Consider the following 56,134-nt stretch of genomic DNA (forward strand, 5'->3'; position numbering starts at 1 on the left):
GGGATGTATCGCTCGGGTGTTTCCATAAGTGTTGATTTTTTAGGGTAAGGTTTTAGCTGCCAGGCAGCGCATCCTGCGCGCTTTCGGCGCAACCACCCGTGTTTACGCACCAGGACAAAGCAAAAGCTGTACCAGACAATTGCACTGAACCTTCGCGCAAGGCTCATACTCGAACCCTTCAGAACGCCACTACGGAGATAACCATGGCCAGCAAAACCACCAAGACAGCTCAAGAAACACTGATGGCGGACTTTCAGGCACTGGTCAGTGACACGGAACGTCTGCTGGAACACACCGCCACCCTGGCTGGCGACCAGGCAGACCAGTTACGCACGCAGATTCACGACAGCCTGCTGCGCGCCCGCGAGACCCTGCAACTGACCGAACAATCGCTGCGCGAACGCGGCCAGGCGGCGGTCACCGCCACCGAAGATTATGTGCAGAGCAACCCCTGGCAAGCAGTGGGCATCGCTGCGGGCGTGGGCTTCCTGATTGGCCTGCTGGCGACCCGGCGCTGATATGGCTATCGATGAATCCGGCTCCACGGCGGGCCAAGGCTCTTCAACGCGGCGCCTGGGCGCTGCTTTCCTGGGCTTGTTGCACAGCCACGTCGAACTGTTCGGCATCGAGTTGCAGGAACAGAAAGCCAGAACCGTCAGCCTGCTGCTGTTCGCCGGGCTGGCCCTGGTGTTCGCCCTGCTGCTGTTGATAGGCCTGTCGGCGCTGGTGCTGATCCTGTTCTGGGACACCTATCGCCTCACCGCCATCATCGGGCTGTGCGTCTTCTATACGCTGGCGGCGCTGTTCTGCGCCCTGCGCCTGAAGGCGGCGATTTTCGACGAGTCCTCGCCCTTCCACGCCACCCTTGAAGAGCTGGCCAACGACAGGGAGCGCCTGCTGCCATGAGCCTGCCTGACATCCCGCAAACCAACTCCCGGCGCGAGATGCGCAAGGCGCTGATCCGCCTGCGCATGGAAATGCACCGCCAGGAAATCCGCCACGAATCCCATCAACTGCTGCAACCCTTGCAGCGGGTCCGTGGCCTTGGCCAGAGCTGGCAACAGGGCTTGGGCATCAAGCACGCGCCGTTGTGGGGCGTGGCTGCCGTGACCCTGTTGGGTTTTCTCACCGGCAAAGGCGCCAAGAGCGGCAGCGTCAGAAGCTTCGCCCGGCTGGTGCGGCTCAGCGCCGGCCTGTTGCCGCTGATCAAGCTGGTCATGCAAGGTTCTTCGAACAAGCACTGAGCCGGCGCCATCTGGCTGCATTCTTGCAACCATTCCTGCAATAGCTGCGCACCCGACCTCTCCCACGAGAGGTCGGGTCGTGCCTGCCTGTTGCGTCGGCGCAGCGCCAGAATCAACAAGATCAACCAAGGAGGCCCCGTGATCGACGGGCAACCGCTTGCCTGCTTTCAACCCTTCATCGACACCGCCACCGGCCGTATTGCCGGCGTCGAAGCCCTGGGCCGCCTGCGCCAACCGAACGGCCAACTGCTGTCGGTCGGCCCATTGTTCAACGATCCCCGGACCTCCTCGAGCGCCCTGCGGCGGCTCGACCGGCTGATTCGCGCCGACGCCCTGGGCCGCCTGCATGAAGCACCCGCCGACTGGTTCCTGAGCATCAACATCTCGCCCCGCTGGATCAGCCGCCTGCGCGCCGGCCAGCCCTTGCCGAGCCTCAGGCAATTGCAGCAACAGGGCGTCGATCCGCGGCGCGTGGTCTTCGAAATCACCGAACTGAGCGGCAACAGCCAGCGCCTGAGCGAAGTGGTGGCGCGCTACCGCGAAGTCGGCGTGCGGATCGCCATCGACGACTTCGGCGCCGGCTACTCCCAGCTCGACCGGGTGCTGGCCCTGCAACCGGACATTCTCAAGCTCGACATGCGCCTGTTCCAGGCCGCGGCCCGTGGCGGGCCCAGCAGCGACGTGGTCAAGGCCCTGGCGCAAATGGCCGAGAAAACCGGCTGCTGGATCATCGCCGAGGGGGTCGAGAGCGAAACCGAACTCAACTTCGCCCTGGAATGCGGCTCGCGGTATGTCCAAGGTTTTCTGTTTGCCCGGGCCGAGCAGGCGTTCTTCGCCAGCGATGCTTTCGTCGCGCCTTTTGCCCGGGTGCGCCAGCGCTATGTGCAACAGAAACTGGCCGAGCGCGGACGCCTGATGCAGATGCGTCAGCAACTCACGGAGCTGATGACCCTGCTGCAGGACTGGGCCCAGGCCCGGGCCCCGATCGAACGGTTGCCCCAGCTGGATGCCTTTCCCTGGTTGCTGCGCTTCTATCAATGCGATCGCCACGGCACCCAGCTGACGCCGAACCTGGAATGGCGCCACGACCGCTGGCAGGCCGACCACAGCTACGTCGGCCACAACTGGTCGTGGCGCCCGTACTTCTATCACCTGCTGGCCGAAGGCTGGGACGAGCGACGGCTGACCCTGTCGAACACCTACCGCGATGCCACCAGCAACCAGTACTGCCTGACCGCCGGGCAGTTCTTCGACAATGGCCAGCGCCTGCTGTTGATCGATATCGATGCCGCGGGGCTTTAGTGGCGTGCGTGGTCGGCCCCGTTATTCAACCTGTTCCCCTTGCAGGCGCTGGCGCGAACCGGGAAGCTAGCCCATCAGTCATTCGACGGAGAGACCCCGCCTTGGATTGGCATACCCTGCTTACCCGCGAACGCCTCGGAAAGCCGCTGCACAGCCCTGAAGAACTGGGCCGCAGCCCCTTCCACAAGGACCACGACCGCATCATCTTCTCCGGTGCCTTCCGCCGCCTGGGCCGCAAGACCCAGGTGCACCCGGTGTCCAGCAACGACCACATCCACACGCGCCTGACCCACTCCCTGGAAGTCAGCTGTGTCGGTCGCTCCCTGGGCATGCGGGTCGGCGAGACCATTCGCGACGCCCTGCCCGAGTGGTGCGAACCCAGCGACCTGGGGATGGTGGTGCAATCGGCCTGCCTGGCCCACGACATCGGCAACCCGCCGTTCGGCCACTCCGGCGAAGACGCGATCCGCCACTGGTTCCAGCAGGCCGCCGGGCGCGGCTGGCTGGACGCCATGCACGAAAACGAGCGCAACGACTTCCTCAACTTCGAAGGCAATGCCCAGGGGTTCCGGGTGCTGACCCAACTGGAATACCACCAGTTCGACGGCGGCACGCGGCTGACCTACGCCACCCTCGGCACCTACCTGAAGTACCCCTGGACCGCGCGCCACGCCGATTCCCTGGGCTACAAGAAGCACAAGTTCGGCTGCTACCAGAGCGAATTGCCGTTGCTCGAACAGATCGCCACCAAGCTCGGCCTGCCGCAACTCGAGGAACAACGCTGGGCCCGCCATCCGCTGGTGTACCTGATGGAAGCCGCCGATGACATCTGCTACGCCCTGATCGACCTCGAGGACGGGCTGGAGATGGAGCTGCTCGACTATGCCGAAGTCGAGTCGCTGCTGCTCGGGCTGGTGGGCGACGACCTGCCGGAAACCTATCGCCAGCTCGGCCCGCGGGACTCGCGCCGGCGCAAGCTGGCGATCCTGCGCGGCAAGGCCATCGAGCACCTGACCAACGCCGCCGCCCGGGCCTTCGTCGAACAGCAGGACGCCCTGCTCAGCGGCACCCTGCCGGGCGACCTGGTGGAGCATATGCACGGCCCGGCCAAGCGTTGCGTGCTCAATGCCAAGGACATTGCGCGCAAGAAGATCTTCCAGGACAAGCGCAAGACCCTGCACGAGATCGGCGCCTACACCACCCTGGAAATCCTCCTCAATTCGTTCTGCGGCGCCGCGCTGGAACAGCACGGCGGACGCACGCCGTCGTTCAAGAACCGGCGGATTCTCGACCTGCTGGGCAACAACGCGCCGGATCCGAACGGCTCGCTGCATGCCTCCTTCCTGCGCATGATCGACTTCATCGCCGGCATGACCGACAGCTACGCCAGCGAAATGGCCCGGGAAATGACCGGGCGTTCCAGCCCGCAATGACCCGCCGTCGAGCGGCTACCTCGCGTTATCGAGGTGGCCGTTCGAACGGTTTCTCGTGAGTCGACAACTAAGGGATTCCCCTAGTCTGTTGTAAGGCAGTAACCGGACACCGCCGTTACTTCAACTTTGACATCCCGGCCATTTCACACTGCATTGAGAGTGCCGTTCACTTCCAGCAAGTTCGCCAGGCGCCATCCAGATCGACAATATTCCACGCAACCGCACCCAGCTAGAGCACTTGCTCTATAACTAGCGATATTGGCCGATACATGCCGCCCGATAAGCAAGCCAACTAGGCTGAATTAAACAGATCGTTAACGACACAACCAAACATCCTACCTTTACCTTTCGATACATCTGCCTAGCCTTCAGGCAGAAACCCTTGCAGCACAAGGCTCCTACGGATCCCCCACGTTTACAAATTCCGTACAAATCGACTTTATCGTTTCCGCTAGTCTCGAACCGTAATGGGTTAACCAGGATTAATTTCACTCCGCGACAGATCGTTCCCCTTTCATCACCCTGCCCGAATGATCGGTGCAAAAAACAAATAGCAAGCGAACTAAGTACCCACACTAAAACTTCGGCTTCACCTGTTAGTTCAGCAGGCATTTGCAAAATAATTTCACTCCTCGCTGTAACAAAGAGCACGCCCAGGACTCAAGCGTCAAAATGGAAGTGAGTACACGGAATGAATCCGTGTCGATAAGTTGTTCCCGCACTTCCTCATCCGTTTTCCACTATTAAGGATGTCGAGTGCCCTATACGTCCTCAAGTCACCCAAGCTGTCACTCTGGCCTGCGCGGCTGGTTGCTGCTCTCGCTGCTGGCCGGGGCCCTGCCCGTGGCCGCCGCCGATATGCCACAACCGGGTCAGGAAGCCCTGCGCCTGCAGCAACAGCAACAGCGCGACCTGCAACAACTGCAGCTGGAACAGCGCCAGCGCCAGTTGCAGCGCGGCAGCTTCGGTACGCCGGCGGTGACTCCCACCGAAACCGCCCACGGTGGCGAGGATGAACAGTGCTGGGCCCTGAGCGGCACGCGGATCGCCGGTGTCACGCTGTTCAAGAAAGACCGGCTGAACCGCCAGCTCGAACCCTATATCGCGCCCTGCATGGGCGTGAACGGGATCAACCGCCTGTTGGCGCAGATCACTCGGATCTATGTCGAGGCCGGCTACATCGCCAGCCGCCCTTACCTGAGCAGCGCCCCCGCCGCCGGCCATTCGCTGGATATCGTGGTCGACGAAGGGTATGTCGAGGCCGTCGAACTGGCCGACCAGAGCCTGCCGGTTTCCCTGGCCGGGGCCTTTCCCGGCATGCTCGGCGAACCGCTGAACCTGCGCGACCTGGAACAGGGCCTGGACCAGCTCAATCGCCTGCGCTCCCTCGACCTGACCGCCGATATCGCCCCCGGCAGCCAGCCCGGCGCCTCGCGGATCATCCTGCGCTCGCGCAGCGGCGGCGCTTCGCGCTGGGCCCTGGGGCTGGGTGTGGATAACCTCGGCAGCGCCAGTACCGGGCGCGATCGCAACTCCGTCAACCTGAGCCTCGACAGCCCGCTGCAACTCAACGACGCGCTCAACCTGAACTTCAGCGACACCCTCAATCACGGTCCGCGCTACAGCCGCAGCGCCAGCGTTTTCTATTCGATCCCCTACGGCTACTGGACCTACAGCCTGTTCGCCAGCCATGCCGAGTACCGGGCGCCGTTCAAGCTCAGCAGCGTGACCTTCTACAACAGCGGGCGCACCGACCTGCTCAGCCTGCGCGCCGACCGCGTGCTGTGGCGCGACCAGGGCCACCAGTTGAGCGCCAACCTGCAACTGGCCCACAAGGATGTCGACAGCTACCTGGAGAAGGTCCGCCTGGGCATCCAGAGCCCGACCCTGACCGTGGCCGAAGCCGGGCTCAACCTGTTCTGGCTCGACAGCGCGGTGTGGAACCTCGACGTCAATTATGCCCAGGGCCTGACCTGGTTCGGCGCCGACCGCGACTCGCAACAGGTGCAGAAAAACCTGCCGCAGGCGCAGTTCCGCAAGTACCGCGCCAGCCTCAGCCAATGGCGCAATGGCCACTTCGGCAGCCAGCCCTGGCAGTGGCAGAGCCAGCTGTCGCTGCAGTACAGCCCCGACCCGCTGCCGGCCATCGAACAACTGCTGGGCACCGACGACTCCGCCGTGCGCGGCTATCGCGAAAACAGCGCCTCGGGCGCCATCGGCGGGATCTGGCGCAACACCCTGCGCTTGCCGTTGCAGAACGATCTGCCGGTCAAGCTGACCCCGCGCCTGGCCTTCGACCACGGCCGGATCAAGGCGCAAGAAGGCGCCAGCAGCGAGCGCCTGAGCAGCGCCAGCATCGGCCTGAACCTGAGCTGGAAGAACCTGCAAGTCGACGTCGACTACCAGCACAGCCTGGAAACACCCGAGCGTTTTCACCATGAATCGCCCACCTGGCTGACCCGCCTGAGTGTGCAGATCTGAGGTCCCGCGAACCGTGCATCAGCCTGAAAAAAACAGCCGAGCCTGAACACCACAGCAGCGTTGCAACGAACAACGCGCACTGCCACTCGGCCCACACATAGAGAGCTTCTTATGCCCGACAACACATCTGTGTTTCACCTGTCCCCCAGGGGCAAACTGCGCCTGGCCATCGCCAGCCTGCTTCTGGTCTCCCATCTGCCGCAGGCGCTGGCCGGCGGCATCACCGTGGCCCCGGGCCCGGGCGGCATCCCGCAGCTGCAAAACCAGAACGGCGTGCCTATCGTCAACATCGTCGCGCCCAACGGCGCCGGGCTCTCCCATAACCAGTTCCTCGACTACAACGTCGATCGCCAGGGTGTGGTGCTGAACAACGCCCTGCAAGCCGGCGCCTCGCAACTGGCCGGGCAACTGGCTGCCAACCCGCAGTTCCACGGCCAGGACGCCAGCGTGATTCTCAACGAGGTGATCAGCCGCAACGCCTCGGCGCTCAACGGCGCCCAGGAGATCTTCGGCCGCGCCGCCGACTATGTGCTGGCCAACCCCAACGGCATCTCGGTCAACGGCGGCAGCTTCATCAATACGCCGAACGCCAGCCTGCTGGTCGGCCGCCCCGAGCTCAACGACGGCAAGCTGCAAGCCCTGAGCACCCGTGACGCCAAGGGCCAGTTGACGGTCGAAGGCCGAGGCCTGAGCAACGCCAAGGGCAGCATCAACCTGATCGCCCCGCGCATTGACAGCCAGGGCGACCTTACGGCCGGCGACCAGCTCAACCTCACCGTCGGGCGCAACCGCGTGGACCCGGCCAGCGGCAAGGTGCTCAGCACCGACCCGGCCGGCAACACCAAGGAGCAGCGCATCGACGCCAGCCTGTTCGGCGCCATGCAGGCCGGGCGCATCAACATTGTCAGCACCGCCGAAGGCGCGGGCGTGCGGGTCGGCGCGGTGCAGGTCAAGGGCGATAACGGCGTGAATATCGCCTCCGCCGGCGACCTGCACATCAGCGGCCAGGCCAGGCCCGACAGCCTCGACGCCATCCGTGCCGGCGTGCACAGCAGCCAGGGCGACGTGCAGTTGCGCAGCGGCCAGGACCTGAGCCTCGCCGCCACCGATGTCAGCGCTCGCGACATCAAGCTCGACGCCGGGCGCAACCTCACCCTGAGCGCCATCGAAAGCCGCAAGCTCCAGGAAAAGCGCGAGCAGTGGCACAACAGCACCATCGGCATCACCTGGGAAACCTACGACCGCACCCTGACCGACAGCGACAGCCGTCAACACGGCAACCAACTGACCGCCCGCCGCGATGCCGAGCTCAAGGCCCGCGCCAACACCGAAATCCAGGCCAGCCAGATCAAGGCCAAAAACAACCTGACAGTCGACAGCGGTGCTGACCTGCACCTGACCGCCGCCACCGAAACCCACGAACAACGCGACCAGGGCCGGCACCGCAAGCACCTGTGGAAAGCCGACTGGGACAAGTCCAGCAGCGAACAGCGCAGTATCACCAGCCAGTTGGAGGCCAAAGAACAGTTACAACTGACCAGTCGCAAGCAGCTGCAACTGCAGGGCGCCGAACTGGCCAGCAACAATATCCAGCTGACCGGGCGCCAGGTGGACATCACCAGCGCCAGCCGCACCCAGAGCAACAACGACAAGTCCTACTCCGGCGACCTGGTCGGTGGCAGCTTCTTCGGCAAGAACGGCGACGGCGACAAGGGCAAGACCCTGAACAAGGGCAGCAAGGTCAATGCCAAGGGCGACCTGATCGTCAAGGCCGACGAAGTCCGCATCAGCGGCAGCCAGGCCCGTGGCGGCAAGCAGGCCAGCGTGATCAGCGAAAACGGCTCGCTGACCATCGACGGCGTGCAGGACCGCTCCCACGACAACAGCTACAGCAAGGACAGCAAGTTCTTCGGCATCACCAAGGACGAAAGCCGGCAGAACCACAAAGACAGCACCACCGTCACCAGCGACCTGCGCTCGGACAGCAACCTCGAGCTTAAAAGCACCCAGGACATCGCCATCAGCGGCGCGCAAGTGACCGCGACCGGCAAGCTCGAAGCCAAGGCCGACGGCGACATCAAGATCGACTCGGCGCAGGACACTACGCAGAGCGAAAAAACGACCCACACCCGCGGCTTCGACGCCTACGCCAAGGAAAATGCCCCGGGCACCCGGCAATACCGTGCCGGCGTGCGTTACGAAGACCAGCAGAAAACGGTCAAGACCAGCGACACCCAACAACAGGGTTCGAGCCTCAGCGGCGGCAGCCTGGAAGTCGCTGCCAAGGGCAACCTGAGCATCAAGGGCGGCGACCTGAAAGCCACCCAAGGCGATGCCAGCCTCAGCGGCCAGCAGGTCGAGTTGCTGGCCGATCACGACAGCAAGACCGAAAACACCGACACCCGCACCACCGGCGGCGGTTTCTACTACACCGGCGGCCTGGACCGCGCGGGCAACGGTGTGGAGTTCGCCCACAGCAGCACCCAGGACACCCATGACAGCAGCACCGCCAACACCACCGGCATCGCCGCCAGCGGCAACCTGACCATCAAGGCCGGCAACACCCTGGTGACCGAGGGTGCCCAGGTCAAGGCCGGCGACAAGCTGCTGGTGAAGGCCGAGCAGGTCGACAACCGCGCGGCGCGCGACAGCGAGTCCACCAGCCACAAGGAAAACACCTGGAGCGCCGATATCGGCGCCAACGTCGAATACAAGGGCCTGACCCGCCCGGTGGAAAAAGCCATCGAAGGCGTGGCCCAGCGCAAGTTCCATCAACCGGGCCTGCTCGATGCCCTGGAACAACCCAATGTTGGCCTGGATGTGGAAGTCGGCCACCAGAACAAACAGCGCACCGAGCAAGGCAGCACCGCGGTGGTCAGCCAGTTCACGGGTGGCCAGGTCGAGGTCAAGGTCGCCGGCCAGCTGCAGGATGAAGGCAGCCGCTACGAGGCGACTCAAGGCGCGCTGAAGATCGACGCCGGCAGCCAGGTGGCCAAGGCCGCCAGCGATACCCACAGCAGCAGCGAGCAGGCGCTGGACGCCAAGGCCGGCGTGCGGGTCTACACCACCACCGGCGAGGACGTGAACGTACGTGGCAGCGGCGCCGGCGGCAGCAGCGACAAGCGCAGCGACAGCAGCAAGGCGGTAGTCGGCAGCTATGTCGGCAAACAGGGCGTGGACATCGCGCTGAACGGCGATGGCCAGTACGAAGGCAGCCGGTTCGATGGCGGCGACGCCGGCGTCAAGCTGCACAGCGGCGGCGAACTGGCGCTGAACCAGGCCAATGACCGGCAGAGCAGCAGCGACTCCAGCCTGCGCGGCGATGCCTCGCTCACCGTCGGCAGCGCACCGGGCGCCAACGGCAATAACCTCAACCTCGGCGCCGGCGTACAACTGGACCACAAGCGCCTGGATCAGCAGGACAGCCAGGCGCGGGTGGCGACTATCCAGGGCAAGGGCCCGGTCGAGTTGACCAGCGGCGGCGACCTGATCCTCCAGGGCACCACCATCGGCAGTAAGACCGCCAAGACCGGCGATATCAACCTGAACGCCGGCGGCAAACTCGACCTGCAGGCCGCGGTCGATACCCATAGCAGCCAGGGCAGCAACCTCGGTGGCGGCCTGACGGGCGGCGCCAGCAAGACCAGCAGCGAGCAGAGCAGCGGCAAGAGCGCCAACCTGAGCGCCAACTTCAACATCGGCCGGGTCTCGGAACAGGACCAGAACCAGACCGGCGGGCAACTGCACAGCAATGGCCAGGTAACACTCGCCAGCGGCTCCGACAGCACTACCGCGCTGCACCTGCAGGGCACCCAGATCGAGGCCAAGGGTGTCACCCTCAGCGCCGACCAGGGCGGGATCTACCAGGAGTCGGCGCAGTCCACCCAGGCCCACAACAACTGGGGCCTGACCCTGGGTGCCGGCGGCAATGGCGGCAAGACCACCCGGGCCGACGCCGGCGAACACGACTCGCCGAAAACCGATCGCGGTTTCCACGCCCGGGCCAAGATCGACGTCGAGCAACTGCACAGCACCACCCAGCACAACAGCCTGATCAAGGCCGACCAGGTGACGCTCAATAGCAACGGCGACACCCATCTGGCGGGGGCGCGCATCGACGCCAATCAGGTCGATGGGCGGATCGGTGGCGATCTCAAGGTAGAGAGCCGCAAAGACCAGCTCAGCAGCACCACGGTCAACCTCGACGCCCGCCTGGATGCCGAGAAAAACCAGCCTGGCGTGGTCGACAAGCTGACCAAACAGACCGGCCCGCTCAAGGACAAGCTGCAGGCCAAGGCCGAAGGCGGTTTCGACAAGCACCGCGAGAAGCTGGAAAACGTCGTCGACAAAGGCACCGAACGCCTGACTGCGGCCAAGGACAACCTGGTGAACAAGGCCGAAATCGCCAAGGAACGCCTGGGCGAGAAATTCACCCGCAGCGGCAGCTATGACGTCAACCCGGAACCCAAGGGCGCCTTCGGTCGCGGCGTGGACAAAGCCAAGAGCTACCTCGCCGACAAGACCGAAGCCTTGGGCGATCGCTTCTCCAGCCTCAAGGAACGGGTCTGGCCGAAAACCAGCGACAGCTACGCCGTCAGCGAGAAAACCGGCGCTGGCAGCAAGCTGACCAACACCGCGCAAGGCGTGCTGTTCGGCGACAAGAGCGGCAACACCTCCTACACGCCGACCCTGAACCTGAATGTCAGCCGTCAGAGCAAGGACAGCGTGGCAGAGGCTTCTGGCATCAGTGGCAGCCGCGGGGTCAACCTGCAGGTGTCGGGTGAAACCCAGCTCAGCGGCGCGCGGATCGGCGCCAGCGAAGGCAAGGTCGACCTCGGCGGCTCGACCGTCACGAGCACCGCGCTGGCGGGCACGGATTACCGCGCCGACGTCGGGCTCAACCTGTCGAAGTCGCCGGTCAACCTGGTCCTTGGCGCCAAGGATGAGCTGACCCGCAAGCAGGACGACGCCACCCGCAACGACCAGGCGTTCAACCTGGGGCCGCTGCGCGTCGGTGGCCATAGCGACAGCCAGCTGCTGCAGGCCGGCATCGATCAGAAAGCGCCCTGAGGCAAGCGCTCCGTGATCGGCTGCCCCCCCATGAACGGGGGGCAGCCTTGCCCGGCTCCCTTCTCTTCTCAGCGCCCTTTATTGCCCTGCGAAAAACTGCACTAAACCGCCAATATCTCCTTACCTTTTACATGGCTGGATACTCATTCCTACTTTCAACTGAAAAACCGCTGTAATCCGAAACCGTCTTTCATGTAAGAACTGCCTTATTGTCCCCAACCCCGCCTTAACCCGCATATATCCACTGTCCTGCCTGCGCTAAGGTCCAGACCTGTATTTATTTCCACGGGTTTGACCATGAGTTCTGTTTTCATCATCGATGACCATCCCGTTATCCGACTGGCTATCCGCATGTTGCTGGAACATGAGGGTTATAAAGTCGTCGGCGAAACCGATAACGGTGTCGATGCCCTGCAAATGGTTCGCGACAGCATGCCGGACCTGATCGTGCTCGATATCAGCATCCCCAAGCTCGACGGGCTGGAACTGCTGCTGCGTTTCGGCGCCCTGGACAAGTCCTTGCGGGTGCTGGTGCTGACGGCGCAATCGCCGGCCCTGTTCGCCGCGCGCTGCATGCAGGCCGGGGCCTGCGGCTATGTGTGCAAGCAGGAAGACCTGAGCGAAGTGCTCAGCGCCATGAAGGCGGTGCTATGTGGTTACAACTACTTTCCGAGTCATGCCTTGCAAACGCCGCGTCAGGATGAAACGGCAAACAACGAACTGAGCCGCTTGATGTTGCTCAGCGATCGGGAATTGATGGTGTTGCAACTTTTTGCCAAGGGCAGCACCAGTACGCAAATAGCCAACAGCATATTTCTCAGTGGCAAGACCGTCAGTACCTATAAAAAAAGAATCATGCACAAACTTCGCGCGACTTCCATGGCGGAACTTATCGAGTTGGCACAACGTCACGAACTGGTGTGAGAAACAGGATGTTCAAACCCATTCTTTATTATTTAACCCTGACGGCCACGGCAGTTTCGCTGTTCCTGTTGTTTGGCCTGGTCGAGGCCGGGCAACCAGAGTCCGCAATGACATCCCTCCCTCAGTGCCCAGACTCGGCGCCTTGTCTTGAATCGGCCGCCGCCCCGCCTCTCGATAACGGCCATCGCGGGCTGCTCCTGCTCGCAGGCCTGGGGCTCGGCGTGCCGCTGCTGGCGTCCCTGGGCTGGAATGCCTGGCTGCACCGGCGACTGGCCCAGCAGCAACAGGCCACCCAAGACTTCAGGCAGCAGCTCGCATTCATGCAGGCCTGGATCGACGGCGTGCCGCATCCAACTTACGTGCGCGACCGCCAGGGCCTGCTGCAAAGCTGCAATGCCAGCTACCTGGAAAGCTTCGCCGCCCGGCGCGAAGAGGTCATCGGCAAAAACCTGTTGCAGGGACTTTTGGACGATCCCCAGCAGGCCCGCGAATATCACGCCGACTACCAGCGCGTCATGGCGCAAGACGGCCCGCTGCTGCGTGACCGGCCACTGCGCCTGAACGCAGAGGAGCTGACCGTCCAGCACTGGGTCCTGCCCTACCGGGACGCGAACGGCGAGGTCCAGGGCATCATCGGCGGCTGGGTCGATATCAGCGAACGCCATCGGCTCAGCAACAGCCTCAAGGCCGCCCTACAACAGGCCGAAACGGCCAGCCTGGCGAAAAGCGCTTTCCTGGCCAGCACCAGCCACGAACTGCGCCGCTCCATGAATGCCCTGATCGGTGCGCTGGAACTGCTGCGGCAGCGCTCCGACAGCCAGTCCCAGGACCGTCCGGTCATTGAAATGGCTTATCGCGCGGCCCGGGCGATGCAGGGCCTGGTCGACGACACCCTCGATATCGCCCGCATCGAATCGGGGTGCCTGGACCTGGCGCCCGAATGGCTCGAGCCGCGCGCCCTTGTCGAATCCATCGTCAGGGAGTTCGACAACCAGGCCCGGGAGAAGCACCTCAAGCTGCTACCGACCTTCCACTCCAGCGTCGAGCCGGTCGATGTGCTGCTCGACCCACTGCGTTTCAAGCAGGTCCTGGGCAACCTGCTGCACAACGCGATCAAGTTCACCGAACAGGGTCAGGTCAAAATCCATCTCGACCTGCAAGCGGCCACGCAGCCGCAACAGGTGCGGCTGATGCTGCAAGTGACGGACAGCGGCATCGGCATCGACGAGCAGGATCAGCACAGGCTGTTCGAACCCTTCTTCCAGGCCCAGGCTCGCACCCCATCCAGACCTGACGGCGCAGGGCTGGGCCTGACCATTTGCCGCCACCTCTGCGAGCTCATGCAGGGCACGCTGCAACTGACCAGCCAGCCGGGCATAGGCACGGAAGTCCGGGTCCTGTTGCCGCTGGCCTGTCAGCCAGCGCGAAAACCCGCGCCCCTCGTCGAGCCACTCATTGCCCCTGCCACCCGGGCCTTGAACGTACTGGTGATCGATGACCATGCGGCGGATCGCCTGCTGCTGAGCGAACAACTGCACTTTCTCGGGCACCGTTGCCGCACCGCCGAAGGCGTCGAGCAAGGCTTCGAGCTCTGGTGCAAGGGGTTCTTCGACTTGCTCATCGTCGATTGCAACATGCCGGGCATGCACGGCTACGACCTGGTCCGCGCCATCCGCGAGCATGAACGCCTGGAGTCCCGCGCGGCTTGCCGGGTATTGGGGGTGACCGCCAGCCCCAGGCCGCGAGAGAGGCAGCAGTGCGAACAGGCCGGCATCGATGACTGCCTGTTCAAGCCTGTCGGCCTGGCGACCCTCGGCCACAAACTGGCTGGCCTGCAACCGCGGCCCTGGAATGGCGTGTTCAGCCTGAAAGCGCTACGCACCCTGTCCCGTGGCAAACCGCAGTTCGCCCTGCGCATCCTCACCGAACTGCTGCATTGCAGCTACCGGGACCGCCAGCAACTGATGGCCCTGCCCTGCGAGCCTCCGCGCCAGGCACTGGCGGAACTCGCCCACAAGATCAAGGGCTCGGCCCTGATGGTGCAGGCAAAAGACCTTGAAACGCAGTGCGAAGCCCTTGAGCAGGCTGTTTTGCAAGACGCGGACAGGCAAACCCTGATGCAGCGCAGAACCGCCCTGGAACAGGCCATGCTCAAGCTCGAACGGGCCCTGCTATGGCAAATCGATCAACAGCACAGCCCGGCCACGACCTGATCCCCATCACCAGCGCAGCAACTTGTGGTGCGGCTAGTTGCCAGACAAATATCAAAAAGCCACTATCCTGTCAGTCGGCCCCAAAAGCCTCATGGCAATGCAATTCGCAACGCCCCCCGGAGCTGCCTCCCCTGAGCGCAATGCACCTGCCTTAACTATGCTCAAACGTTGAGTTGCGCATCACGCGCCCCCTGGAGAGAGCTGCAATGCCAAGCACGCTGTCGTTCGATAAACGCCGATTTCCTCTCCATGTGCATATCAGCGTGATGTTCACCTGCCTGCTTCTGCTGACCGGCGTGGTGCTGGGCTTTTTCAATTACCAGCAGACCACCCGCATCATCCTTTCCAGCAGTGAAAAACTGTTCCAGCGCATCGAACAGGACGTGCAACTGGACCTGAAAGCGACTTACGAACCGATTCGCCATCTGCTCAGCCTGCTGGTGGGCAGCCCGGCCATCCAGGCCGGCGACCTCGAGCAACGCCTGGCGCTGCTTGGGCCTTTCAGCCAATCGCTCAAGGACAACCCCGACCTGGCCTCACTCTATGTGGGTTATGCCGATGGGGATTTTTTCATGGTCCGGCCCTTGCGCACCCAGGCTTTGAAACAAGCTCGCCAGGCCCCTGAAGCCGCGGCCTACGAAGTCTGGAGCATCGAGCGTGACCGCCACACCGGGCAACTGCATTCGCAGTCGCTGTTCTATGACGCCAGCCTCGGCCCCGTCAGCCGCCGCGACAACCCCCAGGAGTCCTACGACCCGAGCGCCCGCAACTGGTTTGCGGGCGCCAAGGACGACACCAATCAGATCACCACCGAGCCCTACGTCTTTTTCTCGACCCGCAACGTCGGCACCACCCTCGCCCGCCGCAGCGGCAACCAGGCGGTGATCGGGGCCGACCTGACCCTGGAACAACTCTCGGCGACCCTGGCCAAGCATCGGGTCACGCCCAGCACCGAAATCGCCCTGGTGGATGGCAATGGCCATGCCGTGGCTTATCCGGACAGCCGTCGCCTGATCGTCGAAGAACAGAGCGCCCGGCTGATCCGCGCCAACGACCTGAACCCGGCTCTCGACGCGGTGCTGCAAGGCAAGGCCCAGGGCAACCGCCTACGGCTCGGGGATCGCCAATGGATAGTTGCCAGCCAGCACCTGCAGGAAGGTGGACCCGGTGGGTTGCAGCTGGCGCTGCTGGTGCCCGAGGACGAGTTGCTGACGGACGCCTATCGCATGCGCTGGCAAGGCGCGCTCATCACCTTGGGCATTCTGCTGTTGTGCCTGCCGCTCGGCTGGCTGACCTCGCGCGTGCTGGTCAGGCCGCTGCGCGCCCTGGTGCAGGAAGCCGATGCCATCCGCAGCTTCGATTTCGATTACCCGCTGACCCGCCGCTCACCCGTGCTGGAAATCGACCAGTTAAGCGTGTCGATGGCCCGCATGAAGGACACCCTGGCCAGCTTTTTCGAGATCACCGCCAGCCTTTCCGCGGAAACCCGCTTCGACCCGCTGCTGCAACGGGTGCTGGTTGAAACCATGAAGATCGGCCAGGCCCAGGCCGGGCTGATCTACCTGCGCGAAAACGATGGCATGAACCTCAAGCCCCACGGCCTGATCATCGCCGGTGTTGTCCAGGACTTGCAGGCGTTCGATGTACGCAGCCAGGACATCCAGCACGAGGCAAGCCCCGCATGGCTGCGGCAACTGGCGAACGGCGAGAGCCTGGTCACGACCCTGGGGTTCGAGCAGGCGGCCGACCTGCAAGGCGTGCTGCTGGCGATGAACTGCCCCAGCGTGCACCTGATCGGTATCCGCCTGCACAATCGCCACAACGAAACCGTCGGCATCCTTGTGCTGCTGCTGGCCGACAGCGGCCAGGAAGCCGACCTGGAAAAACTCGGCCCGGACCGCGTCGCGTTCCTGCAGGCGGTTTCCGGCGCCGCGGCAGTCAGCATCGACAGCCAGCGCCTGCAGAACCGGCAAAAACAATTGCTCGACGCCTTCATCCAACTGCTGGCCGGCGCGATCGACGCCAAGAGCCCTTACACCGGCGGGCATTGCCAGCGGGTGCCGGCACTGACGCTGATGCTCGCCCAGGCCGCCGCGGCCAGCCAGCAGCCGGCGTTCAGCGCCTACCAGCCCAGCGAAGATGAGTGGGAGGCCTTGCATATCGCCGCCTGGTTGCACGATTGCGGCAAGATCACCACCCCCGAGTACGTGGTCGACAAGGCCACCAAGCTGGAAACCCTGAACGACCGCATCCATGAAATCCGCACCCGCGTCGAGGTGCTCAAGCGCGATGCCTGGATCGACTACTGGCAGGCTCGCGCCCAGGGTGGCGATGAGGTTTCCCTGGCTACGACCCGCGATGCAAGCCTGGTGGAACTGGACGACGACTTTGCCTTTATCGCCCATTGCAACCTGGGCACCGAGGCTATGGGCGAGGCCGATCTGCAACGGCTGGCGAGGATCGCCCAGCGCACCTGGAGCCGGACGCTGGACGACCGCCTGGGCGTGTCATGGGAAGAAAACCACCGCCAGCAACGCACACCGGCGCCGACCCTGCCGGTCACCGAACAGTTGCTGGCCGACAAGCCCGAGCAACTGATCGAACGCAACCCCGCCGAGCTGATCCCGGCGGACAATCCCTGGGGCTTCAAGCTCGATGTCCCGCCTTACAAATACAACCGTGGCGAGCTGTACAACCTGAGCATTGGCAAAGGCACGCTGACCCGGGAAGAGCGCTACGTGATCAACCATCACATGGTGCAGACCATCCTGATGCTCAACCACCTGCCCTTCCCCAGCCACTTGAGCAGCATTCCCGAGATCGCCGGCGGCCATCACGAGAAAATGGATGGCAGCGGTTATCCCAAGCAGCTGAAACGGGAGCAGATGAGCCTGCCGGCGCGGATGATGGCGATCGCCGATATCTTCGAAGCCCTGACGGCGGCGGACCGTCCCTACAAGAAAGGCAAGACCCTGAGCGAAGCGCTGGGCATCATGGCAACCATGTGCCGCACTGCCCATATCGATCCGGAACTGTTCGAGCTGTTCATCCAGACCGGGATCTACCAGCAGTACGCCGACCGCTTCATGCAACCGCAGCAGATCGACGGGGTAGACCCCGAGGCCGTGCTGGGCAAGGCCGGGCTCAGGGTCTGACGAGGCTCAGCAGTCGGTCAGGCGCAGGAAGATCGCCGCCAGGCGCTCGATGCCAGCCTGGTCCTCGAGGGTGAAACGGGCGATTTTCGGGCTGTCCAAGTCCAGCACGCCGATCAACCGCCCTTCTTTGACCAGGGGCACCACCAGCTCACTGTTGGAAGCGCTGTCGCAGGCGATATGCCCGGGGAACGCGTGCACATCCTCGACCCGCTGGGTCTGCAGGCTCGCCGCGGCCGCGCCGCACACACCACGACCGAAGGGAATGCGCACACAGGCGATCTGGCCCTGGAACGGGCCGAGCACCAGTTCCTCGTTGCGATTGAGGTAGAACCCGGCCCAGTTCAAGTCGTCCAGCTGGTTGAATAGAAACGCCGAGAATTGCGCGGCGTTGGCGATGAAATCGCGCTCGTCGGCCAGCAACGATTCCAGCTGGGCGCACAGCAAGGCATAGCCGTCCAGGCCTTTGCCGGTGTTCTGCAGATCGATCATGCTTTTTGCTCCAACAACTTCAAACCTACCCAGTAGCGCGCGAACTGATACGCGCAGCGACCATTGCGATTGCCACGGCCGGTGGCCCAGCGCACGGCGAGGATGTCCAGGGCTTCATCACGCTGCCATTGCAGGCCCGCCTTGCGTCCCAACTCGCCGATCCAGTGCTCGACCACGTTCAGGTAGTGCTCCTGGGTGAAGGGGTAGAACGACAACCACAGGCCAAAACGGTCCGACAAGGCAATCTTGTCTTCCACCGCTTCGCTCGGGTGCAGCTCGCCATCGACGCGCTTCCAGTTCTCGTTGTCGCTTTCCTTCTCCGGAACCAGGTGCCGGCGGTTGGACGTGGCGTACAGCAGCACATTGTCCGGGGCCTGCTCCAGCGAGCCGTCGAGCACGCTCTTGAGTACCCGGTAGTCGCCCTCGCCCGACTCGAACGACAGGTCGTCGCAGAACAGCACGAAACGCTGCGGCAGCTTGACCAGTTGCTCCACCACCCGCGGCAGGTCGGCCAGGTGATCGCGCTCGATCTCGATCAGGCGCAGGCCGTGCTGGGCATGCTCGGCCAGCAGCGCGCGGACCAGCGACGATTTACCGGTGCCGCGCGAGCCCCACAGCAAGGCGTGGTTGGCCGGCAGGCCGTCGAGAAACTGCCGGGTATTGCGCCCCAGCTGGTCGCGCTGGTTATCGACCCCGATCAGGTCGGACAGGCGCATGTCCAGGCTGACCTCCAGCGGCAGCAGGAAACCGCTGCGGCCCTCACGCTGCCAGCGCGCGGCCAGGCATTGGGTCCAGTCGATGGCTTGTCGCGGCGCGGGCAACAGCGGCTCGATACGCGCCAGAACCGCATCGGCGCGCTCAAGAAAAGCATTCAATCGAGATTCCACGACTTCTCCTCGGGCAGGTTCCCAGTAATGATGTGGCACGCAGACGCAACGACCTTGCGCATGCCAGGTCTACCGTAGGCGAACGGCGCCGAGCCCTGCCGGCACACACTGATGATCAGCTATGCTTGCCCAGCGAAGGGAAACGGAAATTGGTTCAACACCCCATGGACATCAAGTTCACCAACCGCCTGTCTTACAAGCAAGCCAGGCTCACTGTGCTGGTCGGTTTTGTCCTGGGGACGGCGCTCAGTCTGCTGCAAATCGGCATCGATTATGCCAGTGAAGATGCCTCCATCAACCGGGAAATCAACGCGCTCCTGGAAATCAGCCACAATCCGGCCTCGCGTATCGCCTACAACATCGACGCCGAGCTCGCCCAGGAGCTGACGCTCGGCCTGCTGCGCTCGCCGGCGATCATCCGCGCCCGGCTGATCGACAACAACGACACTTTGCTGGCCAACGTCACCCGGCCGGCCCAGCAAAGCTCCTACCGGATGCTCAGCGACTTCCTGTTCGGCGCCAAGCGCGAGTTCCAGGACCGCCTGTACCTCGATCACCTGCCCTCGGAATCCCTCGGCGTCCTGCACCTGGAAGTCGACACCTACTCGTTCGGCAGCCGCTTCCTGCGCCGTGCGGAAATCACCCTGATCAACGGTTTCGTGCGCAGCCTGATCCTCACCGGGCTGCTCCTGGCGCTGTTCTACGTGATGCTGACCAAACCCCTGGTCGGCGTCATTCGCGAACTCAGCGGGCGCGATCCGCGCAGCCCCGACCAGACCCGGCTGGACTTCCCGCCCAGCCACGAACAGGACGAGATCGGCGTGCTGGTCAAGGTCGCCAACCAGCAGTTCGACAACATGGCCACCGAGATCCAGCAACGGCGCAATGCCGAAAACCGCCTGACCGACTATCTCGGGCAGCTGGAAAACATCGTCTCGGCGCGCACCACCGAGCTCAAGGCGATCAACGACCGGCTGAGCCAGTCCAACGAAGAACTGGAAGTCGCCCGTAGCACCGCCCTCGACATGGCCCAGGCGCGTGCCGCCTTCCTGGCCAACATGAGCCATGAAATCCGCACCCCGCTCAACGGCCTGCTGGGCATGATCGCCCTGTCGCTGGACAGCCCGCTGAACGCCGAACAACGCCAGCAACTGTCGATCGCCCACGACTCCGGCAAAGTGTTGGTGGAGTTGCTCAACGATATTCTCGACATGTCCAAGTTCGACGCCGGCCAGCTGGAGCTGGAGCGCATCCCCTTCGACCTCGGGGTACTGGTGGAAGACACCGCCAACCTGCTGTCGCAGAACGCCGCGCCGAGCGTCGAGCTGGCCTGCCTGATCGAGCCGGAGTTTCCGGCCCTGGTCCTCGGCGACCCCACGCGCGTGCGGCAGATCGTCAGCAACCTGCTGTCCAACGCCCTCAAGTTCACCCGCTTCGGCCGTGTCGATGTGCGCCTGCGTACGTTCGAGGACGGGGTCAGGATCGAAGTCTGCGACACCGGCATCGGGATCGCCCGCGAGGCCCAGGTGAAGATCTTCCAGCCCTATACCCAGGCCGGTGCCGGGATCACCCGGCAATACGGCGGCACCGGCCTGGGCCTGGCCCTGACCTACAACCTCTGCGAAGCCATGCAGGGGCGCCTGAGCATCAGCTCGGAGGTGGGTTTCGGCAGCCAGTTCTGTGCCGACCTGCCGCTGCCCTGCCACACGCCAGCCAGCCCACCGCCGCCGCTGCACGGCCAGGTACTGGCCATTACCTCCGAAGGCAGCGGCCTGGCCGAGTTGTTGAGCGTGCAGTTGCCGTTCTGGGGGCTGGAGTATCGGCGCTGCGATCTCGATGAGTCACTGCTCGGGCAGAAGCCGGACCTGCTGATCACCGACTGCCCGGAATGCCTGTTCGGCCTGCGCCCGAGTATCAGCGCGCCGATTCTGCTGGTCACCGCCTACGGTAGCTTCCTGCCCAGCGAAGAAGCCAGCGCCCTGGCGCCGTTGCAGCAACAGGCGCGGCCATTGGCGCGCAACGCCCTGTATCAGACCCTGCGCCGGGCCCTGCTGGCCGAAACCGCGGTGATCAATGAAACCCAGCTGGAAACCCTGGCGCCCCTGCGCCGCGCCTTCATCCTGCTGGTGGAGGACAACCCGGTGAACCAACTGGTGGCCAAAGGCATGCTGAGCAAGCTCGGCTGCGAAGTGACGGTCGCCTCCCAGGGTGCCGAGGCCCTGGACGTGCTGGAGCACCAGCATTTCGACCTGGTGCTGATGGACTGCAACATGCCGGTGATGGATGGCTACGAGGCCAGTCGGCAGATCCGCCGCAGCGGCCGCTGGCCGGACCTGCCGATCGTCGCCCTGACCGCCAATGCCATGCCCGAAGAGCGCGAGCGCTGCCGGGCCGCGGGCATGAGCGACTACCTGTCCAAGCCCTTCCGCCGTGAAGAGCTGATTGCCCTGCTGGACCTCTGGGTGCCGACTACGACGGCGCTTTGACCTGGGCCAGCAACCGGTCCAGGCCATGGCGCAATTCGCTCAGGCTGTCGAGGTCGACCCCGCTGTCGCATAACAGCGCCGCCTTGAGCGGCGGCACCTGATCGCGCAGCGCCAGGCCGGCCGCGCTCAGGCTCAGGTGCACCTCGCGCTCGTCGCGGGACGATCGCTGGCGCTGCACCAGCTGCAGCTGTTCAAGGCGCTTGAGCAACGGCGTCAAGGTCCCGGAATCCAGCGCCAGGCGTTCCCCCAGCGCCTTGACCGTCGGCAGCTCGGGGGGCGTGGCCTGCCATTCCCAGAGCACCAGCATCACCAGGTACTGCGGGTAGGTCAGCCCCAACTGGTCGAGCATCGGCTTGTAGCCCCGCACCACGGCCCGCGAGGCGGCGTACAGCTTGAAGCACAGCTGGCTGTCGAGTTTCAGCGAATCGGCGAACAGGTCGGTCATTTGAGCAGGGCTTCGATCTCGCCGGTCAGGTCCTGGGGCTTGGTGGCCGGGGCGAAACGCTTGACCAGCGCGCCGTCCTTGCCGATCAGGAACTTGGTGAAGTTCCACTTGATGCCCTGGGAACCCAATACCCCCGGCGCGCGTTTTTTCAACTGCACGAACAGCGGATGCGCCTCGGCGCCATTGACGTCGATCTTCTTGAACAGCGGAAAGCTGACGCCGTAGTTCAGCTCGCAGAACTCGGAAATGGCCCCTTCGTTGCCCGGCTCCTGCTTGCCGAACTGGTTGCAGGGAAAGCCCAGCACCACCAGGCCCCGGTCCTTGTAGGTCTGCCACAGTTCTTCCAGGCCCTTGTACTGCGGGGTGAAACCGCACTTGCTCGCAGTGTTGACCACCAGCACGGCCTTGCCGGCGAAGTCGGCCAGGGTCTTTTGCTCGCCCTTGATGGTGGTGCACGGGATGTTCAGCAATGTGTCACTCATGGTGCGGACTCCAGAAATGAAAGGTCCGATAAAAATAGTACTCAATTAAATTGCGCGCAATTTAATAAATCGAAAAGCGATTCCGAAAAATCGCCTTGGCCGCTCGCTCCGGTCAGCGTGGAACCAGGTCCAGGCACACCGAGTTGATGCAGTAGCGCAGGCCGGTCGGCGGCGGACCGTCCGGGAACACATGCCCCAGGTGCGCATCGCATTTGGCGCAGACCACTTCGGTACGGATCATGCCGTGGCTCAGGTCACGGATCTCGACCATGGCGCTCTCGCCGATCGGCTCGTAGAAGCTCGGCCAGCCGCAACCGGAATCGAATTTGGCCCTGGAGTCGAACAACGGCGCATTGCAACAGATGCAGTGATACACACCGTCGGTCTTGGTGGCGTTGTACTTGCCCGAGAACGGCCGTTCGGTGCCTTTGAGGCGACAGACGTTGTACTGCTCCGGATCGAGCATGGCACGCCATTCTTCAAGGGTTTTTTCCAGCTTTTCCATGGTCCTTCCTCTGCAACTGAAAAAGCCCGATCTGTATCTTTTCCACGGATCGGGCGGCACGTATGATTGCGCCTCGTTAGACGCCAGTCTGGCAGCCGTGTTACACGGGTTCAAACGGATTTTGCCGCCGCGAACCCTGGCTTCAGGCCTGTGTGCAAACGCAGGATTCCCAGTACGGTAGCTCACTCACCGTCTGGATCGTTCATTTTCGGGAACACATCGCCATGCAGGTCAGCAAATCGAACAAGCTCGCCAACGTCTGTTATGACATTCGCGGCCCAGTGCTCAAGCACGCCAAACGCCTGGAAGAGGAAGGCCATCGCATCCTCAAGCTGAACATCGGCAACCCGGCGCCTTTTGGTTTCGAAGCGCCGGACGAAATCCTCCAGGACGTGATCCGCAACCTGCCGACCGCACAGGGCTACAGCGACTCCAAGGGCCTGTTCAGCGCGCGCAAGGCGGTCATGCAGTACTACCAGCAAAAGCAGGTGGAAGGCGTCGGCATCGAAGACATCTACCTGGGCAACGGCGTTTCCGAACTGATCGTCATGGCCATGCAGGCCCTGCTCAACAACGGTGACGAAGTGCTGGTCCCGGCCCCGGACTATCCGCTGTGGACCGCGGCCGTGAGCCTGGCCGGCGGCAACCCGGTGCACTACCTGTGCGACGAGCAGGCCAACTGGTGGCCGGACATCGCCGACATCAAGGCCAAGATCACCCCGAACACCAAGGCCCTGGTGATCATCAACCCGAACAACCCGACCGGCGCGGTGTACCCCAAGGCAGTGTTGCTGGACATGCTCGAACTGGCACGCCAGCACAACCTGGTGGTGTTCTCCGACGAGATCTACGACAAGATCCTCTACGACGATGCCGTGCACGTCTGCACCGCCTCCCTGGCGCCGGACCTGCTGTGCCTGACCTTCAACGGCCTGTCCAAGTCCTACCGGGTGGCCGGTTTCCGTTCCGGCTGGGTGGCCATTTCCGGTCCCAAGCACCACGCCCAGAGCTACATCGAAGGCATCGACATGCTGGCCAACATGCGCCTGTGCGCCAACGTGCCGAGCCAGCACGCCATTCAAACGGCGCTGGGCGGCTATCAGAGCATCAACGATCTGGTGCTGCCACCGGGCCGCTTGCTGGAACAGCGCAACCGCACTTGGGAACTGCTCAACGACATCCCCGGCGTCAGTTGCGTCAAGCCCATGGGCGCGCTGTACGCCTTCCCGAAAATCGACCCGAAAGTCTGCCCGATCCACAACGACGAGAAATTCGTCCTGGACCTGCTGCTCTCTGAGAAACTGCTGGTGGTTCAGGGCACCGCCTTCAACTGGCCATGGCCGGACCACTTCCGCGTCGTGACCCTGCCACGGGTCGATGACCTGGAACAGGCGATCGGTCGTATCGGCAGCTTCCTCAAGTCGTATCGCCAGTAAGCCTTGCGACGCAGTGCGGCCGCCCCGGTCGCACTGCGATTAATTCAGCAACACTTCTGTACTCCCTGCTACGCCTACCCTTCTGTATCTTTGCCTTGCACCTTGTGCCCAGTGGTTGCATGCCTCTGAAGTGCGGCTCGGCTTCCGGTGGCTGCCCAACTGCGACAGAAAGCTCATGCAAGCGTCTAAAATCAGCCTGCAGGACACAGTTTGAAATAGTCACCCGGTTGAATAGGCCGATGCCGCACCTTATATACCCCGCAGAACGCTACATCTTTAGCATGAGGAGATTTCTACAACCATGATGCGCATCCTGCTGTTCTTGGCCACTAACCTGGCGGTCGTGCTGATTGCCAGCATCACCCTGAGCCTTTTCGGCTTCAACGGGTTCATGGCGGCCAATGGGGTTGATCTCAACCTCAATCAGCTGCTGGTTTTCTGTGCGGTCTTTGGTTTCGCCGGTTCCCTGTTCTCGCTGTTCATCTCCAAGTGGATGGCGAAAATGAGCACCAGCACCCAGATCATTACCCAGCCTCGTACTCGTCATGAGCAATGGCTGCTGCAAACCGTCGAGCAACTGTCCCGCGAAGCCGGGATCAAGATGCCCGAAGTTGGTATTTTCCCGGCCTACGAGGCCAACGCCTTCGCCACCGGCTGGAACAAGAACGACGCGCTGGTTGCGGTCAGCCAGGGCCTGCTCGAGCGTTTCTCGCCCGATGAAGTGAAAGCCGTGCTGGCCCACGAGATCGGTCACGTGGCCAACGGCGACATGGTCACCCTGGCGCTGATCCAGGGCGTGGTGAACACCTTCGTGATGTTCTTCGCGCGCATCATCGGCAACTTCGTCGACAAGGTGATCTTCAAGAACGAAGAAGGCCAGGGTATCGCCTACTACATCGCGACCATCTTCGCCGAACTGGTCCTGGGCATCCTGGCCAGCGCCATCGTCATGTGGTTCTCGCGCAAGCGCGAATTCCGTGCCGACGAAGCCGGCGCGCAACTGGCCGGTACCGCGGCAATGATCGGCGCCCTGCAACGCCTGCGCTCGGAACAGGGCCTGCCGGTGCACATGCCCGACACCCTGAATGCCTTCGGCATCAACGGTGGCCTCAAACAAGGCCTGGCTCGCATGTTCATGAGCCACCCTCCGCTGGAAGAGCGTATCGACGCCCTGAGCCGTCGTCGCGGCTGATAACGCTGGTAAACACAAAAAAGGGCGACGCAAGTCGCCCTTTTTCATGGCCTGGAAAAAGGCCGGGGCTCAGCGCGCCAGCAAGCGATAGACCCGTTCTTCGAGGCGGGTCACGCCGCCCTGAAGAAACTTCCAGCTCTCGCCAAGAATGTCCCGCGCCTCCTCGACCCGCAGTTGCCAACGCTTACCGAGCAAGGCCTGGACCTCGTCATCGAGCACGGCGAAAGGCGGCCCCGCCATCAGCGCCTGGTCGTAATCCAGGGTGATCAGCAACCCCTGGCAGCCCTGAGGCAGGACCGACTGCAGATGCGCCGCATACCGCTCACGCATCTGCGGCGGCAAGGCGATCAACGCCGCGCGGTCGTACAACGCCTGGCAGTCGGCGACATCCGTGGCCTGCAGGGCAAAGAAGTCGCCGCACCAGAGCTGGATCGGGCCGTACTCATAGACTTTGAATCCGCCTCGAAGCTCAACCTGCGGCTGCACCTGCTGCTCGCTGAAAAAGTCCTGGATGGCCTTCTCCGACAACTCGATACCCAGCACCTGATGACCCTGGCTGGCCAGCCAGCTCAGGTCCAGGCTCTTGCCGCACAGCGGCACCAGTACCCGCGAACCCGGCGCCAGCTCCATCTGGGGCCAGTAGCGTTGCAGGTAAGGATTAACCTCGGACAAATGGAAGCCGATCTGATTCTGTTCCCACCGTTTGTGCCAAAACTCCGGTTGCATAAATCACCCTGAAATTCGATCAAAAACCACAAAAACTTATATTAGATTCAGATCAATGATCTGATTGAAGATGGTGCATCTTAACGCTCAGGACCTTATTCATGCTCCCTAGCCTGTTCATCTCCCACGGATCACCGATGCTCGCCCTGGAACCTGGCGCCAGCGGCCCGGCCCTCGCTCGCCTGGCCACCGAACTGCCGCGCCCCAAGGCCATAGTGGTGGTGTCGGCCCACTGGGAAAGCCAGGGCCTGCGGGTCAGCAGCAACCCGCAACCGCAAACCTGGCATGACTTCGGCGGCTTTCCCGCCGCGCTGTTCGCCGTGCAATACCCCGCCCCCGGCCAGCCTGAACTGGCGGAACAGGTGGCGCAGCTGCTCAGGGCCGATGGCCTGCCGGCGCAGCTCGACGACCAGCGCCCGTTCGACCACGGGGTCTGGGTGCCGCTGTCGCTGATGTACCCACAGGCGGATATTCCGGTGGTCCAGGTTTCCCTGCCCAGCCGAATGGGCCCGGCCTTGCAGACCCAGGTCGGCCATGCCCTGTCCAGCCTGCGGCAACAGGGGGTGTTGTTGATCGGCTCGGGCAGCATTACCCACAACCTGCGCGAACTGGATTGGCACGCCGGCCCGGAAAGCATCGAGCCCTGGGCCAAGGCGTTCCGCGACTGGATGATCGAGAAACTCGCCGCCAACGATGAAGCCGCGTTGCACGACTACCGTCGCCAGGCGCCGAATGCCGTGCGCAGCCACCCCAGCGATGAACACTTGCTGCCGCTGTACTTCGCCAGAGGCGCCGGTGGCGACTTCAGCATCGCCCATCAAGGCTTCACCATGGGCGCGCTGGGCATGGATATTTATCGCTTCGGTTGATGCCCTTGCCGGGCCTGGCGCATCACGATGCGACAACTGATCCAACCCCCAGGCAAAAAAAATCCCCGCACCAGGCGGGGATTTTTTCGTTCAACCAATCAGCTCAGCACTGATCAGTCTTCGCGATAGCGACGCAGCTTCAACTGCTTGCCGGCCACGCGAGTGTCCTTCAGCTTGGTCAGCAGACGCTCCAGACCGTCCTCCGGCAGCTCGACCAGGCTGAAGCTGTCACGCACCTGGATGCGACCGATGGCTTCGCGGGCCAGGCCGCCTTCGTTGAGGATGGCGCCCAGCAGGTTCTTGGCCGCGATACCGTCACGCGCGCCCAGCGCGGTACGGCAACGGGCACGACCTTCAGCCAGAGGCATCGGCGCGCGACGCTCACGCTCACCGCGATCAGGACGATCGCCGGAACGCTCAGGACGGTCGCCACGTGGCGCGCTGCTCGGCACCAGTGGGCGTTCCTTCTCGATCGCTGCCAGGTTCAGCGCCTGACCGTTGGTAGCCTTGCGCAGCAGGGCCGCGGCCAGGGCACGCGGGCTGCAACCGATATCGGCGGTCAGGCGGTCCAGCAGATCACCGTGGGTCGATTCAGCGTCAGCGACCAGCGGCGATAGGCTGTTGGTCAGCTTCTTGATGCGCGCGTCGAGAACGGCTTGAGCGTCCGGCAGACGAACCTCGGCAACCTTCTGACCGGTTACACGCTCGATCACTTGCAGCATGCGGCGCTCACGTGGGGTCACCAGCAGCAGCGCACGACCTTCGCGACCGGCACGGCCGGTACGGCCGATACGGTGCACGTAGGATTCCGGGTCGTACGGCATGTCCACGTTGAATACGTGGGTGATGCGCGGTACGTCCAGGCCACGGGCCGCAACGTCGGTCGCCACAACGATGTCCAGGCGGCCATCCTTGAGGGAGTCGATCACACGCTCACGCTGGTTCTGGGCGATGTCGCCGTTCAGCGCAGCGGCCTTGTAGCCTTTGGCTTCCAGGGCACTGGCCAGGTCCAGGGTCGCTTGCTTGGTGCGCACGAACATGATCAGGGCGTCGAAATCTTCCACTTCCAGCAGGCTGAGAACGGCAGAAGTCTTCTGGTCAGCGTGAACCAACAGGTGAGCCTGTTCGATCGCGGTGACGGTCTGAGTCTTGCTCTGGATCTTGACGTGTTTCGGGTCCTTCAGGTGACGCTCGGCGATCGCACGGATCGACTGCGGCAGGGTGGCCGAGAACAGTACGGTCTGACGGGTTTCCGGCATGGCCTTGAAGATGACTTCCAGGTCATCCATGAAGCCCAGTTTCAGCATTTCGTCGGCTTCGTCGAGAACCAGGTGGTTCACGGTAGCCAGGACTTTTTCGTCGCGACGCAGGTGGTCGCACAGACGGCCCGGAGTGGCGACAACAATCTGTGCGCCATTACGGATTGCTTTCAGTTGTGGGCCCATCGGCGCGCCGCCGTAGACAGCCACAACAGTTACGCCCGGCATTTGCTTGGCGTAGGTTTCGAAAGCGGTTGCAACTTGCAGCGCCAACTCACGGGTTGGGGCCAGGATCAGAGCTTGCGGCTCGCGCTTGGACGGATCAATGCGGTGCAGGATAGGCAGGGCGAACGCGGCGGTCTTACCGGTACCGGTTTGCGCCTGACCAATCATATCGTGACCGGCGAGGATGATCGGGATCGACTGCTGCTGAATGGCCGAAGGCTCTTCATAGCCGGTAGCGACTACTGCAGCGACAATATTGGGATGAAGTTCAAGAGCGGCGAAGCCGCCGATTTCCTGGGTCATGGGTCTGCCTCTAAGTGCATCCGCAAAGACCCATGCTCCAAAGCTGCGCATGCCGTGTAAGACTCAAGAGTCACCCTGGCAGCTTTGTCGGCGGGGATTTGCGAAAACGATTGAAAGAAATGAACGTCAAGGATAGTCCGCGCAGCGGACAAGCAGCCGAAGCTGACTTCGGGGAATTGCATCACCTAAACGAGGCCCGGTTAAAGGCCGGCGCGCACTATACCGGAATTACTCAAAAAAGGGAGTTTTTTTTATCGGAAAAACCCGCTGAATACCTAGTTGTCACAGGCTTTGCGGATAATCCGGCAAAGGTCTATTTTGCACAGGCCCACGCCTGTCGGGGGATGACGCTTAAACGTTTCATCTTGCCGGCCGATACCGTCGGTCCGAGACACTCTTTACCGTCCGAGGAAATGCCCCATGAGCCAGCCCAGTTGCAGTCGCGTCAGCCGTGAACAACGTGGTCATCTCTTCCTCATCGGCCTGGACCGGGTCGCCAAGCGCAATGCCTTCGACCTGCAACTGCTCGATCAGCTCAGCCTGGCCTACGGCGAGTTCGAGGCCAGCAGCGAGGCCCGGGTCGCCGTGGTGTTCGGCCATGGCGAGCACTTCACCGCGGGGCTGGACCTGGCCAACGTCGGGGCGAAACTCGCCGAAGGCTGGCAGGCACCGGCCGGCGGTTGCGATCCCTGGGGTGTCTTCGCCGGGCCACGGGTCAGCAAACCGGTGATAGTCGCGGTGCAGGGCTACTGCCTGACCATAGGCATCGAGCTGATGCTGGCGGCGGATATCAACCTGTGCGCCAGCAATACCCGCTTCGCCCAACTGGAAGTGCAACGCGGCATCTTTCCCTTTGGTGGCGCCACCCTGCGCCTGCATCAGATCGCCGGCTGGGGCAACGCCATGCGCTGGTTGCTCACCGGCGACGAATTCGACGCCCATGAAGCCCTGCGCCTGGGGCTGGTGCAGGAGGTGATGGCCAGCGAGGACTTGCTGCCCCGCGCCCTGGCCCTCGCCGAACGGATCGCCTGCCAGGCGCCGCTGGGGGTTCAGGCGACCCTGATGTCGGCCCGACAAGCGCGGCTCGAAGGAGAAAGCGCGGCAGCGCAGGGGCTGCCGCCGCTGGTGAAGGCGCTGTTGAACAGCGAGGATGCCAAGGAAGGTGTGCGAGCGATGGTCGAGAAGCGCCCGGGGGTGTTCAAGGGGTGTTGAGCGGCCTGAACCCGTGGTGAATGTGAGGTCCTATCGCGGGCAAGCCTCGCTCCTACAGATGCGGACGATCCGCGAAGCGGACAGCCGACTCAGGTCGCCGGCCGGATGCACTTGATCAACGACTGCAACGAATAGCCCAGGCGTGGCGCCAGCGCCTCGGCCCGGGCGCTCAGGCCGTCCATGTCCAGACCCTGTTCCAGGTCGGACGGCACGATCAGAATCACGTTGCCCTCCTTCACCGGCAGCTCCCAGTAGTGCCGATGGTAAAGCCCGCGCAGCAAGGCTGCACCGAGCGGCTTGCCATCGTCGGTGGCCCACTGGTTGATCACCAGCCAGCCGCCCGGGTTGAGGCGCTTCTGGCAGTTTTCCAGGAACCCCCAGGCCAGGTGTCCGACGCCCGGTCCGACATCGGTGTACAGGTCGACGAAAATCAGGTCCGCCGACTCGGCGCTGTCCAGCAGTTCGAGCGCATCGCCCACCCGGATATACAGACGCGGATCGTCATCCAGCCCCAGGTACTCGATAGCCAGGCGCGGCACGTCGGGGCGCAGCTCGATGGCCTCGACATCGTCCAGCGGCAGGAACTTGAGGCAGGCCTGGGTCAGGGTGCCGGCGCCCAGGCCAAGAAACAGCGCACTCTCGGGCTGCTCATGGCACAGCGCGCCGATCAGCATGGCGCGGGTGTAGTCGTACTCCAGCCAGCTCGGGTCGGCGGTAAACACACAGCTCTGCTCGATGGCATCGCCAAATTCGAGGAAGCGGTAATCCGCCACTTCCAGTACCCGAATCATGCCGAACTCATCGTGCACTTCGGCGAGCAGGCGCTCGACGCGCTCCTCAGTCATCTCTTCTCCTAGCCGCGACGGGGCTCAACCTCGCCGTCGCGATAAACCGGCCGCTCGGCGCCGAGCGGGAAAGGCGCGATTGTCCGCGAACCGGCGGGAACAGGTCACGCACTAATTGCTGATAACATGCCTGTCCGACCTTAAAAACACCCGAGTCCGTGATGAGCCAACCCTGGAGCCCTGACAGCTGGCGCGCCCTGCCGATCCAGCAACAACCCGTCTACCCCGACGCCGCACACCTGTTGCAGGTCGAGCAGACCCTGGCCAGCTACCCGCCGCTGGTGTTTGCCGGCGAAGCCCGGGAGTTGCGCCGCCAGTTTGCCGAAGTGACCCAGGGTCGTGCCTTTCTGCTGCAGGGTGGCGATTGCGCCGAGAGCTTCGCCGAGTTCTCGGCGGCGAAGATCCGCGACACCTTCAAGGTCCTGCTGCAGATGGCGATCGTCATGACCTTCGCCGCCGGTTGCCCGGTGGTCAAGGTCGGGCGCATGGCCGGCCAGTTCGCCAAGCCGCGCTCGGCCAATGACGAAACCATCAATGGCGTGACCCTGCCGGCCTACCGCGGCGATATCGTCAACGGCATCGGTTTCGATGCGAAAAGCCGGGTGCCGGACCCGGACCGCCTGCTGCAGTCCTATCACCAGGCCACCGCCACCCTGAACCTGCTGCGCGCCTTTGCCCAGGGCGGTTTTGCCGACCTGCACCAGGTGCACAAATGGAACCTGGACTTCATCGCCAACTCCGCCCTGGCCGAGAAGTACAGCCAACTGGCCGACCGCATCGACGAAACCCTGGCCTTCATGCGCGCCTGCGGCATGGACAGCTCGCCGCAACTGCGCGAGACCAGCTTCTTCACCGCCCACGAGGCGCTGCTGCTGAACTATGAGGAAGCCTTCGTCCGTCGCGACAGCCTGACCAACGACTATTACGACTGCTCGGCGCACATGCTGTGGATCGGCGATCGCACCCGCCAGCTCAACGGCGCCCACGTCGAATTCCTGCGCGGGGTGAATAACCCGATCGGGGTCAAGGTGGGCCCGAGCATGAACACCGAGGAGCTGATCCGCCTGATCGACATCCTCAACCCGGACAACGATCCAGGCCGCCTGAACCTGATCGTGCGCATGGGCGTGAACAAGGTCGGCGACCACTTGCCGCAGCTGATCCGCGCGGTGGAAGGCGAAGGCAAGAAGGTGCTGTGGAGTTCCGACCCGATGCACGGCAACACCATCAAGGCCAGCAGCGGTTACAAGACCCGCGATTTCGCGCAGATCCTCAATGAGGTGAAACAGTTCTTCCAGGTCCACGAAGCCGAGGGCAGTTATGCCGGCGGTATCCACATCGAGATGACCGGGCAGAACGTCACCGAGTGCATCGGTGGTGCGCGGCCGATTACCGAAGATGCTTTGTCGGATCGCTACCACACCCATTGCGACCCACGGATGAACGCCGATCAGTCGCTGGAGCTGGCGTTCCTGATTGCCGAGACCTTGAAACAGGTCAAGCGTTGAACTCCTAGCATTCGATCATCCAGGAGAAGCTGGATGATCGATGCTGGTCAAAGAAACGCACGCAAGCGCTGGGCGCTGTCCCTTGGGCAATTGAGCTGGACGTCGGCCAGCCCCAGCCAGTCGGCCATGCTCCGCAAGCTGCTCGCCAGCGCCTGCATCCCCTGCTCGTCCAACCCCAGATCCTCCTCATGCACGGCATGCACCGCCAGGCGCCCCTGCGCCCTTTCTGCCCGCAGGTCGACCCGCGCGGCGATCCGTTCGTGGTGCAGAAACGGCAGCACGTAATAGCCGTACACCCGTTTGTGCTGCGGGGTGTAGATCTCCAGGCGATAGCGGAAATCGAACAGGCGCTCGGTACGACTGCGCTCCCAGATCAGCGAATCGAAGGGAGAAAGCAAGGCACTGGCCGGCACGCTGCGCGGCACCTTGGCCTCTGGCAGGCAATACGCCGCTTGCTTCCAGCCTGCCACCTCGCAGGCCAGCAGTTCGCCGCCCTCCAGCAATTCCGCCAGGCGTGCTCGGCTGTCTGCCAGCTCCAGGCGAAAATAGTCGCGCAGATCCTTCTCGGTGGCCACGCCCAGGGCGCTGGCGGCATGCAGTAGCAAACCGCGCTGGGCGTCGGCCTCGCTGAGCGGCGAATGCTGCAGGATGCTCGAAGGAATCACCCGCTCCGGCAAATCGTACAAACGCTCGAACCCACGCCGACCGGCGACCGTCACCTCACCGGCGGCGAACAGCCATTCCAGCGCATGCTTCTCCGCACTCCAGTCCCACCAAGGGCCGGCGCGTTCCTCACGGGTCGACAGGCTGCCCGCCCCGAGGGCGCCCTGTTCCTCGACCGCGGCCAGCACCCGGCGAATAGTCGCCTGCTGCTCCTGGCCGAAACGCGCCAACTGCTGGTAGATCCCCTGCCCCTGGCTGGCCCGCTGCATGCGCCAACGCATCAGCGGGTACAGCGACAGCGGCAGCAACGAGGCTTCGTGGCCCCAGTATTCGAACAGCGTGCGTTGCCGGCCCTGACTCCAGGCAGCCTGGTCCAGCAGTTGCGCGGGATAGTCGCCAAGGCGGGAAAACAGCGGCAGGTAGTGCGAGCGCACCAGGGCGTTGACCGAATCAATCTGCAGGATACCCAGGCGCGCGATCAGGCGATTGAGCTGTGCGGGCCTGATCGTCGCAGGCAGCGGCCGCCCGGAAAAACCCTGGGCGGCCAGCGCCAGACGCCGAGCCTGCTTGAGGGAAAAGGACAGTTCTGCGGGCATGGCAATCTCCTTGTCTGCCCGCAAACTACCTCAGTGAGAAGTGGCTTGTGTAGCGCTTTGACATTCACTTGTGCATCGGATCGTCCCAGAACGGCCGCACGGTCTCCCGCTCCACATCCGCGCGACTGAGGCCGATATCCTTCAGCGCCTCGTCACTCATACCGGCCAGCATGTTGCGTTCACGGTACAGCTCATGCCAGCGGACAATCCTCTGCAGCAAATGCCGCAAGGAAACGCCATGCCATGCCAACCTGTGAGCCAATACAAAACCTTTTTGACCTTTCATCGTCTTGCCCTCCAGTGGGGATGGCTCAAGTCTCCACCCAGGGCTAAGATCAATCCAACGAATGTTTCTTATACAATACATCTCGGAGTTTGATGAATTGTCCAGCTACCCAAGCATTGATACCGAGGTCCTGCGCACCTTCGTCGCCATCGCCGACCAGGGCGGTTTCACCAAGGCCGGGGAGCAGGTCAATCGCACCCAGTCCGCGGTGAGCATGCAGATGAAGCGGCTCGAGGAAGATGTGCTGCAGCGCCAATTGTTCCAGCGTGAGGGCCGGCAGGTACGCCTGACCGCCGAAGGCCAGGTGCTGCTGGGTTACGCACGGCGCATCCTGAAACTGCACAGCGAGGTGTTCAACACCCTGCGCGAGCCGCACATGGTCGGCACCGTGCGCATCGGTACGCCGGACGATTATGTGATGCGCTTTCTACCGGGGATCCTGTCGCGTTTTGCCCAGGCCTATCCCTTGATCCAGATCGAGGTGCATTGCGAGTCGTCCAAGCAACTGCTGCTGCGCCAGGATCTGGACCTGTCTATCGTCACCCGCGAGCCGGGCAGCGAAATCGGCCAGTTGCTGCGCAAGGAGCGTTTCGTCTGGGCCGAGGCCCAGGGGTTCTGCCCCCACGAACAGACGCCGCTGCCCCTGGCAATGTTCAACAGCGATTGCTTCTGCAGGCAGTGGGCCTGCAATGCGCTGGACGCCGCCGGGCGCGACTATCGCATCGCCTACAACAGCTCCAGCCTGTCGGCACTGATGGCCGTGGTCAGCGCCGGCCTGGCGATCACCGCGCAGCTGGAAAGCCTGATCACCCCGGACATGCGCATCCTGGGCGCCGCCGAAGATCTGCCCCTGCTGCCCGAGGCCAGCATCATGCTGGTGCGCAACCTCAACACGCCTTCGCCCATCACCGAATGCCTGGCCGAGCACATAGTCGAAGGCTTCAAACTTTAAAGGCGAGCATCACCGCGCAGACCACCAGGAAGCCGCAGAACAGCCCGCGCAGTATTCGCTCGGGCAGCGCATGGGCGATTTTCACCCCCCAACTGATGCTCAACAGCCCACCCGCCGCCAGCGGCAGGCCGATCATCCAGTCCACCTCCTGATGCACCCCGTAGGTCACCAGGGTCACCCCGGTGCTGGGCAGGGCCAGGGCCAGCGACAGCCCCTGGGCGACCACCTGGGTGGTGCCGAACACGCTGGTCAGCACCGGGGTGGCAACCACCGCGCCGCCGACGCCGAACAGCCCGCCCATGGCCCCGGAAGCCGCACCCAGCACACCGAGCCACGGCCAGGGATAGCGCATCTGCGCCGAAGCCGGGGCATTGGCCAGGAACATGCGCAACAGGTTGTAGGCCGACAAGGCCACCAGGAACGCGACGAAGCCGATCCGCATGACTTGGGCATCAATGCCCACCGCCCAGATCGAACCGAGCCAGGCAAAACTGAAGCCCATCAGGGCCAACGGCAACGCATGGCGCGCCTCGATCCGGTTGCGCTGGTGATAACGCCACAGCGCGAGCATCACGTTCGGCACCACCATCACCAACGCCGTGCCCTGGGCGATCTGCTGGTCCAGCCCGAACAGCACGCCCAGCACCGGAATCGCAATCAGCCCTCCACCGATCCCGAACAAGCCGCCCACCGTGCCCAGCGCCGCGCCCAATACCACATACATCGCTAAATCGATCACCGCCGCTCTCCTCACTCAGGCCTTGCATGCTACGCAGTCGGCTCTGGTGCGGAAACGCACAGCAACGCACAATGGCTTTGCCAACTTCGCACAAGCAAATGTCCACCATGAACCCCAACGCCCTCACCGATCAGCTCGGCCTGTTCCTCGATGTGCTGGAAGCCGGGAGTTTTTCCGCCGCCGCCCGCCGGCATCCCTTGACCCCTTCGGCGGTGGCCCGGCGTATCGACAGCCTGGAAAACGCCGTCGGCAGCAAGCTGTTCATGCGCACCACCCACGCGGTGGTGGCGACGGCGGCTGGCCAGGCCTTTGCCGAACGCGCCCGACGCATCGTCGCCGAACTGCAACTGGCGCGGGCGGAAGCCGTGTCCTTGAGCCACGCACCGGAGGGCCTGATCCGCATCGACGCTCCCGCGGCGTTCGGCCGGCGACACTTGGCGCCGGCGATCGCCGATTTCCTGATGCGCTATCCGGGGCTCGATGTGCAGTTGCACCTGATCGACAGCTTCGTCGACATGCAGGGCTCGCACCTGGGCAAGGTCGATCTGGTACTACGCGCCGGACAAAGGGTCGATACCCGGATGGTGGCGACCTCGCTGGCAAGCATCGTGCGCATCGCCTGCGCCAGCCCGGCCTACCTCAAGCTGCGCGGCACCCCGGTGCATCCCGCCGAACTGAGCCAGCACGACGGCCTGGACTGGGACGGCCTGGCTCCGCTGTTCGCCTGGCGCTTCGAACTGGACGGGCAGTTGCAGACTCATCGCCCACAACGCATCCGCATGAGCGCCAACAATGCCGAGGCCCTGCTATCCGGAGCCCTGGCCGGGCTGGGCATCGCCCACCTGCCGACCTGGCTGGCCAGCGAATACCTGCTGCGTGGGGAACTGTTGCCGCTGTTCTGCGAAACCGGCCTGCCCAAACCGGAAAGCGCCGGTATCTACGCCTTGCGCCTGGAACAGCACACCAACGCTCGCAGCCGCCTGTTGCTGGAATACCTGAAGACTCGCTTCAGTCCGATTCCGCCCTGGGATCTGGCCCTGCAGAGCGCCATGGGCTGAGCACTCGTGAGAATTATCTGGCGCATTAAAGATTCGCCCGCTAGATTCAGGGCGAGTATCGATCAAGGCCCGACCATGAACACCAAAGGCTCCACCCCGGAAAAATGTGACGATCTGCTGCTGGATAACCAGCTGTGTTTCGCCCTTCACTCGACTTCGTTGCTGATGACCAAAGTCTATAAACCACTGCTGCAGGAGCTGGGCCTGACGTATCCCCAGTACCTGGCAATGATGGTGCTCTGGGAGCAGGACGGACTGACCGTCGGCGAGATCAGCAGTCGCCTGCTGACCGATCCCGGTTCATTGACGCCCTTGCTCAAGCGCCTGGAAGCCGAGGGATTACTAAGCCGGACCCGCAGCCGCGAAGATGAACGGGTGGTGATCATCGAGCTGACCGAGCAAGGCCGGACCCTGTATGACCGGGCGCGCGGCGTTCCCCAATGCATCCTCGGCGCCAGCGGCCTGACCCTGGAGCAACTGCGCAAACTGCAGGCCGACCTGCTGAAGCTGCGTGGCCATCTGCAAGACAGCCTTTAACGGCGCTCTCGCGAGCACACCCCGCCCCCTCTCCAGGAGCGCTTGCTCGCGATTCTCTCTGTTTCGATGCCGTTAATAGCGTATCGACGAAAAAAATTTCTCGATAAAAATATTAATTAAATCATTCGCTTAGCCAAAAAACATGGACTGATGGCAAGCATTTTCGAGTTTTTTTCAAAAATTTATATTGCGCACTAAATATTTGAGCGATACATTTATTTCGCACTTACTTAGCGCGCAAATATTTAGCGCAAAACTTCGAAACCCAAGAGGCTCACACCATGCAAACTCTCTATACCGCAGTCGCAACCGCAACCGGTGGCCGTGATGGTCGCGCCGTCTCCAGCGACAACATCCTCGACGTCAAACTCTCCACCCCCAAAGAACTCGGTGGTGCCGGCGGCCAGGCGACCAACCCTGAGCAACTCTTCGCCGCCGGCTACTCCGCCTGCTTTATCGGCGCCCTGAAATTCGTCGCCAGCCAAAGCAAACGCAAGATCCCGGACAACGCGTCGATCACTGCGCACGTCGGCATCGGCCAGATTCCTGGCGGCTTCGGCCTGGACATCGACCTGCATATCAGCCTGCCAGGTCTTGAACAGAGCGACGCGCAGTCCCTGGTCGAAGCGGCTCACCAGGTCTGCCCTTACTCCAACGCCACCCGCGGCAACGTCGACGTACGTCTGCACGTGACTGTCTAACCCAGCTGCGCGCCAGCGCCCGCACCGCCCAGGAGACGAACATGAACACTTTCAGCAAGGTCTTGACCGGTAGCCTTCTCGCCCTGTCCATCAACACCGCGTTCGCCGAAGGCGGGGTCGAACACAACACCCAGGCGTTCCTCGACGCCTTGAACGCCGGCAACGGCAAGCCGATGGAACAGATGACACCCAAAGAGGCCCGGGCCGTGCTGGTCGGCGCCCAGGCCGGGGTCAAGCTGACGCTGCCCAAGGCGGATATCAGCCAGAAGACCATCGACGTCGACGGCCAGGCCATCAGCCTGACCATCGTCAGGCCGGCCGGGGTGAAAGGCACGTTGCCGGTGTTCATGTTCTTCCACGGCGGCGGCTGGGTGCTGGGAGACTTCCCGACCCACGAACGGCTGGTGCGGGACCTGGTGGTGGGCTCCGGGGCGGCGGCGGTATTCGTCAATTACACGCCGTCCCCGGAAGCGCATTACCCGGTGGCGATCAATCAGGCTTACGCGGCCACCCAATGGGTGGCCGAGCATGGCCTGGAAATCAACGTCGACGGCAAGCGCCTGGCGGTTGCCGGCAACAGCGTCGGCGGCAATATGGCCGCCGTGGTCAGCCTGATGGCCAAGGACAAGGGCACGCCGGCGATCCGCTTCCAATTGTTGCTATGGCCGGTGACCGACGCGAATTTCGAAACGGCGTCGTATAACCAATATGCCGAGGGGCACTTTCTCAGCAAAAACATGATGAAGTGGTTCTGGGACAACTACACCACCGATGCCCAGCAGCGTAACGAGATCTACGCTTCACCGCTGCGCGCCACTAGCGCCCAGCTCAAGGGCCTGCCACCCGCGCTGATCCAGACCGCCGGCGCCGACGTACTGCGCGACGAAGGCGAAGCCTATGCCCGCAAGCTGGACGAAGCCGGCGTGACCGTGACCTCGGTGCGCTACAACGGGATGATCCATGACTACGGCCTGCTCAACGTGGTCAGCCAGGTACCCGCGGTGCGTTCGGCACTGCTGCAGGCATCCGATGAGCTCAAGCAACATCTGAAGTAAGTTTGCCACCCAGGCCTTCGGCCACAAAAAAGCCCGACTCAATGGTCGGGCTTTTTCGTGGCTAAGGATTCAAGCAGGGGCTTAAACCTTGGCGCGGCCTTTGTAGGAACCGCCTTCGCGAGTATCGATCTCGATCATGTCGCCGATTTCGATGAAGTCCGCAACCGACAGCTCGGTACCGTTCTTCAGTTTGGCAGGCTTCATCACCTTGCCCGAAGTGTCGCCGCGAGCGGAACCTTCGGTGTAGTCAACCTGGCGCACGATGGTGGTCGGCAGGTCAACGGAAACCAGACGGTCTTCGAAGAACACAGCTTCGCAAACGTCGGTCATGCCTTCTTCGATGAACGGCAGAACGGCTTCGATGTCTTCAGCGTTCAGCTCGTACATGGTGTAGTCGGTGGTGTCCATGAACGTGTAGGTGTCGCCGCTGATGAACGACAGGGTCGCTTCTTTGCGATCCAGGATCACGTCGTCCAGTTTGTCGTCCGCACCGTAAACGGTTTCGGTCTTGTAACCGGTCAGCAGGTTCTTCAGCTTGGTCTTCATGATCGCGCTGTTACGACCGGACTTGGTGAATTCAGCTTTCTGAACCAGCCAAGGATCGTTGTCGATACGGATCACGGTACCGGGTTTGAGTTCTTTACCAGTTTTCATTGCGAATATCCGAATTTGGATGGGATTTACAAAAATCTAGGCCGCGTATCATATCCAATTTAGGTAAAACTGCACCAGCGCCGCAGCAAGATCGGGCTGCGAGCCCTGTTCCAGACACCACTTTTCGGCGTGAGCAGCCACTTCCGGCCAGTGTTCGAGCAGCTTTTTCCAGCCTTGCGCCATCTCGCCTCCGGCATTCCAGGCCCGCCACAGGTCGATCAGCGCCGCCTTGGCCTCTGGCGACAGCCACTGCGTATAAAGCTCGAGAAAGGCGTCGAGCTTGTCCAGGTGAATGTCTTCGTCCTGTTGATAAATGTGCCAGAGCATCGGCCGGCCGGCCCATTGCGCACGCACGAACGAGTCCTCACCGCGTACCGCGTTGAAATCGCAGGACCACAGGAGCTGGTCGTATTCCTCCTGTCGGACGAACGGCAGCACCTGTACCGTCAAGGCCCCACGGACCTGCACCGCACCCGCCGCCAGCGCCTCGACATCCAGCCAGTGTTGCACGTCACCGAGGATCCGCCCTTCGGGAACCAGCAGATGGGTAGCCCGCGAGTCGGCAGCCAGCGCTTGCAGCCAACTGGCCAGGCCGGCGTTCTCATAGGCGAACAGCGACATCAATCGCGCGCCAGGTGCTGCAAATACGCCGAGCCCTTCCAGGAAGCGTTGCCGGGCCAGGGAGTCCTGCTGAAACGCCCTGCGCCGCTCCAGCAATCCAGCCTCGCGTAGCAGCCCACCGGTGCCGGCTTGAAACCCGGGGAAAAAGAAGTACTTCTGCACGCCCTTGAACTTCACCGAGGGCAGGCCGTGGCAGCCGGTCACCCAGGTCTCGGCGCTGAGGTAATCGAGGTTCAACCACAAAGGGGTATGTTCACGCTCGGCCATCGCCTCCATATAAGCCGCTGGCAACTGGCAGGCAAAGGCCGCGATCACCACATCGGCAGCCGCCACCGGCGACCACTCGGTTGGCCAGTGACGCACATCGACACCTTCCTGCCATTGCTGAGACAAGGCGATATCGATGGGCGGACACAAACGCTCGAAGGCCCGCAGGTCATCCACCCACAGCCGCACCGCGCACTGATGCTCGGCCACCAGTTGCCGGGCCAGCCGCCAGGTCACGCCGATATCGCCGTAGTTGTCGACGACGCTGCAGAAAATATCCCAGGAGGCTTTCATTCCGGGCTCCATTTGGCAAAGGCGCCGATTGTCCGCATAAATGGCTACTGACAGAAGAGCCAACGCCGATAATCTTCGTGCGACAATCGCAGCTTGCCGACACCGCCTGCCAGGAGGCTGCCATGCCCTATCGCCCGACACCCCGTCGATCATTACGTATCAGCGTAAACGCACTTCAACTCAGCGGCAGTATTGCCCTGGGATTGTGGCTGGGTTTTCTGGCGATCGCCCTGACCTGCTGGCTGGCCTGGCGTTTTCTGTTCGACCAGCAATTGGCGCCCGTCGCCCAGGCCGTGCAACAGCTGGCAAAACCGCCCAGTGCGGAATCGGGGGCGTCCAACCGCATGTTCGAGCAGTACCAGGAAAACCTGCGTAAAAACGAACAGCAGCAGGCCCTGGATAATGCGCGCAGCAACCTGCGCAACCAGTCCAACCCGAAATGCCAGTTCTGGTTGCAACAGGACCAGACGGCGCCGAGCGAAAAGAGCCGGGCCAACGTCCTGCAATTCTGCGATTGATCATGAACAAACCTACGGTCCACCAACTGATTCTCGACAAGCTCCGTGGCGATCTGGAGATCGCTCAGCGGGCGGCGCAGACCGCCTATGAGGCGGCGACCCACGAAGAGAACATTGCCGAAAACAAGTACGACACCCTGGGGCTCGAGGCCTCCTATCTCGCCGCCGGCCAGGCCAGGCGCGTCGAGGAAATCCGGCAGGCGCTGGCGCTCTGCCAGAACATGACCCTGCGCCCGTACGATGAGCAAGTTGGTATCCAGGTTGGCGCGTTGCTGGGCCTCGAAGACGAAAACGGCCACGAACAATGGCTGTTCCTGGCGCCGGATGGGGCGGGACTGAAGGTAGAGGTGGTGGGGCAACCGGTGACCGTCATCACCCCTCGTTCACCGTTGGGCAAAGGCCTGCTGGGCAAGTTCGAGGGGGATGAACTGGAGATCGTCGTCGCGGGCGCTCGGCAACAGTTCGCTGTCACCGAGGTCAAGTAAGCCCGGCTTAGTGGACAGGCAGTTCGACGCCGTCGAACAGCTCTTCGAGTTCCTGCTTGTTGTGGCACTGAATGGCCTTGGCCATCACTTCGCGCGTCAGGTGCGGCGCGAACTTCTCGATGAAGTCGCACATGAAGCCACGCAGGAAAGTGCCGCGACGGAACCCGATCTTGGTGATGCTCGACTCGAACAGTTCGCTGGCATCCAGTACCACCAGATCGCTATCAAGCTTGGTATCGACCGCCATCTTGGCAACGATGCCCACACCCAGGCCCAGGCGTACGTAAGTCTTGATCACGTCGGCGTCGGCGGCGGTGAACACCACCTTCGGCGTCAGGCCGCGATGGCTGAAGGCTTCGTCGAGCTTGGAGCGGCCGGTAAAACCGAACACGTAAGTCACGATCGGGTATTCGGCGAGGGTTTCCAGGGTCAGCTTCGGCAGCTTGGTCAGCGGGTGGCCCTGCGGTACCACTACGCAACGGTTCCAGCGGTAGCACGGCATCATCACCAGATCGCCGAACAGCTCCAGCGCTTCGGTGGCGATGGCGAAGTCGACGGTGCCATCGGCAGCCATTTCGGCGATCTGCATCGGCGAGCCCTGATGCATGTGCAACGCCACATCCGGGTACTGCTTGATAAAGCTGCTGATCACCGGCGGCAAGGCATAACGGGCCTGGGTATGGGTGGTGGCGATCGACAGGGTGCCCTTCTTCTCGTTGGAGAATTCCTGGGCGATCTGCTTGATGCTTTCGACCTTGCGCAGGATCTCGCCAGCGGTGGTGATGATGCGTTCGCCAGCCGGGGTGACGCGAGTCAGGTGCTTGCCGCTACGAGCGAATACCTCGACCCCCAGCTCGTCCTCGAGCAGGCGGATCTGCTTGCTGATACCCGGTTGCGAGGTATAAAGGCTTTGGGCTGTAGCAGAGACGTTGAGGTCGTGGTGCGCCACTTCCCAGATGTAGCGCAATTGTTGAAGCTTCATATGAATCCCTCAAAGCAGGTAGACGCCACGGGCATCAGCGACGGTATATAACTATATTAATGGTTCGAAGAATAAATCTAGAACTTTTCTTCAGAAAATTCCAACAAGCGCGTCAGATATCTCCGAGCCGTCGACGCTGTACCAAGGGCACCAGGTAAACCGGAACCTTGGCCAGTTGCAGTACCCTGGCTGCCGTCCTGCCCAATGGAGTCTCACCGCCCGCCCCATGGCTGTGACTTCCTACGATCAACAAATCCACAGAGAGTTTCGACGCCTGCTCGAGAATGACGTGCGAGGGGTCCCCCTGAAAGACCCTGACCGACTGAATCAGCGCGAGATCCTGCATGCCCTCCCCCAACTCTTCGCGAAAGCTGTCGAGTACCCGTTGCTCGATATTCGCCATCACCGTGCTCAGACCCTGACTGTGAAACTCATTCAGGGCCTGTTCGTCGAGATAACTCTGCAACACCGACTCGGCAAACAGTCCCATGGGCTCCACCGCATGAACCACGTGCAATTCGGCATTGAATGTTCGAGCCAGCTCCAGGGCATGTTGCATCACGTAGGGCGCATACAGACCGAGGTCAGTGGCATACAGCATCGAACGAATCATATGACCTCCTCGACTGCCAATATGGCGGAGATTGATTCAGCTTAGCAGTGCCAAGGCGACTACGACGTCCCGCGCAAGCCCGTGAACATTGAGCTAAACCTTGGTTTCGTTGCTGATACCGTGGGGTACGTGACCGGTGGCGACCACTTCGCGGGCCAGTTCGCAATGACCCGCCTGATCGTCGAAGAACACATCGGCGGCGAAGGCTTCGAGAAAGGCGGCCTTCTCCAGGCCGCCCAGGAACAACGATTCGTCCAGGCGGATATCCCATTCGCGCAGGGTGCGGATCACCCGCTCATGGGCGGGTGCCGAACGCGCCGTCACCAGGGCGGTGCGGATCGGACAACCATCGTCGGGGAATTCGCGCTGCAACAGATTGAGCGCGGCGAGGAAGCCTTTGAACGGCCCCCCACGCAACGGCTCGCGGGCGGACTCGCGCTCCTTGGCCTGAAAGGCTTCCAGGCCACCGAGCTGATAGACCCGTTCCGACTCATCGGAAAACAGCACGGCATCACCGTCGAAGGCGATCCGTAGTTCGGCGCTGGCGGCGCGTCGGGCGCCACCGGAAAGAATGGTCGCCGCGGCGAACCCGGCGTCCAGTGCGCTGCGCACATCTTCGGCATGGGTGGAAAGAAACAGGTCGCAGCCAAAGGCCGCGAGGTAGGGATAAGGGCTGCGCCCACCAACAAACGCGGCCCGGGAAATATCCAGACCGTAATGCTGAATCGAGTTGAAGACCCGCAGGCCCGTATCGGCACTGTTACGCGACACCAGAACCACCTCGACCCGCGCCCGGCCGAGGCTGGCATTGAGGCTCAAGAGTTTTTTCACCAGGGGAAAAGCATCGCCCGGTTCGAGGGACTCCTCCTCGTGATCGATCTGATACTTGCGGTAGGCCTCGACCCCCTCGGCCAGATAGACCTTATGGCTCTCGCTGAGATCGAACAGGGCCCGCGATGAAATCGCCACCACCAGTTTACCGCCCAAGCCCTTTGCCATATCCCTACCCCCGATGCTGCGATCAACCGTTATGCCGGTCGATAAAACTCAACGCCTGATACAAGGCTTCCATTTTCGGCAGTTCGCACCCCGCCGCCTTGGCCGCGGCCAATGGCGCGGCATAGATGGCCGACAACTCCAGCGCACGTTTGTGCTGGTAGTCGTGGTACATGCTCGGCCAATAGTCCGGCATGCCTTCGGTCACCTTGAACAAGTGCTCAGCATAGCCGTCCGGCATGCTGTGACCACAGGCCAGGGCACCTTGCACCACTTCACGCATCAAGGCCTGAATCAGCTCGCGACTGTCGGCATCGGCCATCAGCGGCGTGGTGCTGGCGTTAAGCAATACCGACAAACCGTTATAGGGCACGTTCCACACCAGTTTCTGCCAGCGCGCCTGCTGCAGGTTGGCCATGGCCTGGGAGCCGATACCGGCCTTGCGGAACAGCGCCGCCCCCTCTTCCACTATTACCTGGCGTTGCGACTCGTCCTGCGCTGCCGGGCCACTGTGATACCCCAGGTTCACCGCGCCCAGCGCCTGATGCTCGATCCCCCCGGGGCCGGCACGGTGCACGCAGATAAAACACAGGCCGCCCAACAGATGCAGCGAGTCGGGAAGCAGGTCGCGCAGGCCATCTTCCACATCCAGGCCATTCTGCAACAACAGCACCTTGGCGCCGGGAGCCGCCGCGCGAAGAATCGCCGGAGCCAGCTCGGCGTTGCTGGTGGTCTTGGCACCCACCAGCAGCCAATCGCAGGGCGGCATGTCTTCGGCACTGGCATAGGCCTGGACCGGGTTCAGGGTCAGCTCACCATGCACCGCGCTATGCAGTTGCAACCCTCGCTCGGTAACCGCGACGAATTCGCTGCGCAGCAGGAAATGCACATCCAGGCCGGCTCGCGCCAGCAGCATCCCGTAGAAACCACCGATCGCTCCGGTACCGATAATGCCGATTCGCGGCGTGTGGACTGCTTCCATCAAGGCAACTCCTCTGGAATTCGGTTCAGCGCCTGCGCCAGGCGCTCGCTGAGCTCGCCGGGTGTCAGACGCGACTGCAAGGCCCCATAAAACTCACCGTCGCGCACCACGAACAGTGCCGGCAAGTGAAACACCTGATAGCGCTCGACGGCGCCGCCATTGTTCCCCGCATCGATCCAGCACAACCGCTCGATCGGCAGATCGAAGCCGGGCAACTGCTGCCTGGCCCAGCGACAGCTGGCGCAGCCGACGCTGGTGAATATCACCATTGAAACACCGCTCATCGCCAACAGCCGCTGATCGATATCGAAATCAGTCAGCTCCAATTCGACCACTATACTGGGGGAAACAATGTCACATAGCCGACACTCGGAGTCTGCGTTCATGGGACGTTTCATTCCTCATCCTGACGATGTTCCGGTTGAGATGACCTTACGCGAGCACGCATGTATTTCGCGTCAACGGTTGCACACTATCAGCCTCGGCGGCATGGCTTGCAATTATCACCGCGCCTGGCGCCGCGGCACCGCACTGGAAATCTGCATCCCCACACTGGGTGAAAACGCCCGCTACAACGGCTATGTGGCCTGGTGCCTGCGACGCAAGCATGGCTATCTGGTGGGGATCGCCTTCATCGACGAACAGACCCTGTTCCATGCCCGGATGAGTGAGCAGGTGTGCCAGATCACCCACTACTGCCACCTGCATGAGCCCCAGGCTGAGCAGCGACAGATCGAAGCCCTGGCCCAGCAATGGGTCGAACAGCATGCCGCCGAGTTCTCCCATGACCGGGTTCACCAGGCTTTTATGCAGCCAGCGCTGGATTAAACCCGCCTCTGCCCATTGTCGAGCCCCGGTGTAACGCGCTAAGGTTCGGCTCCCCGACGCGCTTAAATCCGCTGTGCACCGCCGCGCGGGGATCGCTGGCGGCCGGCACCCGTGACCTGACGAGTAACACGATGGCTGATTTACCGATCAACGACCTTAACGTCGCCTCCAACGAAACCCTGATCACTCCCGACCAGCTCAAGCGTGACATCCCGCTGAGCGACGCCGCCCTGCGCACCGTGACCAAGGGTCGCGAAGTGATCCGCAATATTCTCGACGGCACCGACCACCGCCTGTTCGTCGTCATCGGCCCGTGCTCGATCCACGACATCAAGGCGGCTCACGAATATGCCGAGCGCCTGAAAGTCCTGGCCGCCGAAGTCTCCGACACCCTTTATCTGGTGATGCGCGTGTACTTCGAGAAACCACGGACCACCGTTGGCTGGAAAGGCTTGATCAACGACCCGTACCTGGACGACTCGTTCAAGATCCAGGACGGCCTGCACATCGGTCGCCAGCTGCTGCTGGACCTGGCCGAGATGGGCCTGCCGACCGCCACCGAAGCGCTGGACCCGATCTCCCCGCAATACCTGCAGGACCTGATCAGCTGGTCGGCGATCGGTGCACGTACCACCGAATCCCAGACCCACCGCGAGATGGCTTCCGGCCTGTCCTCGGCGGTAGGTTTCAAGAATGGCACCGACGGTGGCCTGACCGTTGCCATCAACGCCCTGCAATCGGTTTCCAGCCCTCACCGCTTCCTCGGCATCAACCAGGAAGGCGGCGTATCCATCGTCACCACCAAGGGTAATGCCTACGGTCACGTGGTTCTGCGCGGCGGCAATGGCAAGCCGAACTATGATTCAGTCAGCGTGGCCCTCTGCGAACAGGCGCTGAACAAGGCGAAGATCAAGCCGAACATCATGGTCGACTGCAGTCACGCCAACTCCAACAAGGACCCGGCCTTGCAGCCGCTGGTAATGGAGAACGTGGCCAACCAGATTCTCGAAGGCAACCAGTCGATCATCGGCCTGATGGTCGAAAGCCATCTGAACTGGGGCTGCCAGGCAATTCCCAAGGACCTGGCCGAACTGCAATACGGCGTGTCGATCACCGATGCCTGCATCGATTGGGAAAGCACCGAGAAAACCTTGCGCGGCATGCACGCCAAGCTCAAGGACGTCCTGCCAAAACGGGTTCGTACCTGACCCCGTATCGCAGACACAAAAACGCCGGGCCAAGCCCGGCGTTTTTTTTGGCGTCCCCGCTCAGAGTTTCGCGGCGTGGCGCTGATGGCGCTCCATATAGCGCTCCACATATGAGCACGACGGAATCACCGTGTAACCCATGCGGTCAGCATATTCCAACGCCTGCTCGGTCAGTGCCGCGGCAATACCACGACCACGCAGCGCGTTAGGCACGAACGTCCGATAAATATCCAGGGTCTGCTTACCCAGGTCCATATAGGTCAGGTAGGCACGATGACCGTCCACATTGGTCTCGAATTGATGACCAGCCTGGTCATGGTGGATGGACAACGCCTCGCTCATCACTACTCCTCGCGGGTCTTGGATTCTGACCCCTACCTTACCGATGTTTTTCCGGCGAAGGAACAACTACGCCACCCCGTGCCTGTCTGGACACCGAGGAGAGCTTGCCGCTCTCGCATGACCGAGCACGTTTCAAATAGTAGGCACCATTGGCACCAATGCTCAAGGGACGCTTGCGTTCAAGCTACTGGCATCAGGCCAGTTTGCTGTCGATGCGTCCTCAGACCTGTTCCCAGCTACATGCAAAACGCTCGATCAAACCGCCTAAGGATCAACAACCTGAACATCGCCGGATGTTGAGATTTAAGACGAGCCCACCCATTTAAAGTCACCTCAACATGGACAAAGATGCGTGAGACGCCCCACAGATTCTGAACAAAAGTGTAGACGAGTCGATATAGATAGACTTTAGCCTACACTCCGCAAGCGCCGTGCAAAGGGGCTCTACGGCAGATACGCTTAACAAGCGCAACCTCCCAACAGGGTGACAAGGTTGCGTATTTTTTATACAGATCGATAAAAAGTTGCTCGAAAAAGATTCAACGCCTAGAATTTTTTTTGCTTCTTGCGCTACGTCAGTTTACTTACTACAAGTAATGGGTAGTATGTACGCCGGCCATTTCATCACTCGGATGAGATAGCTACTTAATAGAAAGTCCTTGAAGGGGAACACGATGAACAACGTTCTGAAATTCTCTGCTCTGGCTCTGGCCGCAGTTCTGGCTACCGGTTGCAGCAGCGTATCCAAAGAAACCGAAGCTCGTCTGACTGCAACTGAAGACGCAGCAGCTCGTGCCCAGGCTCGTGCAGACGAAGCCTACCGTAAAGCTGATGAAGCTCTGGCTGCTGCTCAAAAAGCACAACAGACTGCTGACGAAGCTAACGAGCGCGCTCTGCGTATGCTGGAAAAAGCTAGCCGCAAGTAATAATCCCTCGGGATTGTTATCGAGCCGACCCATTTACTGGGTCGGCTTTTTTATTGCCCGGGTTTTCTTGCGGCAATAAAAAACCCGTCGACGCCCGAAAGCATCGACGGGTTGCTGTTCCAACCGTTACTGCTGCATATCGATAGGCAGCGCCGAGACTACGGGCGCAGTGGTCGGTACAGCGATCTCTACCGGTAAACCATCTTCGGCCGCCACCACGTCGCGCACCACATCCCAGTTCATCCGCAAGTTATTGGCCAGGTCTTCACGCTTGAGCAAGGCGTTGATCACCGCGGTGTGCTTGTCCACGACCGACGGATTGCCCTTGTCATCCAGCGGCGTGTGAGCTTCCAGATAGACTTTGCCAGCGCTGATACCAAACTTGTACGGATCGTTGAGAATGCGCACCGATGTCCCCACTGGCACCATGCTCGCCATTTCCAGGACGTTGTTGTTGAACATCCGGAAGCAGCCGTGGCTGGTGCGCATGCCGATCCCGAACTTCTTGTTCGAACCGTGGATCAGGTAGCCCGGCGTACCCAGGGTGAACTTGAATGGCCCCAACGGATTGTCCGGACCCGCCGGCACCACGTTTGGCAGCGGGTCACCGTCGGCGGCGTGCTCGGCCTTGATCGAGGCTGGCGGAGTCCAGGTCGGATTCGGCGTCTTCGCGACAATGCTGGTATGGGCGATCGGCGACCCCCAACCTTCCCGGCCGATACCCAGGGGGAAGGTGTACACCACGTTCCGCCCTTTCGGGTAGTAGTACAGGCGATATTCAGCCAGGTTGATCACGATGCCTTCACGAGGTCCCGGCGGCAGGATGAAACGCGTCGGCAACACCACTTCGGTGCCCGCGCCCGGCAACCAGGGATCCACTCCCGGGTTGGCCGCGACCATCTCGTAATAGCCCAGGTCGTAGGTCGTGCCCAGGTCGGCAAAGGTGTCTTCGTACTTGGCCTTGATCACCTGTACCTGACCGACGATATCTTCGCCCGGTGGAGGTAGAGGCAGTTCCAATGCGGCAACGGGGCCGGCCACACAGAAGGCGGCAAGCGTCAGGCAACGGGTGACGACAGGAAAGCGCGGCAACATCCGGAAAATCCTTCGCATGATCAACGAGTAAAAAAGTGATTGTACACCCGCCCCCGTGACTGCGGGAGCGACAGCTGCATCAGCGCAAGAAGGGAGCCGGGCGAGAACTTGCTGCCTTACAGCTCGAAACGCAACTCTGGCCAGATCGGTGGCGTGCCGCGCTTTTGCGATTCGAGGATCGCCCGGCACAACGGACACAGGCGCTGGTCCTGGAAAATGGTCCGGTCGACACTCGACCAGCGCGGTTGCGCGGGCAGCAAGGTGCCGCACAATGTGCGATCGGCAGAGCCGCCCAGCTCCAGCTGACGCGTCACCAGGTGCACCCGGACTTCCTGGCAGGCGAACAGGTCGAGCTGTTCGTCAGGCTCGATCAGTTGGTAGGCAAACAGGGACCAGGCGGGACGCGGCATCGGGGGCTCCAAATCGGGGGCGCCACATTAGCCGAAACACTGCCGGTAGAAAAGCGTCAAAGCAGCGGTTTTAGCGTCGGCCAGACATTTTCCAGCAACTTGCCCTGAGCGGTGACCGCAGGGTGGATGCCATCGGCCTGCATCAGCTCGGGATTGCCGCCGACCCCTTCCAGAAAAAATGGCACCAGCGCTACGTTTTTTTCATTCGCGAGCTTGCTGTACACCTCGGCAAACGCCTGGGTATAACGCACGCCGTAATTGGGTGGCAGCTGCATGCCAAGCAACAGCACCTTGGCACCACTGGCCTTGGAGCTGTCGATCATCGAAGCAAGATTTTGTTGCAATTGCGTGGGCTGTTGCCCACGCAGGCCATCGTTGCCGCCCAACTCGAGAATCACCAGCTCCGGCTTGTGCTCTGCAAGCAGCGCCGGCAGCCGCGCCTGGCCACCTGCGCTGGTGTCTCCACTGATGGAAGCATTGACCACCTTATCGTTGAAACCTTCGCTCTTGAGCCGTTGCTCGAGCAGTGCCACCCACCCCTGCCGGGTATCCAGGCCGAAAGCCGCGCTGATACTATCGCCAACGATCAGGACTGTACCCGCCGCTGCGTTCTGGGCCATGCACATCAAGGCCAGGCCAGCACTCAAAAACCACACACGCATCGGATTCTCCATGGGCGCAAGCATTCTCACTGCGCGGAACCTTAGCAAAGTGGTTCCCAGCGCGGAAGGTGAACTGACCATCCTGCACGAACTCAGCCTGGAACTGAACAAAGGCGACAGCCTGGCCATCGTCGGCAGTTCCGGCTCCGGAAAATCCACCCTGCTCGGCCTGCTGGCCGGGCTCGACCTGCCCAGCAGCGGTGAGGTCACCCTGGCCGGTCGCAGCCTCGGCACACTGGACGAAGACCAGCGTGCCCGAATCAGGGCCGAGCATGTGGGCTTTGTCTTCCAGTCGTTCCAACTGCTCGACAGCCTCAATGCCCTGGAGAACGTCATGTTACCCATGGAGCTGGACGGCCGTCGGGATGCCCGCGAGCGTGCGACCGAACTGCTCCAGCGCGTCGGGCTCGGGCAACGCCTGAGTCACTCGCCTCGCCAGCTCTCCGGCGGCGAACAACAGCGGGTGGCCATCGCCCGCGCCTTCGCCGCCGAACCTGACGTGCTGTTCGCCGACGAGCCGACCGGCAACCTCGACAGCCACACCGGCGAGCGCATCAGCGACCTGCTGTTCGATCTGAACAAGGAAAGCGGCACGACTCTGGTCCTGGTCACTCACGATGAACGCCTGGCCCATCGTTGCCGGCGCCTGATCCGCCTTGAAGCCGGCCTACTGGTCGCCCCCCTGGAGCCTTGATGGCACGCCTGCCGCTGTTGCGCCTGTTCAGCCTTGCCGTTCGCCAACTTCTGCGCGACGCCCGCGCCGGAGAACTGCGGGTATTGTTCTTCGCCCTGGTGGTGGCCGTAGCCGCCAGCACCGCCATCGGCTATTTCGGTGCGCGCCTCAACGGCGCGATGCTGTTGCGCGCCACGGAGTTTCTCGGCGCGGACCTGCTGCTTGAAAGCAGCTCTCCGGCAAGGCCCGAACAGATACAGAGCGGTCGGGAACTGGGCCTGCAACATGCGCAGGTGGTGGAGTTCTCCAGTGTGATCGCCACCGATAATGGCATCCAGCTTTCCAGTATCAAGGCCGTGGACGACGCCTACCCGCTGCGCGGCGAACTGAAAAGCGCCCCGGCCCCTTACGCGACGGAAGAAACCGGCGGTGGTCCGCAACCGGGTGAAGCCTGGGTCGAAGCCCGACTGTTGACCGCGCTCGACCTGAAAATCGGCGACAGCATCGACGTCGGGATGAAAACCCTGCGCCTGAGCCGGGTACTGACTTACGAACCGGATCGCGCCGGAAACTTCTATAGCCTGACCCCCAGGGTGCTGATCAACCTGAGCGACCTGAACGCCACCGGCGTGGTGCAACCGGGCAGCCGGGTCAGTTACAAGGAACTCTGGCGCGGTCCCGGGAGCGCCCTGGAAACCTATCGCCAATTGATCAAGCCAGGCCTGGCGGCCAATCAGCGCCTGCAGGATGCCCGAGATGGCAACCGCCAGATCGGCGGAGCCCTGGGCAAGGCCGAACGCTACTTGAACATGGCCAGCCTGGTGGCGGTGCTGCTGGCAGGCGTGGCGGTTGCCCTGTCCGCTGCGCGCTTCGCTTCCCGCCGTTTCGACGCCAGCGCGCTGCTGCGCTGCCTGGGCCTGTCTCGCCGGGAAACCATGCTGCTGTTCACCCTGCAACTGGCCCAGCTCGGCATCCTGGCCAGCATCGTCGGCGCACTGCTTGGCTGGCTCGCCCAGCTTGGGCTGTTTTACCTGCTGCATGACCTGCTACCCACCGATGTGCCTCCTGGCGGGCTGCTTCCCGCCGTCGCCGGTATCGGCACCGGCCTGGTGGCACTTGGCGGTTTCGCCTTGCCGCCACTGGCGGCGCTGGGGCGTGTCCCACCCTTGCGGGTGTTGCGCCGTGACCTGCTGCCGATCCCCCCAAGCACCTGGATGGTGTATGGCGCCGCCTTGCTGGCCCTGGGCTTGATCATGTGGCGTCTGAGCCTGGATCTGCTGCTGACCTTTGCCTTGCTCGGCGGCGGCGTCATTGCTGCCCTGGTTCTGGGCGGATTACTGCTGCTGGCCCTGCAGAGTCTGCGTCGCTTGCTGACCAAGGCGTCGCTGCCATGGCGCCTGGGGCTGGGCCAGCTGCTGCGGCATCCTTTGGCCGCTGCCGGGCAATCCCTGGCCTTCGGCTTGATTCTGCTGTCGATGGCCTTGATTGCGCTGTTGCGTGGAGAATTGCTCGACACTTGGCAAAACCAGTTGCCCAAGAACGCACCGAACTATTTCGCGCTGAATATCCTGCCCGCGGACAAACAAGCTTTCACCGACAAGCTGGTGGCGCTTTCCGCCCCTTCCGCGCCGCTGTATCCGGTAGTGCCAGGGCGGCTGATCAGCATCAACGGCGAACCGGTCCGGGAAATCGTCAGCAAGGACTCCAGTGGCGATCGCGCCGTGCAGCGCGATTTGAGCCTGACCTGGGCCGCGGATCTGCCAGCTGGCAATAAGATCACCAGCGGCTCGTGGTGGGCACAACAGCCCGAAGGGGATTTACCTGGCGTCTCGGTCGAGGCCCAGGTGGCCGAAAGCTTGAAACTCAAACTCGGCGACCAGATGACATTCAGCGTCGGAGGGGTCAATCGCGAGGCCAGGGTGACCAGCCTGCGAGAAATCAACTGGGACAACTTCCAGCCCAACTTCTTCATGATCTTTCAGCCGGGCACGCTGCGGGATCTGCCCGCCACTTACCTGACCAGCTTCTATCTGGCTGCGGGTCATGACCAGCAGGTGGTCGAGTTGTCCAGGGCGTTTCCGGCAGTGACCATCCTGCAAGTGGAGGCTCTGCTCGAACAACTACGCAGCATCCTGGCCCAGGTCACCCTGGCCGTGGAATACGTGCTGCTGTTTGTACTCGCCGCCGGCATGGCCGTGCTGTTTTCCGGACTGCAGGCCACCCTGGACGAGCGTATTCGTCAGGGCGCCCTGCTACGGGCGCTGGGTGCGGAACGACAATTACTGGTCAAGGCCCGGCGTATCGAGTTCGGGCTGCTGGGAGCCGTCAGCGGGCTACTGGCGGCATTGGGATCGGAACTGGTGAGCCTGGTGCTGTATCGGTTTGCCTTCGACCTGCCCTGGCATCCACATCCTTGGCTGTTGCTCCTGCCTGTTATCGGTGCCCTGCTGATCGGCGGTGCCGGTGTCTACGGGACACGCCGGGCATTGAATGCCAGCCCACTGACAGTACTGCGCGAGGGGTAAGCCCCTCGCAGGCAGTTCATTTCACGTATTCGATCTGATTGATCCACCAGCACATTTCTCCACCGGGCGTCTGCACTATCGCCTCGTCGCCGACTTCTTTCTTCAAGAGCGCCCGGGCCATGGGCGAATCGATAGAGATGTAATCCTTCTGCCCGTATATCTCGTCATAGCCGACGATACGGAAACGCTTGGTTTCACCCTCTTCATTCTCGATATCGACCCAGGCGCCGAAGAAAACCCGGCCCTCCTGTTCCGGCGAATAAGACACGACCTTCATGTCTTCGAGTCGCTTGCGCAAGTAGCGAACCCGGCGATCAATTTCCCTCAGGAGTTTCTTGTTGTATTGATAATCGGCGTTTTCACTTCTGTCCCCCAGGGAGGCCGCCCAAGTGACTTTCTGCGTCACATCCGGACGCTTCTCCCGCCACAGGTAATCCAGCTCGTTTTTCAGAGCCTCGAAACCTTCCTGTGTAATGAGCTTGGTACTCAATTGGTTAAATTCCCCATGCAGAGCCTTATGAGCCGTTCAGCATTATGATTCAACCGGAGCACTGAGAACCAATATTGAGCAAAATAAACCTTCCAGTAAGACGCATGCCATCGGAACATCCACCATCTAGAATGAATCGATCTCTAGGCTCTGTATGAAAAGCGACTGCCTTGGTCACGCGAGGTAAAAACAAGCTCATGCGCAAGTCCGATCAGAACGCTCATCAAAGAACACGCATGCTCCCCATTCCTCCCGTCTCCTGCCCAACCATTACCAGCCGACTATTTCATACAGATCACATATTGCCTTACATGAAAAAACACCCAGGAACTAAAATAGACACTTGCAATTTCAACTGAGGCGCCTTACTCGTCATCGTTGAATAAGGTACTAGATATGCTATGCAGACTATTATTGAAGGTCACTGTCTCATTGAAGCCTTTTACAATATTACTCAGCTTTTTACGGGTACTGGATAGCTGCGCTAATCTTTCCACAAGCTCGGCATTTTTTTGCTGGATCCCGATGTCCCGTTTTTCAAGCTCGGATGCACGAACACTTTGTTTTACAGAAATCTCTTCAAGACGTTGCTGCTCCAACTGCAATAGCTCAGAGCGCCGCGCAACACTTCGCTCTCGGGACTCCACACTTTCAGCCAACTGCTGTAGCGCAACGCTGCGTTCGGCAATCACCTTGGAGTTGTGCTCTGCGGATTTATCGATAGCGATCCTCTCTTGTTGAAGCTGGCTTTGTAACTGGCGCAAGTATTCATCCTTTTCCTGAAGCTTGCGTTCTCGCTCCTGCAATTGCTCCTTTAAAAGCTCCAAGGCCTCCTGCTGCTTCACTGCAATCAATTTTTGTTGTGCCAGTTCCTGCGCCATATGTGCAAGATTCGACAACGTGTTCTCTACATCAAAAAGCAGATGATCGGTATCCGCCCCCTGAGATACAACTTCGGTATCGGGAGCCGTATCCATCAGGAACTGATCCTTATCCAGCGAATGCTCTAGTGAGGCTTCACAACCGTCCGACTCATCCGGCATTGCATCCACAGCATTTTCACCGGACTGATCGATATCAGGGATGGTTTGAAGCTGCCTGTCTACCAAAGTCGGAACTCTGTCAGACATCGACAGGTCGTACTCATTTCCCTGGGTTAATTCCACATCATCCTCCGAAGTCAAATCGCGAACCACCTCCGCCAAGTCAGCCAGTGTGTTCTGTATACCTTGATGCAGACGTACAGCATCGACCTCCGGGTCAGCAGACTGGTCAGCATCTACTC

Annotated in this window: 53 protein-coding genes (1 of these 53 running past the window's edge); 29 read left to right on the plus strand and 24 right to left on the minus strand. The window is 62.0% G+C overall.

Annotated elements, in window-relative coordinates; genetic code table 11:
• Positions 1–203 precede the first annotated feature (203 nt).
• The 10 genes from J4E58_RS16850 to J4E58_RS16895 all read left to right on the plus strand — a co-directional run bounded on the left by J4E58_RS16850 (position 204) and on the right by J4E58_RS16895 (position 17,822).
• Positions 204–518, plus strand: a complete 315-nt coding sequence (locus J4E58_RS16850; RefSeq protein WP_007923257.1) for a YqjD family protein — start codon at positions 204–206, stop codon at positions 516–518.
• A 1-nt stretch (position 519) separates the two neighbouring features.
• Positions 520–906, plus strand: a complete 387-nt coding sequence (locus J4E58_RS16855) for a phage holin family protein (protein WP_007923256.1) — start codon at positions 520–522, stop codon at positions 904–906.
• Complete coding sequence (locus J4E58_RS16860; RefSeq protein WP_087092776.1) at positions 903–1,244, plus strand: hypothetical protein; 342 nt, start codon at positions 903–905, stop codon at positions 1,242–1,244. The genes J4E58_RS16855 and J4E58_RS16860 overlap by 4 nt, the downstream gene beginning before the upstream one ends.
• Positions 1,245–1,382: 138 nt before the next feature.
• Entirely contained in the window at positions 1,383–2,546 is a 1,164-nt protein-coding gene (locus J4E58_RS16865; RefSeq protein WP_087092775.1) for an EAL domain-containing protein, read from the plus strand.
• 101 nt (positions 2,547–2,647) lie between these two features.
• Positions 2,648–3,979, plus strand: a complete 1,332-nt coding sequence (locus tag J4E58_RS16870) for a deoxyguanosinetriphosphate triphosphohydrolase (protein WP_007923253.1) — start codon at positions 2,648–2,650, stop codon at positions 3,977–3,979.
• Positions 3,980–4,837: 858 nt separating this feature from the next.
• Positions 4,838–6,460 (plus strand): ShlB/FhaC/HecB family hemolysin secretion/activation protein, encoded by a 1,623-nt coding sequence (locus J4E58_RS16875; protein WP_256583150.1) that lies wholly within the window; start codon positions 4,838–4,840, stop codon positions 6,458–6,460.
• Between the two features lie 111 nt (positions 6,461–6,571).
• Positions 6,572–11,530 carry a hemagglutinin repeat-containing protein gene (locus tag J4E58_RS16880; RefSeq protein WP_087092774.1) on the plus strand — a complete coding sequence of 1,653 codons (4,959 nt, stop codon included), beginning with the start codon at positions 6,572–6,574 and terminating at the stop codon, positions 11,528–11,530.
• Between the two features lie 297 nt (positions 11,531–11,827).
• Positions 11,828–12,454: a response regulator transcription factor gene (locus J4E58_RS16885; RefSeq protein ID WP_007931447.1), complete on the plus strand. Its 627-nt coding sequence runs from the start codon at positions 11,828–11,830 to the stop codon at positions 12,452–12,454.
• Positions 12,455–12,561: 107 nt separating this feature from the next.
• Positions 12,562–14,667 (plus strand): ATP-binding protein, encoded by a 2,106-nt coding sequence (locus J4E58_RS16890; protein WP_256583149.1) that lies wholly within the window; start codon positions 12,562–12,564, stop codon positions 14,665–14,667.
• 206 nt (positions 14,668–14,873) lie between these two features.
• Positions 14,874–17,822, plus strand: a complete 2,949-nt coding sequence (locus tag J4E58_RS16895; RefSeq protein ID WP_087092772.1) for an HD domain-containing phosphohydrolase — start codon at positions 14,874–14,876, stop codon at positions 17,820–17,822.
• Positions 17,823–17,828: 6 nt separating this feature from the next.
• Here the strand turns inward: J4E58_RS16895 and J4E58_RS16900 are convergent, their stop codons facing one another.
• Together J4E58_RS16900 and J4E58_RS16905 are read right to left on the minus strand one after the other, a co-directional pair.
• Positions 17,829–18,311: a GAF domain-containing protein gene (locus tag J4E58_RS16900; RefSeq protein ID WP_085531688.1), complete on the minus strand. Its 483-nt coding sequence runs from the start codon at positions 18,309–18,311 to the stop codon at positions 17,829–17,831.
• Positions 18,308–19,198 (minus strand): ATP-binding protein, encoded by an 891-nt coding sequence (locus J4E58_RS16905; protein WP_087092771.1) that lies wholly within the window; start codon positions 19,196–19,198, stop codon positions 18,308–18,310. Before J4E58_RS16905 ends, J4E58_RS16900 begins: the two co-directional genes overlap by 4 nt.
• Positions 19,199–19,362: 164 nt before the next feature.
• Between J4E58_RS16905 and J4E58_RS16910 the strand changes: the two genes are divergently transcribed.
• Complete coding sequence (locus J4E58_RS16910; RefSeq protein WP_087092770.1) at positions 19,363–21,684, plus strand: response regulator; 2,322 nt, start codon at positions 19,363–19,365, stop codon at positions 21,682–21,684.
• On the opposite strand, the gene J4E58_RS16915 is transcribed toward J4E58_RS16910, so the two are convergent.
• The 3 genes from J4E58_RS16915 to msrB form a co-directional block, all read right to left on the minus strand.
• Positions 21,668–22,129, minus strand: a complete 462-nt coding sequence (locus J4E58_RS16915) for a MarR family winged helix-turn-helix transcriptional regulator (RefSeq protein ID WP_087092769.1) — start codon at positions 22,127–22,129, stop codon at positions 21,668–21,670. The two genes, J4E58_RS16910 and J4E58_RS16915, sit on opposite strands and share 17 nt — an antisense overlap.
• Positions 22,126–22,611, minus strand: coding sequence for a glutathione peroxidase (locus J4E58_RS16920; protein ID WP_007931440.1), 486 nt, complete (start codon positions 22,609–22,611; stop codon positions 22,126–22,128). Before J4E58_RS16920 ends, J4E58_RS16915 begins: the two co-directional genes overlap by 4 nt.
• 112 nt (positions 22,612–22,723) lie before the next feature.
• Positions 22,724–23,116 (minus strand): peptide-methionine (R)-S-oxide reductase MsrB, encoded by a 393-nt coding sequence (gene msrB, locus J4E58_RS16925; protein WP_007931439.1) that lies wholly within the window; start codon positions 23,114–23,116, stop codon positions 22,724–22,726.
• Positions 23,117–23,340: 224 nt separating this feature from the next.
• Between msrB and J4E58_RS16930 the strand changes: the two genes are divergently transcribed.
• Together J4E58_RS16930 and htpX are read left to right on the plus strand one after the other, a co-directional pair.
• Complete coding sequence (locus tag J4E58_RS16930) at positions 23,341–24,552, plus strand: pyridoxal phosphate-dependent aminotransferase (RefSeq protein WP_007931438.1); 1,212 nt, start codon at positions 23,341–23,343, stop codon at positions 24,550–24,552.
• Positions 24,553–24,853: 301 nt separating this feature from the next.
• A complete protein-coding gene (htpX, locus tag J4E58_RS16935) occupies positions 24,854–25,744 on the plus strand; it encodes a protease HtpX (RefSeq protein WP_007931437.1) in 891 nt (296 codons plus the stop codon).
• Positions 25,745–25,813: 69 nt separating this feature from the next.
• Here htpX and J4E58_RS16940 read toward each other — a convergent pair whose 3' ends face one another.
• On the minus strand, positions 25,814–26,470 hold the full coding sequence (locus tag J4E58_RS16940; protein WP_087092768.1) for a thiopurine S-methyltransferase: 657 nt from the start codon (positions 26,468–26,470) through the stop codon (positions 25,814–25,816).
• A gap of 101 nt (positions 26,471–26,571) precedes the next feature.
• On the opposite strand from J4E58_RS16940, the gene J4E58_RS16945 reads away from it, so the two are divergent.
• Positions 26,572–27,339 carry a class III extradiol ring-cleavage dioxygenase gene (locus tag J4E58_RS16945; RefSeq protein ID WP_087092767.1) on the plus strand — a complete coding sequence of 256 codons (768 nt, stop codon included), beginning with the start codon at positions 26,572–26,574 and terminating at the stop codon, positions 27,337–27,339.
• A 113-nt stretch (positions 27,340–27,452) separates the two neighbouring features.
• Here J4E58_RS16945 and J4E58_RS16950 read toward each other — a convergent pair whose 3' ends face one another.
• Positions 27,453–29,126 (minus strand): DEAD/DEAH box helicase, encoded by a 1,674-nt coding sequence (locus J4E58_RS16950; RefSeq protein WP_087092766.1) that lies wholly within the window; start codon positions 29,124–29,126, stop codon positions 27,453–27,455.
• A 119-nt stretch (positions 29,127–29,245) separates the two neighbouring features.
• Between J4E58_RS16950 and J4E58_RS16955 the strand changes: the two genes are divergently transcribed.
• Together J4E58_RS16955 and J4E58_RS16960 are read left to right on the plus strand one after the other, a co-directional pair.
• The gene (locus tag J4E58_RS16955; RefSeq protein ID WP_164485202.1) at positions 29,246–29,581 is read left to right on the plus strand and encodes a hypothetical protein; all 336 of its coding nucleotides are present in this window, start codon (positions 29,246–29,248) and stop codon (positions 29,579–29,581) included.
• Entirely contained in the window at positions 29,547–30,338 is a 792-nt protein-coding gene (locus tag J4E58_RS16960; RefSeq protein ID WP_009044947.1) for a crotonase/enoyl-CoA hydratase family protein, read from the plus strand. The genes J4E58_RS16955 and J4E58_RS16960 overlap by 35 nt, the downstream gene beginning before the upstream one ends.
• Positions 30,339–30,427: 89 nt before the next feature.
• On the opposite strand, the gene J4E58_RS16965 is transcribed toward J4E58_RS16960, so the two are convergent.
• Complete coding sequence (locus J4E58_RS16965; protein WP_007931432.1) at positions 30,428–31,183, minus strand: spermidine synthase; 756 nt, start codon at positions 31,181–31,183, stop codon at positions 30,428–30,430.
• Between the two features lie 161 nt (positions 31,184–31,344).
• On the opposite strand from J4E58_RS16965, the gene J4E58_RS16970 reads away from it, so the two are divergent.
• A complete protein-coding gene (locus J4E58_RS16970; RefSeq protein WP_087092765.1) occupies positions 31,345–32,691 on the plus strand; it encodes a class II 3-deoxy-7-phosphoheptulonate synthase in 1,347 nt (448 codons plus the stop codon).
• Positions 32,692–32,738: 47 nt separating this feature from the next.
• On the opposite strand, the gene J4E58_RS16975 is transcribed toward J4E58_RS16970, so the two are convergent.
• Together J4E58_RS16975 and J4E58_RS16980 are read right to left on the minus strand one after the other, a co-directional pair.
• On the minus strand, positions 32,739–33,950 hold the full coding sequence (locus J4E58_RS16975; RefSeq protein ID WP_087092764.1) for a winged helix-turn-helix domain-containing protein: 1,212 nt from the start codon (positions 33,948–33,950) through the stop codon (positions 32,739–32,741).
• A gap of 64 nt (positions 33,951–34,014) precedes the next feature.
• A complete protein-coding gene (locus J4E58_RS16980) occupies positions 34,015–34,236 on the minus strand; it encodes a DUF1127 domain-containing protein (protein ID WP_087092763.1) in 222 nt (73 codons plus the stop codon).
• A gap of 97 nt (positions 34,237–34,333) precedes the next feature.
• Between J4E58_RS16980 and J4E58_RS16985 the strand changes: the two genes are divergently transcribed.
• Positions 34,334–35,188, plus strand: a complete 855-nt coding sequence (locus tag J4E58_RS16985; RefSeq protein ID WP_162136185.1) for a LysR substrate-binding domain-containing protein — start codon at positions 34,334–34,336, stop codon at positions 35,186–35,188.
• Here the strand turns inward: J4E58_RS16985 and J4E58_RS16990 are convergent.
• Positions 35,178–35,927, minus strand: a complete 750-nt coding sequence (locus J4E58_RS16990; RefSeq protein WP_087092762.1) for a sulfite exporter TauE/SafE family protein — start codon at positions 35,925–35,927, stop codon at positions 35,178–35,180. The two genes, J4E58_RS16985 and J4E58_RS16990, sit on opposite strands and share 11 nt — an antisense overlap.
• A 107-nt stretch (positions 35,928–36,034) precedes the next feature.
• Here J4E58_RS16990 and J4E58_RS16995 point away from each other — a divergent pair, with 107 nt between their 5' ends.
• From J4E58_RS16995 to J4E58_RS17010, 4 genes are all read left to right on the plus strand, one after another.
• Positions 36,035–36,985 carry a LysR family transcriptional regulator gene (locus tag J4E58_RS16995; RefSeq protein WP_087092761.1) on the plus strand — a complete coding sequence of 317 codons (951 nt, stop codon included), beginning with the start codon at positions 36,035–36,037 and terminating at the stop codon, positions 36,983–36,985.
• A gap of 75 nt (positions 36,986–37,060) precedes the next feature.
• Positions 37,061–37,522 (plus strand): MarR family winged helix-turn-helix transcriptional regulator, encoded by a 462-nt coding sequence (locus J4E58_RS17000; protein WP_087092760.1) that lies wholly within the window; start codon positions 37,061–37,063, stop codon positions 37,520–37,522.
• Positions 37,523–37,803: 281 nt separating this feature from the next.
• Positions 37,804–38,223: an organic hydroperoxide resistance protein gene (locus tag J4E58_RS17005; RefSeq protein WP_009044954.1), complete on the plus strand. Its 420-nt coding sequence runs from the start codon at positions 37,804–37,806 to the stop codon at positions 38,221–38,223.
• A 41-nt stretch (positions 38,224–38,264) separates the two neighbouring features.
• On the plus strand, positions 38,265–39,278 hold the full coding sequence (locus J4E58_RS17010; protein WP_087092759.1) for an alpha/beta hydrolase: 1,014 nt from the start codon (positions 38,265–38,267) through the stop codon (positions 39,276–39,278).
• 81 nt (positions 39,279–39,359) lie between these two features.
• On the opposite strand, the gene J4E58_RS17015 is transcribed toward J4E58_RS17010, so the two are convergent.
• Positions 39,360–39,932 (minus strand): elongation factor P, encoded by a 573-nt coding sequence (locus J4E58_RS17015; RefSeq protein WP_007931398.1) that lies wholly within the window; start codon positions 39,930–39,932, stop codon positions 39,360–39,362.
• Between the two features lie 48 nt (positions 39,933–39,980).
• On the minus strand, positions 39,981–41,114 hold the full coding sequence (gene earP / locus J4E58_RS17020) for an elongation factor P maturation arginine rhamnosyltransferase EarP (protein ID WP_087092758.1): 1,134 nt from the start codon (positions 41,112–41,114) through the stop codon (positions 39,981–39,983).
• Positions 41,115–41,236: 122 nt separating this feature from the next.
• On the opposite strand from earP, the gene J4E58_RS17025 reads away from it, so the two are divergent.
• Together J4E58_RS17025 and J4E58_RS17030 are read left to right on the plus strand one after the other, a co-directional pair.
• Positions 41,237–41,632, plus strand: coding sequence for a hypothetical protein (locus tag J4E58_RS17025; protein ID WP_087092757.1), 396 nt, complete (start codon positions 41,237–41,239; stop codon positions 41,630–41,632).
• Between the two features lie 2 nt (positions 41,633–41,634).
• Positions 41,635–42,117, plus strand: coding sequence for a transcription elongation factor GreAB (locus J4E58_RS17030; protein ID WP_087092756.1), 483 nt, complete (start codon positions 41,635–41,637; stop codon positions 42,115–42,117).
• A gap of 7 nt (positions 42,118–42,124) precedes the next feature.
• Here J4E58_RS17030 and cysB read toward each other — a convergent pair whose 3' ends face one another.
• The 5 genes from cysB to J4E58_RS17055 form a co-directional block, all read right to left on the minus strand.
• Positions 42,125–43,099 (minus strand): HTH-type transcriptional regulator CysB, encoded by a 975-nt coding sequence (gene cysB, locus J4E58_RS17035; RefSeq protein WP_007931387.1) that lies wholly within the window; start codon positions 43,097–43,099, stop codon positions 42,125–42,127.
• 112 nt (positions 43,100–43,211) lie between these two features.
• A complete protein-coding gene (locus tag J4E58_RS17040; RefSeq protein ID WP_007931386.1) occupies positions 43,212–43,712 on the minus strand; it encodes a universal stress protein in 501 nt (166 codons plus the stop codon).
• 93 nt (positions 43,713–43,805) lie between these two features.
• The gene (locus J4E58_RS17045; protein WP_007931385.1) at positions 43,806–44,711 is read right to left on the minus strand and encodes a 5'-nucleotidase; all 906 of its coding nucleotides are present in this window, start codon (positions 44,709–44,711) and stop codon (positions 43,806–43,808) included.
• 22 nt (positions 44,712–44,733) lie between these two features.
• Positions 44,734–45,690 carry a putative 2-dehydropantoate 2-reductase gene (locus J4E58_RS17050; protein ID WP_087092755.1) on the minus strand — a complete coding sequence of 319 codons (957 nt, stop codon included), beginning with the start codon at positions 45,688–45,690 and terminating at the stop codon, positions 44,734–44,736.
• Complete coding sequence (locus tag J4E58_RS17055) at positions 45,690–46,076, minus strand: co-chaperone YbbN (RefSeq protein ID WP_037035927.1); 387 nt, start codon at positions 46,074–46,076, stop codon at positions 45,690–45,692. Before J4E58_RS17055 ends, J4E58_RS17050 begins: the two co-directional genes overlap by 1 nt.
• Here J4E58_RS17055 and J4E58_RS17060 point away from each other — a divergent pair.
• Together J4E58_RS17060 and J4E58_RS17065 are read left to right on the plus strand one after the other, a co-directional pair.
• The gene (locus J4E58_RS17060; RefSeq protein WP_007931382.1) at positions 46,075–46,518 is read left to right on the plus strand and encodes a PilZ domain-containing protein; all 444 of its coding nucleotides are present in this window, start codon (positions 46,075–46,077) and stop codon (positions 46,516–46,518) included. The two genes, J4E58_RS17055 and J4E58_RS17060, sit on opposite strands and share 2 nt — an antisense overlap.
• Positions 46,519–46,649: 131 nt before the next feature.
• Positions 46,650–47,726 carry a 3-deoxy-7-phosphoheptulonate synthase gene (locus J4E58_RS17065; RefSeq protein WP_053262169.1) on the plus strand — a complete coding sequence of 359 codons (1,077 nt, stop codon included), beginning with the start codon at positions 46,650–46,652 and terminating at the stop codon, positions 47,724–47,726.
• A gap of 60 nt (positions 47,727–47,786) precedes the next feature.
• On the opposite strand, the gene J4E58_RS17070 is transcribed toward J4E58_RS17065, so the two are convergent.
• Entirely contained in the window at positions 47,787–48,068 is a 282-nt protein-coding gene (locus J4E58_RS17070) for a GNAT family N-acetyltransferase (protein WP_007931380.1), read from the minus strand.
• Between the two features lie 674 nt (positions 48,069–48,742).
• On the opposite strand from J4E58_RS17070, the gene oprI reads away from it, so the two are divergent.
• Positions 48,743–48,994, plus strand: a complete 252-nt coding sequence (oprI, locus tag J4E58_RS17075) for an outer membrane lipoprotei OprI (RefSeq protein WP_003448337.1) — start codon at positions 48,743–48,745, stop codon at positions 48,992–48,994.
• A gap of 126 nt (positions 48,995–49,120) precedes the next feature.
• On the opposite strand, the gene J4E58_RS17080 is transcribed toward oprI, so the two are convergent.
• From J4E58_RS17080 to J4E58_RS17090, 3 genes are all read right to left on the minus strand, one after another.
• On the minus strand, positions 49,121–50,089 hold the full coding sequence (locus J4E58_RS17080; RefSeq protein WP_007931379.1) for a L,D-transpeptidase family protein: 969 nt from the start codon (positions 50,087–50,089) through the stop codon (positions 49,121–49,123).
• Positions 50,090–50,205: 116 nt separating this feature from the next.
• Positions 50,206–50,499 carry a hypothetical protein gene (locus tag J4E58_RS17085; protein ID WP_007931378.1) on the minus strand — a complete coding sequence of 98 codons (294 nt, stop codon included), beginning with the start codon at positions 50,497–50,499 and terminating at the stop codon, positions 50,206–50,208.
• Positions 50,500–50,555: 56 nt separating this feature from the next.
• Positions 50,556–51,161, minus strand: coding sequence for an arylesterase (locus J4E58_RS17090; RefSeq protein ID WP_009044965.1), 606 nt, complete (start codon positions 51,159–51,161; stop codon positions 50,556–50,558).
• Between the two features lie 10 nt (positions 51,162–51,171).
• On the opposite strand from J4E58_RS17090, the gene J4E58_RS17095 reads away from it, so the two are divergent.
• Positions 51,172–51,855: an ABC transporter ATP-binding protein gene (locus tag J4E58_RS17095; protein ID WP_007931376.1), complete on the plus strand. Its 684-nt coding sequence runs from the start codon at positions 51,172–51,174 to the stop codon at positions 51,853–51,855.
• On the plus strand, positions 51,855–54,359 hold the full coding sequence (locus J4E58_RS17100; protein WP_087092754.1) for an ABC transporter permease: 2,505 nt from the start codon (positions 51,855–51,857) through the stop codon (positions 54,357–54,359). Before J4E58_RS17095 ends, J4E58_RS17100 begins: the two co-directional genes overlap by 1 nt.
• A 16-nt stretch (positions 54,360–54,375) precedes the next feature.
• On the opposite strand, the gene greB is transcribed toward J4E58_RS17100, so the two are convergent.
• A complete protein-coding gene (greB, locus tag J4E58_RS17105; RefSeq protein ID WP_009044968.1) occupies positions 54,376–54,849 on the minus strand; it encodes a transcription elongation factor GreB in 474 nt (157 codons plus the stop codon).
• A gap of 365 nt (positions 54,850–55,214) precedes the next feature.
• Positions 55,215–56,134 carry the 3' portion of a hypothetical protein gene (locus J4E58_RS17110; protein WP_087092753.1) on the minus strand. Its footprint extends 823 nt past the window's final position, so the window shows 920 of its 1,743 coding nt (coding positions 824–1,743); its start codon lies beyond the right edge, outside the window; its stop codon occupies positions 55,215–55,217.

This window comes from Pseudomonas sp. FW305-25 (assembly GCF_017351415.1).
Lineage (GTDB): Bacteria > Pseudomonadota > Gammaproteobacteria > Pseudomonadales > Pseudomonadaceae > Aquipseudomonas > Aquipseudomonas chlororaphis.

What these genes read in the sequence shown, in the direction of transcription:
- J4E58_RS16850 (WP_007923257.1), top strand. Translation starts at nt 204, where the DNA reads ATGGCCAGCAAAACCACCAAGACAGCTCAAGAAACACTGATGGCGGAC.
- J4E58_RS16855 (WP_007923256.1), top strand. Translation starts at nt 520, where the DNA reads ATGGCTATCGATGAATCCGGCTCCACGGCGGGCCAAGGCTCTTCAACG.
- J4E58_RS16860 (WP_087092776.1), top strand. Translation starts at nt 903, where the DNA reads ATGAGCCTGCCTGACATCCCGCAAACCAACTCCCGGCGCGAGATGCGC.
- J4E58_RS16875 (WP_256583150.1), top strand. Translation starts at nt 4,838, where the DNA reads ATGCCACAACCGGGTCAGGAAGCCCTGCGCCTGCAGCAACAGCAACAG.
- J4E58_RS16880 (WP_087092774.1), top strand. Translation starts at nt 6,572, where the DNA reads ATGCCCGACAACACATCTGTGTTTCACCTGTCCCCCAGGGGCAAACTG.
- J4E58_RS16885 (WP_007931447.1), top strand. Translation starts at nt 11,828, where the DNA reads ATGAGTTCTGTTTTCATCATCGATGACCATCCCGTTATCCGACTGGCT.
- J4E58_RS16890 (WP_256583149.1), top strand. Translation starts at nt 12,562, where the DNA reads ATGACATCCCTCCCTCAGTGCCCAGACTCGGCGCCTTGTCTTGAATCG.
- J4E58_RS16895 (WP_087092772.1), top strand. Translation starts at nt 14,874, where the DNA reads ATGCCAAGCACGCTGTCGTTCGATAAACGCCGATTTCCTCTCCATGTG.
- J4E58_RS16900 (WP_085531688.1), bottom strand. Translation starts at nt 18,311, where the DNA reads ATGATCGATCTGCAGAACACCGGCAAAGGCCTGGACGGCTATGCCTTG.
- J4E58_RS16910 (WP_087092770.1), top strand. Translation starts at nt 19,363, where the DNA reads ATGGACATCAAGTTCACCAACCGCCTGTCTTACAAGCAAGCCAGGCTC.
- J4E58_RS16915 (WP_087092769.1), bottom strand. Translation starts at nt 22,129, where the DNA reads ATGACCGACCTGTTCGCCGATTCGCTGAAACTCGACAGCCAGCTGTGC.
- J4E58_RS16920 (WP_007931440.1), bottom strand. Translation starts at nt 22,611, where the DNA reads ATGAGTGACACATTGCTGAACATCCCGTGCACCACCATCAAGGGCGAG.
- msrB (WP_007931439.1), bottom strand. Translation starts at nt 23,116, where the DNA reads ATGGAAAAGCTGGAAAAAACCCTTGAAGAATGGCGTGCCATGCTCGAT.
- J4E58_RS16930 (WP_007931438.1), top strand. Translation starts at nt 23,341, where the DNA reads ATGCAGGTCAGCAAATCGAACAAGCTCGCCAACGTCTGTTATGACATT.
- htpX (WP_007931437.1), top strand. Translation starts at nt 24,854, where the DNA reads ATGATGCGCATCCTGCTGTTCTTGGCCACTAACCTGGCGGTCGTGCTG.
- J4E58_RS16940 (WP_087092768.1), bottom strand. Translation starts at nt 26,470, where the DNA reads ATGCAACCGGAGTTTTGGCACAAACGGTGGGAACAGAATCAGATCGGC.
- J4E58_RS16945 (WP_087092767.1), top strand. Translation starts at nt 26,572, where the DNA reads ATGCTCCCTAGCCTGTTCATCTCCCACGGATCACCGATGCTCGCCCTG.
- J4E58_RS16950 (WP_087092766.1), bottom strand. Translation starts at nt 29,126, where the DNA reads ATGACCCAGGAAATCGGCGGCTTCGCCGCTCTTGAACTTCATCCCAAT.
- J4E58_RS16955 (WP_164485202.1), top strand. Translation starts at nt 29,246, where the DNA reads ATGAACGTCAAGGATAGTCCGCGCAGCGGACAAGCAGCCGAAGCTGAC.
- J4E58_RS16960 (WP_009044947.1), top strand. Translation starts at nt 29,547, where the DNA reads ATGAGCCAGCCCAGTTGCAGTCGCGTCAGCCGTGAACAACGTGGTCAT.
- J4E58_RS16965 (WP_007931432.1), bottom strand. Translation starts at nt 31,183, where the DNA reads ATGACTGAGGAGCGCGTCGAGCGCCTGCTCGCCGAAGTGCACGATGAG.
- J4E58_RS16970 (WP_087092765.1), top strand. Translation starts at nt 31,345, where the DNA reads ATGAGCCAACCCTGGAGCCCTGACAGCTGGCGCGCCCTGCCGATCCAG.
- J4E58_RS16975 (WP_087092764.1), bottom strand. Translation starts at nt 33,950, where the DNA reads ATGCCCGCAGAACTGTCCTTTTCCCTCAAGCAGGCTCGGCGTCTGGCG.
- J4E58_RS16980 (WP_087092763.1), bottom strand. Translation starts at nt 34,236, where the DNA reads ATGAAAGGTCAAAAAGGTTTTGTATTGGCTCACAGGTTGGCATGGCAT.
- J4E58_RS16995 (WP_087092761.1), top strand. Translation starts at nt 36,035, where the DNA reads ATGAACCCCAACGCCCTCACCGATCAGCTCGGCCTGTTCCTCGATGTG.
- J4E58_RS17000 (WP_087092760.1), top strand. Translation starts at nt 37,061, where the DNA reads ATGAACACCAAAGGCTCCACCCCGGAAAAATGTGACGATCTGCTGCTG.
- J4E58_RS17005 (WP_009044954.1), top strand. Translation starts at nt 37,804, where the DNA reads ATGCAAACTCTCTATACCGCAGTCGCAACCGCAACCGGTGGCCGTGAT.
- J4E58_RS17010 (WP_087092759.1), top strand. Translation starts at nt 38,265, where the DNA reads ATGAACACTTTCAGCAAGGTCTTGACCGGTAGCCTTCTCGCCCTGTCC.
- J4E58_RS17015 (WP_007931398.1), bottom strand. Translation starts at nt 39,932, where the DNA reads ATGAAAACTGGTAAAGAACTCAAACCCGGTACCGTGATCCGTATCGAC.
- earP (WP_087092758.1), bottom strand. Translation starts at nt 41,114, where the DNA reads ATGAAAGCCTCCTGGGATATTTTCTGCAGCGTCGTCGACAACTACGGC.
- J4E58_RS17025 (WP_087092757.1), top strand. Translation starts at nt 41,237, where the DNA reads ATGCCCTATCGCCCGACACCCCGTCGATCATTACGTATCAGCGTAAAC.
- J4E58_RS17030 (WP_087092756.1), top strand. Translation starts at nt 41,635, where the DNA reads ATGAACAAACCTACGGTCCACCAACTGATTCTCGACAAGCTCCGTGGC.
- cysB (WP_007931387.1), bottom strand. Translation starts at nt 43,099, where the DNA reads ATGAAGCTTCAACAATTGCGCTACATCTGGGAAGTGGCGCACCACGAC.
- J4E58_RS17040 (WP_007931386.1), bottom strand. Translation starts at nt 43,712, where the DNA reads ATGATTCGTTCGATGCTGTATGCCACTGACCTCGGTCTGTATGCGCCC.
- J4E58_RS17045 (WP_007931385.1), bottom strand. Translation starts at nt 44,711, where the DNA reads ATGGCAAAGGGCTTGGGCGGTAAACTGGTGGTGGCGATTTCATCGCGG.
- J4E58_RS17050 (WP_087092755.1), bottom strand. Translation starts at nt 45,690, where the DNA reads ATGGAAGCAGTCCACACGCCGCGAATCGGCATTATCGGTACCGGAGCG.
- J4E58_RS17060 (WP_007931382.1), top strand. Translation starts at nt 46,075, where the DNA reads ATGGGACGTTTCATTCCTCATCCTGACGATGTTCCGGTTGAGATGACC.
- J4E58_RS17055 (WP_037035927.1), bottom strand. Translation starts at nt 46,076, where the DNA reads ATGAACGCAGACTCCGAGTGTCGGCTATGTGACATTGTTTCCCCCAGT.
- J4E58_RS17065 (WP_053262169.1), top strand. Translation starts at nt 46,650, where the DNA reads ATGGCTGATTTACCGATCAACGACCTTAACGTCGCCTCCAACGAAACC.
- J4E58_RS17070 (WP_007931380.1), bottom strand. Translation starts at nt 48,068, where the DNA reads ATGAGCGAGGCGTTGTCCATCCACCATGACCAGGCTGGTCATCAATTC.
- oprI (WP_003448337.1), top strand. Translation starts at nt 48,743, where the DNA reads ATGAACAACGTTCTGAAATTCTCTGCTCTGGCTCTGGCCGCAGTTCTG.
- J4E58_RS17080 (WP_007931379.1), bottom strand. Translation starts at nt 50,089, where the DNA reads ATGTTGCCGCGCTTTCCTGTCGTCACCCGTTGCCTGACGCTTGCCGCC.
- J4E58_RS17085 (WP_007931378.1), bottom strand. Translation starts at nt 50,499, where the DNA reads ATGCCGCGTCCCGCCTGGTCCCTGTTTGCCTACCAACTGATCGAGCCT.
- J4E58_RS17090 (WP_009044965.1), bottom strand. Translation starts at nt 51,161, where the DNA reads ATGCGTGTGTGGTTTTTGAGTGCTGGCCTGGCCTTGATGTGCATGGCC.
- J4E58_RS17095 (WP_007931376.1), top strand. Translation starts at nt 51,172, where the DNA reads ATGGGCGCAAGCATTCTCACTGCGCGGAACCTTAGCAAAGTGGTTCCC.
- J4E58_RS17100 (WP_087092754.1), top strand. Translation starts at nt 51,855, where the DNA reads ATGGCACGCCTGCCGCTGTTGCGCCTGTTCAGCCTTGCCGTTCGCCAA.